Below are 57,671 nucleotides of genomic sequence, written 5' to 3'. Positions count from 1 at the left end.
AATGTATTCTTTGGTATGGAAAATCAATACACAAGTTGTCAAAATGAGCATAACAAACTATTAAAAATCATCAATTTTAGGTTTCAGCATCGGTACAAGAAAATTGGAATCATAGGTGGAGCACTCATTCTTGGTTTCTTAGTGATTTACAAATTTACAGGTGGAGATTCTTTACTCATAAAAGATGTTCTACGAACCATCATGCTGTTATTTTTACTAGTTGCCTCACTGAGCAAAGATGCTATTGAGGATGAATATATTACACATGTACGGTCGCAATCTTACGTCATTGCTTTTATTTGCGCAATAGGATATTCTATTGCTTTGCCATTAATTGCTGTATTATTTGACCTGTTAATCACTAGAATTACTGGAGATGGCCATGTAAGTTTCCACGAAGTGTCCGCCTTCGAAGTCATGTTTATGCTCGTTTGTTTTCAATTGCTATTCTTTCATACTATAAAAAGATTCGGGCGTGCGGAATAGGTTAAAAGTGGAAAGGGCAGAATTAAATATTACCCAAGATGACCTGGCAAAGAAGATCGGAGTTTCTCGACAGACCATAAATTCAATTGAGAAAAACAGATATGTTCCTTCTACGATTCTTGCGCTGAAACTTTCGAAGGTATTCGACAAAAATGTGAATGAACTCTTTATATTAGAAGATGAAGATTTCGGAACAAATACCCAAAAATGATTAGCGCCATAAGGAAAAGCGATATTCCTGGGCTCAACAGCCTTCCACCAGAGGACTGGAAATTCGATTATGAAGATTTCCTAAACTGCTTTATTGCTGATGACTTTTTCTATGGGTTTATCATGACCCAAGACGATAAAATCATTGGTACTGGTAATGTACTCATCAAAGGAGAAATTGCTTGGCTCGCTAATATTATAGTCCTAGAAGCTTACAGAGGTAGAGGTTTGGGGTTTCAAATCACTCAATTCTTAGTCGACTTCTCCATAGAAAAAGGTTGTAAAACTCAACTATTAATTGCCACTCAACTAGGGGAGCACGTATACCGCAAGATAGGTTTCAGAAAAATTACAGCGTATCAATGTTTCGACTCCACAGAAAGTAAAGCCCATCAGCTCCCAGATGCTATCCGGCTATTAGCACTTTCCGATTATGACATGGTCTGTGCGATGGATTTCCAAGCTAATGGTGAAGATAGGAGCCATTTAATCAAGAAATTCTATCCATCTGGATTTGGTTATTTCAATGCTGATCATGAATTGCTTGGCTGCTATCTGCCTGATTTCGGGCGTGGTCTCGTGTTATCAAAAGTGGAAACTGCAGGTATAGAATTATTAAAATTAAAACATGCCGAGAAAGATAGAAGAACGATGTTGCCCATAGAAAATAAAGTTGGAATTAAATTCCTCGCTCAAGCAGGACTGAGCAAAGGCAGTCGTGCTTCTAAGATGGTTCTAGGTGAAGAGCGTTCTTGGCATCCTGACTATATTTATTCCTACGGAAGTGGCTATTGTGGTTAATTTTTTCTAGGTCAATTTTAGAATGGAGGAAGGAAATGTGCTTCCTATTTTTATCAGCTATTTCATGAACTACTGGAGAAGTGAAACCCATTTCATCTTCTAACACCCTAAAGCAAAGATCAATATTAGGTTCATATGTGATCTATCAACGATACACCACTAACAAGAATACATTTCTAATCTGCAAATAAATATTTATCTGTAACTTGGTAGAAAATCTTTTAAAATGAAAATTTTCTACGCCCTCTTCATTGCAATGTTTCTCTATTCTTGCACCGAGCAACCTTCATCCTCAGACACCCAAGCTTGTGCTGAATATTTAGACAATTCTGGACAAGAAGATCAATTTTTAGGAGGTATTAAAATGATTCCCATTTCTACGCCCAAAGGTGAATTCAAGGTGTGGACAAAAAGGGTAGGGAACAATCCCACTAAAAAGGTATTGCTCTTGCACGGCGGACCAGGAATGACACATGAAATATATGAATGCTTTGACGGTTACTTCCCTCAAGAGAATATTGAATATTACTACTATGACCAACTGGGTTCTTATTATTCTGATCAACCAAAAGACTTAAGTTTATGGGATCTTCCACGGTTTGTAGAAGAAGTAGAGCAAGTGAGAATTGCACTGGGACTTGATGAAAGCAACTTTTATCTTTTTGGTCAATCGTGGGGAGGCATTTTAGCTTCAGAATATGCTTTAAAATATCAGAAGAACCTGAAGGGACTGATCATTTCTAATATGGTAATGTCCATTAAAGATTACAATGAATACTCCGCAAAAGTACTCGCTCCTAAGCTTCCTTCTAAAGTGCTTGACACCATACTGTCTTATGAAGAAAAAGAAGAATTTTCGAACGAAACATATCTCGGACTGATCACGGAGCATTATTACACCAGACACATCATCAGAATGCCTACGGACAGCTGGCCAGATCCTATTAATCGCGGTTTCAAGCACCTCAATCCGGACGTATATGTGACGATGCAAGGGCCATCAGAATTTGGAATTAAAGGAGATGCGACGCTTTTGAATTGGGATATAAAAGATCGTCTGAAAGAAATTACAGTTCCGACCTTAACGATAGGCGCAGAATATGACACGATGGATCCTAAGCATATGGAATGGGTTTCTACGGAAGTTCAGAATGGTCGATACTTGCATTGCCCTAACGGAAGTCATTTATGCCAGTTTGATGATCAGAAGAATTTCTTTACTGGACTAGTAAAGTTTGTGAATGACGTAGATGCTGGACAATTTTAAAGCTTAGGTTATATTAAATATTTTAACTCATCTACACCTTTTTGAGTCAGGTACGGTCGAATTAATTCACTAATGTGTTGCACCATTTCGCCTTTTGTGTTGAGATTATAATTGGTCAATACTTCTTGTTGTGCTAACCAAAATGTCACAATAATTCGGATGGTGTGCATCAGTCGTTCATACACCGCTGGAGGACGCTCTATAAAATAACCATCTTCGACAAATGCGGTGTAGAAACCCGACATTTGCTTTTTTCTTAATTCAAGCGTTGCCTTGAGTAATTTGGTGATTTTGGGATAGGCACGTGAAATTTCTAAGACATCGAGATTGAAAAATCTATACTTATATTGAAAATTTTCTATTTGAACAAGTAGTTTATAGAAGTTAGATAATGATGACGAGTTTTCCTCAGTGGCGCTGTACGATTCTGTCATTTCCAGTCGCATTTGCTCATAAATGGCAAAGATCAGCTCTTCTTTATTCTTGAAATGATAGTCAAGATTTCCATGACTAATCCCAATTTCAGTAGCGATCTGACGACTTGTTACACCCTGAATACCTTGTTCATTATATAGTTGAATGGCAGCAAGTATGATCTTATCTTTTGTTTTCATTTTATATTTATTTACTGGTCATTTCAGCTTGACTTTTTTATATATTCTCGGGTTAAATCCCAACCTCCTTTTAGTCTAATAAATCACTACTCATTCCTGGCTCTTGCGGCGTCGTATACTTTGCATCTTTTATTTGCACTGGAAACTTGAAATATTCCTGCAAATGCGGAATATGCTCCAGCAACAATGCTGGATGTCCAACGGTGATATGATTAAACAAAACTAGATGCTGATGAATTTGCCCCATATCTCCTACATGAGGAACAACCGGAATACCATACTTTCGAGAGAGCAAACTAATCAAAATGAATTCTGAAACGCCGCCAACTCGGACCGCATCTACCTGATTAAAAGACAGACAACCGGACTGAATAAAATTCTTGAACATGATTTTATTCGGAACATGTTCCCCTAATGCCAGCTTCACATCCACCTGCTTCGCTATGGTAACATGCGCTTGAACATCATCTGGGTGTGTAGGTTCTTCTATCCAATAAGGATTCAATTCTATCAATTTTTCGCAAATCGATATAGCTTGCGGTAAGTTCCATTGTTGATTCGCATCAAACATGATCGTTGCGCCATCTCCTGCAATTTTACGCACCAGTTCTGCTCTTCGAATGTCTCGCTCTGGATCTTTAGAACCCACTTTTAATTTCATCGCTGTGAATCCATTATCCATTGCTTTTAAGATGTTGTCCGAAATCTTCTGATCATCATAGTTAAACCAACCGATCGAAGTATCATATCCTGGATATCCGCTGTGAATAATACTTTGCCTTGCTTCTAGTCCTTCTTTTTGGTCATTTAGCAAGCTAACGGCTTCTCGCTTAGTTAAGACTTCTTCATAATAAGAGAAATCTAAAGTATTGACCAATGCTTCAGGTGACAAGTCGATTAAAAGCTTCCATAATGGAAGTCTTGTCGACTTCGCCCACAAGTCATAACATGCATTTACAATTGCTGCTAAAGCAAGTTGAACAATGCCTTTATGTGGACCTAGCCATCTGAAATTCGGATCATCTGCCATCTCTTTATAAACCGTCCCGAAATCAGACATCAGCTCATTAATTTCTTTTCCTTCGATATGCTTCACTAAATGGTTAATGGCACTGCAAACAATCTCATTTCCTTGACCTAAAGTAAAGGCTAGCCCACTTCCTTCTAAAGCCGAATCCGTTTCTAATATACAAACCGCATAAGCATAGATAGGTGTTGTATGAACGGCATCAGACCCTGCGCCATCCTTAAGTTCGAATCTTCTATCTTTCGCCCACGCTTTCTTTATTACGATACTCTTATTATTCATATTACTTTTTAATCAATGAGATCTGAACATTAAAGGAGCTTCCATCATTCTTAGGATTTACATTCCCTATGGAAGTCGCAGCATACATAACTGTAGGCACACCTCTGTGATCAATTAATAATTGCGGTCTCTCCAGTCGATCCACTTCTAATATTTGACCATCTGATAATGGCAATTCCCTTTTCATAAACAATGGGTTCTCTGCTAATTCCCACTGAATTCCATCTTTTGAGGTCAATAGTGCCAATGTTTTCTTATATCCTGTGAGTTGACCTGAGAAATCCTTTACAACTGCATAGAATTGCTTATATTTCTTAGCATACCAAACATATGGATCTTCAGTACTAGCGATAGTCCCATCTGGCATCCTCACATCAAAAATAAATTCATCTCTTGGCACAAAAGGGCCGAGAGGGCTTTTGCCAAGAGCCACACCGTGTGCACCTTTCCAATGAGGCTCATACAAATTACCTTTGAAAAACAAGAAGTATTCCTTTGTCTTAGGATTGTAATCCACAGAAGGATTGACCACAATAATATTATCTGGTTTTGCTACGGTACCAGCTGGAGAGCCATTCAGAATATTATTAGGCTTAACACGTGTTCTAGGTTCAAGTAGGGGAGCACTAGGCCTTTCGAAACGACCAACTAGCAAATCTTCAAAACTATTAAACTCAATAACACCCGTGCATAAGGACTGCTGAACTCTGCTTCTTTTATTCAAGTTTTCACCCGTAGACCCTACTGGCTCTTGACCATAATCTCTACCACCGATATAATACAGATAATAATTACCGTTGAATTCCTTTAAATGCGGATTATGAACCATCTGAGCATCCCAAGCCGCTTCATTTCCATCATGAAGTGCACCTTTTAAAACGATTTGTTTGAACTCAAAATCTTTATCGGGAAAGTCAGAAACCGCATAACCAATCTTAGATTCTAATACCCAATTTTTAACAAAAGAACCGTCTTCCATGCCACTTTCCCAAAGTGAAAATAGCATATGATACTTACCATCTTTTCCTTTTACAACGGAGCCTCCCCAAACGAAATAACCATCTATATCCAAGACCGAAGGACTCACTAACATCTTACTTTCTAGCTGATCTACGACTTGACCTTTCAAGGGAGATGGAACCACATATAAGATTGACTTACAGGAGCATAACAACCATATCATCATAAAGTAAGAGAAGTAATAAATCTTCATTCTCATATCTTTTTACTTTTAAAAATGATTCCTCCTTTTTCACTCGACTCATATATCTTCTCGACTAATTCCATCGTTTGTAATGCGTCTTCACTACTGTTCCTTAATGGAATAGACTTATCGAGCGTGTGATTTTGCAAATTTGTCATAGAACCTATGAATGCATCTGGAAACCACCCTCCGATTAATGGAATCTCTTTCCATTCCTTAGATTCAGCAGTGTAGAATTCCATTTTAGGAGGAAGCCCTTTAGGGTAATTCAACGAAAGTCCAATTAAAACCTTAATTGCACCTTTACTGCCTTCAATTTTCAAATAGGACTCTTGATGTTTTGTTCCATAATCATGACCATGATTCGTAAGAATCCGAGCTTGAGTGAATTCATCATAATCTAAAATGATCGAGCTTCTAGTGGCTGCAAGATCACTTGTGCGCGGATGACGAATACTACTTGCGTATACTTTTGTTGGATTGCCTAATAAACTCCGAACCAAATCGACATAATGGATGCTGTGATACAACACTTCTACACGTGGTTTCTCTTTAAGAAAGTCCCACAATTCCCACGGTGTATGTGTACACACTTTAATTTCCACATCGAAGACTTCACCTATTAAGCCTTGTGATATGATGTCCCTTGCTGCCAGCATATAAGGCGCATATTTTAACTGAAAATTGACCGCTGAAACAAACTTCTTTTTAATGCATAATTCTTGGATTCTTATCGCTTCATCTAACGATTCACCCATTGGCTTTTGCATGAGTACAATGGAGCCAATAGGTAATTGCTCTAAAATGGAATACAGATGATTCGCAGGAACGGCCACATCGTAAATAATACGTTGATTACCAACATGTTTTATTAACTCAGCTAATGTATTAAAGGTGGTTCTGATTCCCGGAAAGTCATGCTTTAGTTGATCAATTTTAGCCTTATCAATATCATAAACACCCAGAATTTCATAATGGGCTTTCTGGTATGCTGGCAAATGCGCATCACGAATAATCCCTCCAGCACCAATAATGGCAATGGGTAGGGGAGTAATCGGACTTTTTAATTGCTGTTCGAATTCCATCTATTTCTTCATATTTGGGTTACTATATCCTTGCTTTCTATACATTTTTAGGGTTGCACTTAATTTTTCAACGATTTCAGGGTGCTGATCATAAATATTATTTTGCTCTGCGATGTCTGTTTCCAAATTATAAAGTTGACCTTCTGGAAGCGTAAATCCTGATTTTTCATCTGGATTTCCGCTCCATCCACCAGAACCTTTTCCTTCGATATACTTCCAAGGACCTTCGCTAATTGCAAACATTCCTTGAATAGAATGATGAACCAAGTTTTGTCTAACTGGAGAGGTTTCCTTATTTAACCAAACATCACTAAAGTCTTGACTATCTTCGTATTGACTCGACTTATCTGATGATTCAGTGAGTGCCGTAAAAGTGGCCATTAAGTCATTGAGACCAAACAATTGACTAGACACTTGTCCACTGCTAATTTTACTTGGCCATGAAACAATACATGGTACTCGATGACCACCTTCCCATATATCAGCCTTCATACCTTTAAATGGTCGGCTTGGATCGTGGCCATATTTTTTCACAGAACCAGTTTTCCCTCCCATCTTCTCGCCATCTCTTTGCGGTGAACCATTATCCGATGTGAATACAACAATGGTATTGTCTAACTGTCCAGTTCGGTTAAGCGCATCTATAATTTGACCAACGGTCCAATCCACTTCAGTTACGAAATCTCCATAAAGTCCAGCCTTGCTTTTCCCAATAAAATCCTTAGTAGGAGCAATCGGCGTGTGAGGTGCCGTTAAAGCGAAATAAAGGAAAAAGGGATTTTCTTCTTGCGCTTGATCTTCTATATATTCAACCGACTTCTTAGTAATCGTAGGCATCACTTTCGTTAAATCCCAACCACTAGACATCGGTCCAGGACCTCCGTACATGCTTCCAGGTTTCAATGTATCTAAATCCGCTATAATTTTATTGTTTTCTATGAATACGTACGGCGCAAAGTTGGGGACATCGTCTCCGAAGTAGTAATCAAAACCAGCTTCCATGGGTCCTCCATCGATCGTTTTCGAGAAATCAATAAATTGATATAAATCGTTTCTACCTTTTAGTCCATAATTTCCAATCGGTATCGTATCATTGATATAGTTTCCGTCCTTGTCTTTCCATCTCCAGCCCAAATGCCACTTCCCAATATTCGCAGTGTTGTATCCTCTTTTTTTAAGCATTTTGGGCAGAGTCTCTCTATCTTCTTCAATGAGTGGTTTGTCCCAAGCCCATAAAACACTTTTCTTCAAATCCGTTCGCCAAGCAAATCTTCCCGTCAAAATTCCATATCTCGTAGGCGTGCATACGCTGCTAGGGGAGTGAGCATTCGTAAAACGGATCCCAGATTTTGCTAAGTCATCAAGATGAGAAGTTAAAATTTTCGATTCATCATTATACACACCTAAGTCTCCATAACCCAGATCATCTGCCAGTATCACGATGATATTAGGCTTTTCTGTACCAGTTACTTGCTTGGTTTCTGAGCAAGAAGTTAGCCATATCATGATCATCAGAAATGATATCGACGTGAAGTTTGGAAATTTGTAATTTTTCATTTTTTAGTTCTAATAAAATATAAAATAGATGATGAGCATGATCGCCACGAGCAGCAAACTCAGGTAGTTAACAAGCTTAGAGGATGGATTCATTTTCAAATAGAAATGCTCATGAATATGTTGTTCCGTTCTATCAAAAAACGAAATCACGAAATAGAGCAGGGTAGAGACCAAGAAGAAAATGTAGGTCTGTCTTAACCAATTCACACCAAAACCTTCCACGCTTGAGATATAATTCACCACACCATCTATGGTCATATATTTTTCAATGTAGAAAATGATCGCGGCAAAAAGACTTCCTCCCAACAAGGTATAAAAAGAAGCATTTGCAGTTCCTTTTCTAAATAAAATGCCCCATACAAATACAGCAACAATAGAAGGTGCGAAAATGGAAAACATTTGATTAATCAGTTCGAAAATGCCACCTAAGTCTCCGAGAAATGGCGACCAAGCTACAGCTAATACAAGCACAACAACACCTGTTATTTTGCCAATGTTTATTTTGGTTTTATCTGATAATCCAGGTTTCAACTTATCAAATACATCATAGACGATGAGGGTCGAGCAACTATTGAGCGCAGCTGCAACACTACTCATAACAGCAGCTAATAATGCTGCAACCATTAGACCTTTCAGTCCAATCGGTAGTAAGTTAACGATCAAAGTAGGAAGCACACTTTTGGTTTCAGTGCCAATTTGCTCATGAAATAAAGCATAGGCCAATATTCCAGGCACAACCATTAAAAACACAGGCAAGATCTTAAGAAAACCAGCGAATATAGCACCCAGTTTGGCTTGAGTTTCTGACTTTGCTCCAAGTACTCGCTGAACAATGGTCTGATCTGTACACCAGTACCAAATCCCAAGAATTAAGTGACCAAAAAGCATATCTAAAAAGGTAAAACCTTTCTGCGTACTATCGAAACTAACAGCTTTTAATCGATCAGGATCTACAGCTTCCTTTAGTTCTCCATAAGTATGAATCCCAACTTCAGGAAGTTGGTAAATTGCTAAAATGGTAATCGTAAGAGAACCAAGAATCAGAATAACCGTTTGGACTGTTTCCGTGACCACAACAGATGTGAGGCCTCCTATAATGGTATAGATCCCCGTTGCCAAGGCAATGATAATAATGGAAGTAAGAATATTAATTCCAAATATACTTTCAAATACAACAGCACCAGCGTAAAAACTAACGCCGATATGCATAAATAAGGCAGCTAGAATACTGAAGATGGCCAAGACAATTCTTGACCTAGAATCGTATCGTTTTTCCAGAAACTCAGGCAAAGTTGTTATTTTAGTTCTCAGGTAAAATGGAATAAAAACGAAAGCTAGGATCAATAACTCAAAGGCTGAAAACCATTCGAAATTCCCCCAAACAATCCCGTCTTTGAATCCCGATTCAGACAATCCAACCAGATGAACTGTGGAAATATTAGATGCGAATAAGGATGCACCGATAACGCCCCAAGTAAGCGATTTTCCAGCGAGGAAATATCCTTCACTGGTTTTTCTTTTTCTACGAGCAAACCACAGACCTATAATAACAATAGAAACGATATAAACGGCAATGACAATTAAATCTACTGTACTTATATTTCCCATTTATAAATTCATATCTTAGTTTGCTTTCAAGTTTAAATCCCTGTAGTATTTTCTTAAAACAAAATCCTGCATTAGGGCGCTTGCCCTAAATATAAGAAATTATATATTTACTTACAATAATTTTTTTTAAGCCTGAGACGCTGAACAATCCTCACAGACTAAGATCTATTTGTTGATTGGTATTATTGTTTATATAGTATTTATGTCAAATCATGCAGATCTCATATATTCTGAGAATCACTCCACAGACTGTTAATTATATATCGTGTTGTAAGATCTAGAAAATTGGCTACTTCTTTCCTATAATTAATATTATGTTAAATAGACTTTTTAGAGCCATACTCCATTATCACACTGGACCTCGTAATTCTGAGCGAGAAATATAACCTCCATACGTCCTGTAGAAAAAAATAAATCTTTTGTATAAAGCTACAGCTCCTTCTCAATGGACCTCGTACTTCAGGTCGTATATTGAATTAAATAAGGTTTTACGTTATCTTAGAAATAATAAATAATTATCTAATCAAACCTAAAACCTATGTCAAATTTAGATTGTAAAGAAATTTATGTTGGAATTGATGTTCATTTAAAATCTTTGGATATTCAAGTATTGACACAAAATAGAGTTCACATTAATACAGTTTCGACTTCACTAACTTAAAACGTTTCTGAGCAATCTCTAAAATGTATATCCCTTCTACCAAATCAGCTGTTTGAATCTTATGATTCAATTTTCCAGCTCTAACTACCCTTCCATCAATACTGACCAACTGATACCCCTGACCTTTCCATTCCTCCGGAACTTGAATAAATTGATCAAATGGATTCGGAAATATTCGAGCATCTTCTTGATAGAAGTCACCTATTCCTGATGTCATTTCGATTGTTCTAAGATATTGAGTATGAATAACATTTAGTGGTTGAGCCCCCTCCCACTTTAATGCCATTGCAGCATTTCCTGTGCCATACACATACTCTACAACAATGCTATAAAATTGACCTGCAACAAACTCAAAACTACCATTATTCACTGATTTTCTATCAATATAAACAGCACTCGTTCCACCTGTCATAAGTGTCGAAATATTATAAATCGTCGTTGCAGGTGCTACTATCTGTCCTTCCCACCGTACAGAAAATCCATCTGCAGGAATACCTTCCACTGGACTATCGTTATCCCAGTCCCATGAAATCATTGGTTCATTTCTGACTACAGAACTTCCTGTAAAATCATCATTACTATAGTAAGTTGCCGTTAAGCCCATTCCAGCCTGATGATCACTAAGAGAGATACCTTTTCCATGAAATTCCATGAAGTTGATATTTCCTAAACTATTCTTTCCTGGATTTCGAAAAACGAGGTAAACATCATGCGTTCCTCCAGGATCTTTCAAGTCCATCGTATAGAAATCATAATCTTGCCACCCTCCTGTGACTGGCAGATTCCTCTCGGCGATGATTGGCCCATCTGGTGCATCAATGTGTACTTCTATTTTAGAATCTATATTTAGTGCTGCCCATCTTACCGTCAGAAACTCGATATTCTCAAAATTCATAGGCGTATACATTAAGTACGAACCATCATTGATGTATGCCATATTCACATCACCACCTAAAAAGTCTCCCGTATTTTCTGTTCGCAGATCATTTAATTCTTGCGCATGTTGAGCTTGTTTCAATTTTGGCTGAAGAATATTAAATGTTTTAGTCGTCAACGGAAAATCGACTGCTCCTCCCCGATCTTCGTATTGAGCATTAAGAACATAGAAAACATCATCACTTCCATCTCCGTGAGGTGAAGTAATAAATTCACCATTGCATCCGTCTTGATCCCCCACTCCATGTGAATGATCATCATGTCCAATCGATGGCTCCACCTTGATACCAAGTGGCAGGTTTTGATCACACTCATTTCCATCTTCTACATCATTTGTTGAAATCGCATAAACGATCGTATCTCCGATTGCAAAAAATCCACCATTCGCTGGAAAGTCAATGTTTAGGCTTGGTGCCGTGTTTCCAACCACCACTTGAACTTGTGCAACAGCCTGAATACCAGACTCATCTGTTACTTCTAAAGTAGCGTTAAAAACCCCGTTTTCTGTATACGTAAAACTTGGATTCACTTCATTAGCGTCCTCTACGCCATCATCATTAAAATCCCACGAAAAGCTTAATTGATCTCCGATGTCTGGATCTTTAGAAAGTGATCCATCAAAAGCCACCGTTAATGGCGCTACTCCGCTTTCAACATCTGCAGAAATCAAGGCAATAGGTGCTGAATTTCCTGCTATTGACTGGTAAATGATCTTTATTATTCTAGCATCCGGATTATCATTTCCGAAGCCGTTCCCCCACTCTACGATGTACATATTTCCGTCAGGTCCAATTTCAATGTCAATCGGACTATTCAAATCTATATGTGGTATGAGTGGATTAATCTGCAATAAATTTCCTTCATCATCTAACCTTAATTCCTTTATCCAATTTCGCGACCAATCACCAACGATGAGTACATCATCGAAATACTTAGGCAAACCACTAGGATCTGCTCTTTCTGCGTTATAATGAAAATAACTTCCTCCCAGAATCGATCTCCCTCCAGAAGCATTGAATTCTGGTCGATTTGGATTATTTCCATAATGGTAGTAAATCCAAGCTGGAATAGCTGGTGGTATTGTTGATGCCCCAGTATTGTTAGGGGAATCATTAACGAGATTATTTGCATCAAACTTAGCCCCTGAAGCAGATGTGGCGAAGTTGTAATCGTTATATGCTTTGTTATCTGCAATCAAATAAGGCCATCCGAAATTTCCAGCAACCTTCGTTCTATTGATTTCATCATATCCTCTAGGACCTCTGCTAGCACTATCGCTAGAACCATCAGGTCCCACATCGCCCCATACCAATTCTCCATTTTTATGCACAGCGAGCCGAAACGGATTTCTCGTTCCCATTACATATATTTCAGGTAAACCTGCATCCTGTGCAGGAAAAAGATTGCCTTCAGGAATGGAATAACTTCCATCTTCTTCGGGATGAATCCTCAATACCTTTCCTCTTAAATCATTCGTATTAGCTGATGTTCCTTGTGCATCAAATGCAGAACGGCCCGCTCTTTCATCGATCGGCGCAAAACCATTCGACTCAAATGGATTCGTATTATCACCTGTTGCAATATATAAGTTTCCATTCCCATCAAATTCTAAATCACCACCTGAATGACAACATTCAGCTCTTTGAACAGGAATTTCTAGAATGATTTGCTCTGAATCTAGGTCTAATTCGTCATTGATAAATTTGAAGCGGGAAACAAATTGCTTATCTACACCCGTTGGCGAATAAAACAAATACAGCCAGTTATTTGTCTCAAAATCTGGATCTAAAGTAATCCCGATCAGTCCATCCTCTCTCCCACTGCTGACATTAAGACTAGCAATAGTCATTATCTGACCTGAACTTTGCTTCCACAACTTCACTTTACCTGCTCTTTCAATATACAAGACATCTAAAGAAGGAAGCACCGTTAATGCCATTGGACTTTTAGGATCATTATCTAAAATGTTAAGTTCAAATTTATCATTGATAGTTGCTGTAAAATCACCAGCAACCGAACCTGTTGCATATAAAATGCCTCCTAGGATATGTTGCCTAAATAGATCATTGCTGAAACTTTCATTCGTATGTCCACCACCTGTATACCATGCTCTCCCGCCTTCGTATTCATGGCACCATGCTGTCGGATGATCGTGGCCCATGTTACCGCCATCATAACTTGACTCATCAAGTGTAGCTAGTACATGTACTCTTCCTCTGGGATTTGTCCTGAAATTATACCATTCATCATTTCTTTGCCAATAGCCTGGTAGAAACGAAGTAGAAGGATGCACGTGATCGGCTACTTCTATGGTGGCTTCCTGAATCGCTGGATGACTATCGAAATAAGCTCCTACTAAATCACCATACCAAGGCCAAGAGTATTCAGTATCTGAAGCTGCATGAATACCTACATATCCTCCACCCTGCTCTATATATGCTTCGAAATCTTGTTGTTGTTCTGAATTCAGAATATCACCTGTGGTACTCAGAAAAACAATACATTCATACTGCAGCAAATTTTCGATTGTAAAATCGTCTGAATTTTCAGATAAGGTAACTGAAAAGTTATTGGCTTCACCCAATTCTTGCAATGCACTTTGCCCAGAGGGAATAGATCCATGCCGAAATCCTTGTGTCTTACTAAAAACGAGTACATCAAATTCCTGAGCGGATAATATCTGACAAGTAAAGCAAAGTAGTATAAATGAAAAGAGAAAGCGTTGCATGTCGTTATGATTTAGGATTCACTATTTATGTAATGATAAAACAATTATCAAAAACCACTACAAGACTTACCCATTAATTGCCTCAATTGTAATGATACACATTGACATGGAAAGTCTAGGTGCATTAAACTCATAAAAAAAGGAGAATGCTCGTTAGAACACTCTCCTTGGTATCATGTAAACTTGGGATAGATTAGAAACCCATCATTCCTCCGCCCATTGCAGATTGGAATTCTTCCATAGTCATTTCTTTGAATCCTTTTGTATCCAAATTGAATACTTCAGTATCGATATCATCATTTACTTCTAAAGCAGTAAAGACCATTGAAAACTGACCACCTTGACTTACTGTATACTCTAGTGGAAATCCTTCTAGTTTATTAGCGTCAATTCCTTGCATTACTTCAGCAGTAGAAGTAATATCCTTAGTGATATATGCTGACATTTCCACACCTTGCATTTTATCACTCTTAAGTGTTACTTTGTAACAATCATACCCAGCAATCGTTTTTTTATCGTCTCTGTCATAGATGAACTCTAAGTCACCCATTGCCTCTTCTGATTTTTCTTTATTTGCAGCTTTTTCGTCAGCTGACATTGGAATCATATACTTCTGCCCCATTGCATCAAACAACATTACGCCTGTATTGTCATCCGAATTGCTAAACATAGACATTTTCATCATTCCTCCCATCATATTCATTTTAGTCAAGGATTTTCCTTTCATAAAATAAACATCATTCGTAGTACCTTTCATCATACCAAGCTGAGCAGCCATCTGTGGATCATCAGATTTCACATCTGTTACTTCGTACTTAATAAGCCCTTCTTTAAGTTCTTTCTGAGCTTGTAAAGCAAAGGTAGATAGGAATGAGATCGCTAAAAATAATAAGCTAATTCTTTTCATGTAAATATTTTTAATTTTTTTGTTTGTTCATATCTATTAATGTTTTTGGGGTGAGAAAAGTTCTCGTTTTCGATAAACGTATGTTAAAATTAGCTTAATACTGCCAAATATCTATATACTTGGTGAAAATTTTTCCGAGATTTTCTGCATCACTGATAGCTCTATGTTGGATTCCTTCGAATTCCATACCTTCCATTCTGAGTGATTTCTTAAGACCGTATTCATTTGCTGAACCTTTATACTTATGAAATTGCTTTTTCACATCTATGTGTGGATCTAACCAATCTGTTTCTATCTTATGCAACTGACAATCATTGCTTAATAGCGTCTGGTCAAACTTTCCCCACGAACACAACAAATAGTCATTCTCGTACACATCAGCCCAGTCCATAAATTCCTCTATCACCTTATCAAAAAGGTCAGAACGCTCTACATTGGCTTGTGTAATGGAAGTTAACCTCGTACAGAAAGGAGAAAGGATAGGATTTATCTTAGGCCTGATAAACTTACAAAAGCTTCCTAGTTCTTCACCATATCCATTATACTTCACTGCTCCGATCTCTATTATTTCCGTGATGCCTTGCGGCGGTCTGCCGAGCCAGCAGGTTGCTTCTAAATCAAATACTATAAAATCCACTTATTATTATTCTAATATTAATTCTTCTTGTTCTTCTTTACGTCTTTCTATGCCTATGTTATAATGTGTCATTCTGTTATGGTAAAAATAAAGCAGCTTAAAATCTTGGCTTTGAATAAAACCATTTTCTAAGACAAGTGTCTTTTTATCATGATAAATACCCAAGTTTGCTACACCTTCTTTCACTATTTCTTGGATAGTCATCTCTGAATATTTATCCAAGGTAGAAGCCTTCTTCTTCTTTAGCTCTTCCCATACTGAACTTACCATGGATTCAAATTCAGCAATCGGAATATTTAATGCTTTCGTATTAAGATTAACTAAATCCCAAATATCTAACTCTTTATGTTCTTTTTCAAGTATTTTAAAAGCAGTAAATGCTACCACATGACTTGCTAAGACAATATTTGTCTTTCGGAAACTCTCTAAAATCTTGTCCGCTAGCTTTTTCGTATAAACAGATTCTCGCTGTGTATTCGTAATCATGCTACCGTTGATCATGAAATAATCCTTAAGATCTAATTTTTTATCCAATTGATCATAACTATTACCCTCTGTATCTACTTTATGTCCGAAAACATCCATCGGTTCCGCAAAGGATAAATACAATTCCGAAGATGCGGAAAACAGTTTCCAGAAGAAATTGATGAACTTTCTATAGCTACGTGCTTGATCTTTAGTTTTGATGTATTTCTCTCTACCCGTTAATGCCAGATGATTCTCGATTAAAAATTTCCCTTCTAGCACAAAATTGTAACTCATGGTCAATGGAACGATAAAGATTTTTTCATCCTTACCATCTTGGTACATTGATCTCTGAGCCTCTATGATCGTTCCTAGAAGTCCCATTTTCAAGCTACTTTCTAACTCGCCGCTTCTTGACCTCGTTCCTCCTGGAAAGAAAAGTGAATTCACACCTCTTTCTATACTGAGCTTAGACATATTCTTCAACGTCTCAAGATAAATAGGATTCTTCTTTCTTCTATCTACTTTATAAGCACCAAGTCGGTCCATAAAATAAGCAACCAATTCTAAATCATATAGGTTCAAACCTGCGCCATATGAAAATGCTGGAAGTCCAGCTACTCCATCCATCGCATATCCGAGTAAAATGGAATCGATATTAGATAAGTGTGTAGGAACAATCACTACGGTTCCTTTCTGCATTAAAGACCTAACTTTATCGATCGCACCCTGTACTTTAATTTTCTCGTACAGCTTCTTTCTCGATCCCCAAAGCAGATGCCGCTTATCCGCAGCAGCAGTAAACAATCGCTTGAATAGAGAAGTCAGAAACCTCCTTGCGAATTTGAATGTTTTAATTTTAAAGTCTCCTAAGATTTCTTCACAATATCTATGTGTGATCTTCTGAAGTAGTTCCCTGTTTTTTATTTCTGGATTATCCGTTAATTTACTATTCTGAAACTCCTTACCTATTGCATGCCAGTACTTAATCTCATTAGAAGGATCTATTTTCCATGGATTATCTTTGCAACGCTTTTTCTCTAAATAGATCGTTTTAGCAATGATCTTATCCAAATCGTCACCGTATTTTTCGGTAAACTTATTCATGACCTCTTCCTCCAGAAGGGCAATGAACTCCTGCCTGTCCTGCGCTAACTTATATATCGGCCAATCTTCGAGATTGGGAAGGATATGTGGATGTACGCTGTGAAATTTACTCATAAATATTATTGCATATAAGCCTTATTCAGCTTGGAAATTAATTCAAGAATTTCTTCTCTTCCTTTCCTTTTCGTTGATGAAGTTATAAAAGTTTGAGGTAATTCCGTCCATTCTTCCAATAGCTTTTCTTTAATATCCCTCAGATTATCTGTTAATTTCCCCAGTTTAACACCATCTATTTTGGTAAAAACCAACACAAATGGTACGCCTGAGGCACCGAGTTTACTAATAAACTCCCGATCGATTTCCTGCAATGGAATCCTTGCATCAATTAATACAAATGCACACTGCAATTGTTTTCTCGACAATAAATAATGATCGATCATCTTGCTAAACTTCGCTCTATTCTTCTTAGAAACTTTAGCATATCCATAACCTGGAAGATCGACAAGATGCCAAGATTCATTCACCTCGAAAAAATTTATTAATTGTGTTTTTCCTGGCGTAGATGAAACTTTTGCAATTTCCTTTCGATCTGTTATTAAGTTAATCAATGAAGACTTCCCTACATTCGATCGTCCGATAAAGGCGTACTCAGGAAATGTAGAATCCGGACAGGCCGTTTCAGAGGGAAAGCTACCGACAAATTCTAGTGTTTTAATATTCATTTTGTTGCTTCTTATCTTAGCCAAGACATATTAAAGATATATTTAATACAATTGGCATATATGTTGCAAAGTTAAGAAAGGGTTAAAGCATTAAAAGTTAATAAGGAAATAAAAATGTTTTCGTTCGATTTAAGTAACTAAAATAAACTAATTATGAAAAGGACAATTCTGGTTTTATGTGTAGGAATCTTCACTATGAATATGGTTTCAGCACAGTTCGAATACGGATTACGGTTAGGTATGAGTACCCAAGATGTTAACACCGAAGCTTTATCTTTACAAAACAATTCCTTCAGTGATCTTAAAATAAGCCTAGGTGAGGCTTCATATGGTTATCATGTCGGATTATACACACAGTTCAAATTAGCAGGAATCACTATTTCTCCAGAGATCACCCTTAATTCTAATACATATGAATATAGGTTAAATGAGTTTAATGAAAGTGGTGGTGTAGAAAAAATAATTCAAGATCAGTATCAATATGTGGACATACCCATTCTATTCGGAATTAAATTAGGACCACTTAGAGCTTATGCTGGACCAGAAGCTCATTATTTCATTAATAGCTTCTCGAAACTAGCGGATGAAAATGGGTTCGAAGAGCAAGTAACCAAGCTCCAATATGGCGCTATTGCAGGGGCTGGTCTTAATGTAGGCAAACTTCGGTTAGACGTCAGATATGAATTAAACTTTAGTAATTTCGAAGATCATATTCTATATAATAATGAAGGATTAGATTTTAATAGTGATGATTCTAGACTGATTTTCAGCTTAGGATATAAGCTTAATTAATATAGAATCTCCCAAAAAATGTAAGCCCCCACATTTAATAAAAAAAATAATTATTTGGATAGGGGACAAATAGTATCATGAGTGTCTTAAGTATAGAAATAAAAATAGTAACATAATTAAAAAATTTAGTGAGAGTTATAACCTGGTAAGAACTCGTGATTCATTCGCGAGTTCTTTTTTTTGCTCATTTTAATTAGTTGTGTTTTTCCTTGCAATTAAATAGGTTTTCTAAAAACCATTCCGCTCTCTTCCCGTTAAGTATTTCTTTAATTACATTGCAGTCAAATTTTAAATCAAAGTTTATTTAGATGAAAGTTAATTTCTTCCCATTTTCAAGTGTTCCGCAATTATCTAAAAGAGATGTTCAGTTTCAAGAGAATCCTGAATTATTTAAGTCTTTTTTAAGCTTTCCAATTACACTTGAAGCCTTTGGTGGAAAAATGAAAGACCGCAGTAATTATGCAGTAGATAGAAGTTTATTGGTCAATGTTATCAAAGAACAATATGAAAATGCTGGTGTAGCAAATGTACCTACTCAGAATATCGAATCGCTAGCAAATAATGAAACCTTCACGGTAATAACAGCTCACCAACCTAGTTTACTAACTGGGCCATTGTATTTCATATATAAAATCCTGAGTGTGATTAATCTAGCTGAAAAGCTTAATGAAACATATCCAGAATCACATGTAGTTCCTGTTTTTATCATTGGGTCAGAAGACCATGATTTCGAAGAGATTAATCATCTTAACCTTTTCGGAAGAAAGATAGAATGGGAAAATGATGCTCGCGGCCCTGTCGGAAGAATGAAGACCGACACACTGGATCCTGTTCTAGAACAAGTTTATGATATTCTAGGTGATTCTGAAAATGCTGAACAATTGAAAGATTTAATCAAATCTTCTTTCAAAGATGTTGATTCTTACAATGAAGCAGTCTTTAGAATGGTGCATCAATTATTCCATAAGTACAACATTGTCTTATTGGTTACTGACGATAAAGCACTGAAATCAGCATTCGTACCACATATTAAGAAAGAAATATTCGAGCGTCCCTCTCAGGAGCTTATTGTGAAGACACAAGATGCACTTGGCGACCTTGATCTGAAATCTCAGGCACATGCTAGAGAAATTAATTTTTTCTACTTACAAGAAGGACGAAGAGATAGAATAGAATTAGACGGTGAGCATTATAAAGTATTAGAAACAGATCTTAGTTTCACAAAAGACGAGTTAGAAACCGAGATAGAAAATCATCCAGACCGTTTTTCACCTAATGTAGTGATGAGACCGATATACCAAGAAACCATTCTGCCTAACTTAGCTTATCTAGGAGGTGGCGGTGAAATTGCATATTGGACAGAAAGAAAGTCTCAATTTGAGGCATTCAATGTGAGCTTCCCGATCTTAGTGAGAAGAAATTCACTTCTGTTTTTAACAAAATCTGAAACGAAGCAGATGGAGAAATATGAAATCTCTTCTGAAAACTTATTTCAGACGGATGAAGAGTGGGTTCAGCACTATGTCAAATTAAACGCAGGTGCAGAGCTGGAATTCTCTAAAGAATTTGATTTGTTTAATCAAGCGTTCGACCTCTTAGGAGAAAAGGCAGAAGGAATAGATAAAAATTTAGCCCAAGCCATTAAAGCTGGACAAGTAAAGCAGTTCAAGTCTTTCGAACAACTCAGTTCTCGATTGCTTCGAACAGAGAAAGACCGTCATGAAACGGATATTAAGAAGATCCGAAAATTACACGATAAGATTTTCCCAAGTGGTAGTCTTCAAGAGCGAAAAGACAATTTCATTCCTTTTTACTTGAAATATGGCGCAGAATACCTAGATACACTAAAGGCTAATTTGGATCCTTTTAATCCTGAATTTGTCGTGATTTCTGAGTAGTCATAGCTGATATGAAAGCTGCTTGCTTTACATGGATAAAACAAGCTAACATGCAAAGGTCTAGAGTTGCGTCTGCTGTATAATGAAGTGAAAACAATATAAGTGAATTATAGCTTTGGCATCTTTTCTTCTGTCTACCATACAAACAATAGATAACTGGCTAGATCTTAATAAATAGAGATGCTGGCTTCAAACTAGAAAAACAAACTTATTCTATTAAAATGGAACGAACTTATCCCTCCACTACTTCCTCTTCTACATAGGTTTTATCTAAGAGAAATAATAATTCTCCAAGTCGGTCTTTTAATTCTGATCGATCAACTATGAAGTCTAAGAAACCATGTTCTAGTAAGAACTCTGAAGTTTGAAATCCTTCTGGCAATTCTTGTTTGATCGTTTCCTTAATCACTCGAGGACCCGCAAAACCAATTAAAGCTTTAGGCTCAGAAAAATTAATATCTCCTAGCATAGCAAATGAAGCGGTAACTCCACCCGTCGTAGGATCTGTCATTAAACTAAAATATGGAACACCCGCCTTAGACAGTCTGCTTAATTTTGCAGAAGTCTTAGCCATCTGCATCAATGAAAACGCAGATTCCATCATTCTCGCTCCACCTGACTTAGATATTATTAATAGTGGTACTCTATTTTCTATACAATAATCAATAGCTCTCGATATACGCTCCCCTACTACAACACCCATTGATCCTCCGATGAAAGTAAAATCCATCGCCGCTATAACTAATGATTTTTTATTCACTTTTCCTGAAGCAACCGTTATTGCATCGGTTAAGTCTGTTTTCTTCAAGGCTGCTGTTAATCGATCTGTATATTTCTTAACGTCTTCGAATTCAAGCACATCTTTAGAAACGATATCTGAAAACATTTCATTAAAAGTACCATCGAATATCAAGTCAAAATAATCATGTGACCCGATTCTTACGTGGTAATTACAATGAGGACACTTGAAAAAATTCTCAGCTAACTCCTTCCTTGTGGTGGTTTCATTGCACTCCTTACACTTATACCATAGCCCATCAGGTACTTCCTTCTTAAATTTAGTAGCTGTCTGAATTCCTGTCTTTAATCTTTTAAACCAACCCATATATATTTATGTTTCTCGAGCAAAAATATGTTAATTAATTGAATATTATGATCCATATTACAATTTATTGTGATGTAGTCAAATGTAGGAAGCTTTTCTTTCTATATTTGTATTTACAATATAAAATTATAAAAAGGGATGAAATTAGCATTGATAGGTTACGGCAAAATGGGAAAAACAATTCATGAAATCGCTAAAGAAAATGGAGATGAGATTAGCTTTATCATTGATAAAGAGAATGCTGAAGATCTTAAGAAGATCACTGCTGGCAATACAGATGTAGCCATTGAGTTTTCAAATCCTGAAAGTGCATTTAGCAATCTATCGTATTGTATAAATAATAGAATTCCTGTTGTTTCAGGAACAACTGGCTGGTTAAATAAATATGACGAGGTTAAACAATTATGTGAAGAAAAGGTTAGTGCTTTCATGTATGCTTCTAATTTTAGTATCGGCGTGAATGTTTTCTTCGAAGTGAATAAATTCTTAGCTGAGAAAATGAAGAAATACAATGATTACAAATTGTATATGGAAGAAATTCATCATACTGAAAAACTTGATGCGCCTAGTGGAACTGCAATCACGTTAGCTGAAGGAATTATCGAAAAAAATGATAGATTTCAAGTTGTTGAATCGATGGATATCGTTTCCAAGCGTATCGGAAAAACACCAGGAACACACATTATTAAATATGAATCAGAAGTAGATAGCATAGAAATTAAGCATGAAGCAAATTCACGTCTCGGATTTGCAAAAGGTGCATATGAAGCTGCTAAATGGTTAAAAGATAAAAAAGGAGTTTATTCTATTCAGGATATGCTCTTCGGAGAATAAATGATAAAACAACACTCAGTAGACAAAGTTATCGAAACCGCTAGAATAGAAGAGGTCGTAGATGAGTTTGTACACTTAAAAAAGGCTGGAGTCAATTTTAAAGGTAATTGTCCATTTCACAATGAGAAAACACCATCTTTCGTGGTTTCTCCAGCTAAAAATATATATAAGTGCTTCGGTTGTGGTAAAGGTGGAAATCCCGTCCAATTCATGATGGAGCATGAGAAACTAAGTTTTATCGAAGCCATTCGTTGGTTAGCTGCTAAGTACAATATAGAACTAGAAGAAACAGAGCGGACAGATGAGGAAATGGCTCGTATCGATGCCAGGGAAAGTTTATTTATTGTAAATGAATTCTCTAAGTCACACTTCAGCGAAAACCTATTCGAGTCTAATGAAGGAAAAAGTGTGGGAATGTCCTACTTCAAGGAAAGAGGTTTTTATGAATCCACGATTAAGAAATTCGGATTAGGATATGCAGTGCGAGATAGAAGTGATTTATATGAAGCGCTTAAGTCGAAGCAGTATAATATAGAAGTAGCCACAAAATTAGGTGTGGTCAAGGAAAACAGAGATTTCTTTAATGCGCGAGTCATGTTTTCCATTCATAATCTGAGTGGAAAGGTCATTGGATTCGGTGGACGGACCTTAAGCAAGGAGAAAAAGATTCCTAAATACATCAATTCCCCGGAATCTGAAATTTACAATAAACGAAAGACGCTCTACGGCCTGTATCATGCAAAAAATGATATTAGGAAAAAGGATGAGTGCATCCTCGTCGAAGGATATACGGATGTGATCACACTTCATCAGTCAGGATTAGAAAATGTCGTTGCGGCTTCCGGAACATCATTGACCGAAGACCAAATCAGACTGATCAAGCGCTATTCACCTAACATTAAAGTCCTTTTTGATGGAGATAATGCTGGAGTCAAAGCCGCACTTCGAGGGATGGACATGATACTGGCGCAAGACATGAATGTGAAACTGGTTTTACTTCCTGAAGGAGAGGATCCAGATTCTTATTTGAAAAAAGTCGGTGTCGATCAATTTAGAACTTACGCAGAAACAGAAGCTAAGGATTTTATTCAGTTTAAGACTGAAATGTTGATGGCGGAAACGGCGAACGATCCAATTCAGAAGTCTATAGCAGTGAAAAGTATCATCGAATCCATATCGAAGATTCCAGATACACTAAAACGTTCTTTATATATCAAACAATATAGTTCTATATTAGAACTCGATGAGTCGATACTTCACAGAGAATCGAATGAACTCATTAAGGGGGAAATGAAGAAAGAACGGTATAAATCCAAATCTTACCGTGATGAACAGTATGATGAGCCGCCATTTCCTGGAGAACGCAGAGAGCACGCACCACAGAAATCTATAAAAGAACGAAATTACGAATCTGATGAGCATCAAGAAAAGGAGTTGATCAGAATCCTGATCAATTTTGCTAATAAACCGGTCAACGCTGATTCAGAAGCCACCATTCTTGAATTTATATTCGAAAATGTTTCTGATATTCTAGAACGTATCGAGAATCCAGTTTATAAAGCATTGTTAGAAGAATGTAGAAGTGAGTCTGAAAAGGGAACTGTAATTGATGTCAACTATTTCATCAATCACATGAATCCTGAGATTCAGCAACTTGCCATAGACTGCATTAGTTCTCCGTACATCTATGCGAACTGGAGTGAAAAGGGCCTTGAGTTACAGACACAAAAGCCACCAGATGATAATCAAGAGCTGGATGCAGAACAAGTAATCATGCGTCTTCGAGAACGCAAGCTTAGAAAATCGGTTAAAGAGATTAAAGCTGAAATCCTGAAAATGGATACAGAAGACACGAATTACATCTTATATCTGAAAGCTTTTAATAAAATAGAGAGAGAACATAAGGAATTATTGCGTGAGTTAGGGACGGTGATATCTTAAGTTGGCAATTTATTCTTAGGCTTATAATTTTCAAATTTTACAGTTTCATGAAAAAGAAAAACTTGCTAGGTTTCGGTACCGCGGCAATCGGGAGACCACAATACATCAATATTAAGCAAAACGCCTCTTCGGATTTTTCGCTTCCTGCATTCAAGGATCATGCTTTTCAAATGTTAGATCAAGCTTACGATCTAAACATTCTATATTTCGATACTGCTCCTGGCTATGGAATTGCTGAAGACCTGCTCATCGAATGGTTAGAAACAAAAGACGATGCAAGGATCGAAATAGCGACGAAATGGGGATATACTTATGTTGCTAATTTTGACCCTAATGCTAAGATTCATGAGGTAAAGGAGCATTCTTTATCGAAGCTTAATGAACAATGGGAGAAATCACAGGCTCTACTACCCTACTTAACGACTTACCAGATCCATTCTGCAACATTAGAAACTGGCGTCCTTGAGAATGAAGCTATCCTGTATCAACTCTTAGAACTCAAGGAAGAATTCGGGCTTATTATGGGTGTTTCTGTAAGTGGAGCGAATCAAAATGAAATCTTAAAAAAAGCATTTTATGCCGAAATAGGAAGTGTGCAATTATTTGATACTTTTCAAGTAACTTATAATGTCTTTGACCAGAGTTTATCCCAAATGTCTGAACTATTAGCAAGTGATGATAAGCGAATAATCATTAAAGAAGCACTTGCGAATGGACGCATCTTCCCGAATGATCGCTATCCTAACTACACTAAAACTTATGAATTACTGCGAAAACTTGCAGCGAAATATCAAGTTGGAATCGATGCCATAGCACTAAGATTCTGCATGGATAGCATGGACGTATTCAAGGTTTTAAGCGGCGCTTCGGAAGCAACTCACCTTACGCAAAATAACCTAGCTAACACTATTACGCTTTTAGAATCGGAGATTGAACAGTTAAGAAGTTTCGCTATTCCCCCTGATGTGTATTGGTCTGAAAGGAAACAACTGGAGTGGCAATAAAATTGACCTAAAAAAAAGTATCTGAAAAATACTTTCGAGAAAACAGGAGTGCTCTCTCCTACTCTAATGTAAAAAAACCAAACAGCGCAAATTAATGCGCTGTCTGATGATAGTCTAAATCGACCTTTTACAAATTATCTTCAACCTGAACTCAGGTTTCTATATCTTATAACTTAATCCTAGGCTAAAAGTAATGCCTGGGTTAATACTTGTAAATACCTGTGAATCAGCACTAAATGATTCATAAAGACTTTCTCTTTTATCATTTAAAATATTAGACACTTTAAGATCTAGCACTGTTTTCTGCGACGGTCCAAATTTCTTATTGATGCTCAAGTTCAAACTATGAAAAGGTTGGAAATAGATATCAGGAAATAGCCCGGCTCCCACGATTTCCATCGTTCTACCTTTCACATTGTAGAAAAGTCCAAAATCAAGACCATTATCTGGATTTCCATAACTCAATCCTGCATTGATTACATATGGTGCTTGTCCAGCCATTTGTCTATATCGTTTTATGGTTTCTCCCGTCTTTTCATAGGTTTTTCGAGCGTCATATTCTGTATCTGTCATATCTATTCTCGAATCCACTAAAGTAACATTCGTACTGAAGTTGAAATGATTTAATGCACTTGAAACAAATCCAAGATCTCTTCTCATTTCTAACTCAAACCCAAATAAACTTCCATCTCCTACATTTCGAGGCTGAAATTCTGTACTCGTTTGCTGTTCAGGAATTCGCACTAATTCTATAGGATTATCAAAGTTCTTATAAAAGGCACTTGCTGAATAAATCTGTCCATTCTCAAGAAATAATTCCCATCTGAAATCCAGATTGTCTATTCTTGTTTCAGATAACTGACCATCCCAATCTGCATAGGTAAATAAACTACCATTGAAAATTCTATTGGTAATCGGATCTAGAATTTGCGCAAATGATAACTCTTTAAACGAAGGTCGAGCGATCGTCCTTGAATAAGAAAATCTTAAATTCTGCTGATCTGATAATGAATAAACTAAGTTTGCCGCTGGAAAGAAATCCAATGCATCCAAAACTTTCTCATTCTCAAGATTTCTACCATTCACAACATCTCCACTTGCATATCTTTGATCTCTACCAGTGTGACGCTGAACATAATTCTCCATTCTCACACCGATGTTCACTTTTAGATTTTCAATAGGTGTCGCTTCATTACTAATGTAAAATGCAGTATTATTTACATTAGAAGAATAGGAATTCGGATTAGGCGTATTATTTCCTGATTGGTAATAAATGCTATTAGGACTATTAGGGTAAATGTTTTCTGGATTCAATACTGTTGCTGGATCTGGATTAGTCCAATCCTGACCACCGAAAAACTGAATATCAAAGAAAAGGATTTCATAATTCCTGTTTTTGTAAACGTGGCTTCCTCCAAATTTCAATCGAGCATCTTCTCCCCTAAATGTATATTTCTTAGAGATATCAAGCTTACCTATCGCATTTACTTCATCTAAGTTCCTCCATATTCTAGCTGGATTACCTCCTGCACCTGCAATAAATGAAGTATCAACTGCAGTATACGTAAATGCCGTTTTTCTTATATCTGGATCTTGTAAAGTAGAAAGTGTAGGAGCTAATCTCCAGTCAATTTCTAGTCCTGTATTACCCAGTACATGTGTACCTTGTAACATAGCATTTGTCAATCCTCTTTGATTATACTCCAGGTTGTCAGATTCTGCAAAATATCCAGATTGTCCAACTGCCTCACCGTCATTTCGGATATCGAACCTTCCAGCTCGGGTTTCTCCATTCTGAAGATGCAAGGCCGTTAACTTGATTTTATTACCTGCTTGCTTATAAGCCAAACCACCGAACATGCCCACTAAAACATTCTGTTCGCCTATTTCACCATCTTGAATGGTAGCATATCTCAAATCAAATAGATCTGGATCGATGTACCTTTGGTATTCGCCATAGATTACATCATTATAGTACTTGTATTCACTCTTGTAGGATAGTGAAAAGATGTATCCTAATTTAGGACTGTTGAAGCCTCCATTTTTATTACCAAGGGTAATTTGATCTCCATAGGATATTCCTGCGCTGTAATTAACAGGGCTCAATGTTCTTGATACACCTAATTGTGAATCAAAACTATTCACAAAAGTGGAAACTTCCTCTTTCGAAGCGCCACTAATTGGAGTTGGAATTTGCTCAGAAATTGCACCTTCAGGCAGACTTCTTGTTCCATCATCAAATCCTAAGAAATCCGTCTTTCCTCCGTTATAAGTAAGGAAGTCGTTATTCAAGTGCATTGCAGGATTATATCCCAAACTCGCTGATACGCTGAATATTTTTTCTTCTGGGAACTCCTTCGTTTCCAGATTTAAAAGTCCTCCTGTAAAATCTGCAGGAAGATCTGCTGTAAAGTTTTTACTAATTAGAATATTACTAATCAGATTTGTAGGGAAAATATCCATTTGAAGGGTATTTCGATCCGGATCTAATCCTGGAATATCTGCACCATTCAAAGTAGTCTTAGCGTACCTGTCTCCAAGGCCTCGCACATATACATATTTTCCACCCTCTACAGTTACACCAGTAACTCTTTTTGCTGCTTCTACTGCAGTTCCATCACCGGTTAATTCGAATTTTTCAGAGGAAATGCCATCTAACATGGAGATGGATTTCTTCCTTAGTGTCAATAAAGCGGTTTCAGAATGTCTCATCGCCGTTGCGGTCACAACAACTTCTTCTAATTTCTGACTATTTTCTAATAGTCTTATGGTACCAAGTTGAGTTACTTCGCCTTCCTTAACTACAACTTCCTGAATAGTAATGGTCGTAAAACCAATGTATGTAACTTGAAATTCGTAGGTTCCTACTTCTAAAGTAAGTTCAAATGAACCATCGATATCTGTAGAAGTTCCTATCGATGAATCAGTAATTAAAATGTTTGCGCCGATCACTTCGTAGGCATTTGCATCCTCAATTACTAATCCTCTAACGATTCCTGTTTGCCCTGAAAGTACTATTGTACCAAGCAAACAACAGAACGTAATAAATTGTCTCATTAATTTGTAAAATTTAATTTGTAAAAGGTAAAATCTTACAAAAAGATTTCCACGCCGAATAGGCATGGAAATCCTTCCTTATGATTTGTTTTATAATTTTTATAATTCTGCTAAGACTCCACTTTTAGAAGTCCAAGTCCAAGAAAGAACAGAAATATCAGCTTTAGTAGCAGATCCGATTGTTACACCAGCTGGTACTTCACCATTTACATGGTTTGCTAAATTTTCAGCAGCAACATTTATTTCAATTCCTTCAAAAGTTACACCCTCAGCAGTAACTCGGTTGATCATTTGTCCTTCAACAACATTTTTGAAATACAAATTCTTAAGAGATACGATAGAGTTCTCATCCACATTAATTAAATCTTCTGAAACCCTGTCATCGCTTGAAGCTAAGATTGATCCATTTTGAATAGTATGACCAGCTTTAGCAGAACCTTCAGGTCCATCTAATTCGAAACAGTGACCTGTAGGTGTAACGACTACGAAGTTATCTAGTGTTCCATTCCATGATTGATCCGTATCGATTCCGTCATCGCCTACATTCCATACTGCAACATTTGTAACATTTACAGTACCACCAAACCACTCGATTCCATCATCTTGATTAGCAACTATTTCAATGTTATCTACTACAGTTCCTGATCCAACTCCACCTAGCGTTAAGCCATTGATTTCGTTTCCAGATCCGATGTTTGATCCACCATGTCTGATTGAAACATATTTAATAACTCCAGAATTATCTTCTGGATCATTTCCTCCGTAAAGACCGTTTGGATCAGATGTAGGAACACCTTCTATTTGTACTTCTGAAACATCACCATTGTCATTAGATGCAGAAATAGGAGCATTTCCTAAAACGATTACACCTCCCCAAAGACCATTAATGTCTGGATCTAAATTTGGACTTGCTACGTTTCCATTAGCAATGTCTTCACCAGTCAATTCATCCGCTATGGATGTGAATACGATAGGCAAGTCAGCACTTCCTTCTGCCATCAGTTTTCCACCTCTTGCAATTAAAAGAGCAGTTGCATTGGCTCCAGTTCCAGCTTGTCCTTTAATTACAGTCCCTGGTTCAATAGTCAATGTAGCACCACTTTCTACTGATATTCTTCCTCCTAAAATGTATGTTCTATCCGCTGTCCAAGTCACATCTTCTGTAACGTTAGTAGTCAATAAGATTTCAGTAACTTCTGCTCCAACATTAATTACAGCAGTTGCTTCATCATCTTGGTTTTCTGAGTCCGTTACTACTAAAGTAATAGAAGCAGCACCACTTGTGTTTCCAGCATCAAAATTAATAGTAACAGTATTTCCACTAACATCTCCAGTTGGGTTAGCTATAGTTACCCCATTTCCTGTAGCTTGATAAGTAGCTGTTAAATCTGCATCTACACTTGTATTAAAAGTGACAGATAATCCAGTTGCTCCACTCTGAACATTCATCACTGAAGATGGTGCTGAAACAGACGGTGCATCATAAGTTGAATTAGCTTCTTCTTTCGTACAAGAGAATAATACAGTTACACATAGTGCAAGTAAAGAAAGTATTCGAATTTTCATTTTTAATTGTTTTTATTTTTCACAAATGTAAGTGCACCACGTTATCGACATATTTCACTTATGTTAAGTAATGGTTAAGAAAATTCAATTTCTATGTCCAATATTAACCCTATGTTATTACATCATTAACTTATCTACCACTTCTTGAATATGAGCCCTGTAAAAGTGATATTTGAAGTAGAAACACACAATGACATATGATACAATCACTAGAAAAACCAGATATATTGGATTTTGACAATTTGAAATGTAAAATCCTTCTTGTCGATGATGAGCAAGATATTCTAGACATGCTTGGTTACAATTTAACTAAAGAAGGTTTTGAAGTATTTTATGCCCATAATGGCCAAGAAGCTATAGAGAAGGCTCAGGAAATTCGTCCTGAATTAATCGTACTAGACATAATGATGCCTCATATGGATGGTGTAGAAGCTTGCAAAAGGATTAAAGCTATTCCTGAATTACGTAGCGTGATGGTAGCATTTCTTACCGCAAGGTCTGAGGAATATTCAGAAATAGCATGTCTGGAGGCAGGAGCAGATGATTTCATTAAGAAACCTGTGAGACCTCGATTATTTATTACTCATATGAAGGCTCTTTTCAGAAGATACTTAATGGTTAATGAAATGGGGGAATCTTCTTTAGTGATCAGAGGGAATCTAAAATTGAATTTGGATACTTATCAAGCGTTCAGAGATCAGGAAGAAATCAGTTTAACTAAAAAGGAATTCGACCTATTAAATCTACTAATGTCAAGACCTGAAAAAGTATTACTTAGACAAGAGATCTATAGAATCATCTGGGGAAATGATATCATGGTAGGAGAAAGAACGATAGATGTACACATCTCTAAACTACGTGAGAAAATAGGACATGAACAGATCGTAACGGTTAAGAAAGTAGGTTACCGTTTTGTAGAGTAAGTCATGCTCAGCGACACTTAGGATTACCACAATGAGACACTTCATATAGCGACTAGCGCAGATGAGAAGTGTAGTATTTATTAAGTAAAGAGTTTCTTCTCGGCATATTAGTGTCGAGAATGTATTAAAACTACTGTTTTCGATACTTTAGTAGCGTGTTTTTTTTACGAGGATAAAGCCTCGAAAACATCTTAAAGAATCCGTCGGAATACCTAATTTTGACTACGAAAGTAGTAACAAAGCATTTGCTAGTAATCATGTTTCGACTTCTTCTCGGCATAAATGCAAAAGCCCATTGACCACCGCCAACTTACCACAAAAAAAGCCCGATCGAATGTAAATTTGATCGGGCTTTTTAAGTTTTACTTATTCTTTTCGATACAATTAAGATCTTCGAAAGCTTGAATAACTCTCTTAACTAGAGATTGTTCAGCATGTCTCAACCATTTTCTTGGATCGTAGTATTTTTTATTCGGCACATCGTCTCCATCAGGATTTCCAATTTGCGCTTGCAGATAGTCTTTGTGCTTTTTGTAATAATCATGAATTCCATCCCAAGTAGCCCACTGTAAATCAGTATCAATATTCATTTTCACAGCTCCGTATTCGATTGCTGCTCTAATGTCTTCTCTACTTGAACCTGAACCACCGTGAAATACAAAATTGATCGGATTATCACCTGTTGAGTGCTTCTTCTGAATAAACTCTTGGGTGTTTTTTAAGATTATTGGTCTTAGTTCAACATTACCAGGTTTATAAACTCCATGAACATTCCCAAAAGCAGCAGCTACCGTAAATTTGTCATTTACTTTCATTAACTCCTCATAAGCATAATTCACTTCTTCTGGTTGCGTATATAATTTAGAACTATCTACATCACTATTATCCACACCATCTTCTTCTCCACCAGTTACACCTAATTCTATTTCTAGTGTCATCCCTAAAGGATCCATTCGTTCTAAATATTGCTTACTGATTGCGATATTTTCTTCTAATGGTTCTTCAGAAAGATCGATCATATGAGAACTAAAAAGCGAATGCCCATTCTTTTCGTAATGTTTTTCATTAGCATCCATCAGACCATCTACCCAAGGTAAAAGTTTCTTAGCACAGTGATCTGTATGCAGAATTACTGTTACACCATAATGTTTTGCTACTTGCTCTACGTGCATAGCACCTGATACAGCTCCTATAATTGCTGCATTCTGTCCGTCGTTAGAAAGAGATTTCCCTGCGTAAAAAGATCCACCTCCATTAGAAAACTGTACAATTACAGGCGAATTAACAGCTGCTGCTGCTTCTAATACAGAGTTAACCGAATTAGTACCAACAACATTTGCTGCAGGCAAGGCGAAATTGTTTTCATTCGCATAGTTCAGTAATTCAGTAACTTCATCTCCGTGAAGTACTCCTGGTCTAAATTTTGTTTTGTTAGCCATTATTTAATTTTTAGATTATACCTTTTTCAGCGAGAAGTCTTTCTGCTTCTAGTGCTGCCATACATCCTGTTCCAGCAGCCGTTACAGCTTGCCGATAGATTCTGTCTTGAGCATCACCACTAGCAAAAACACCTTCCACGTTTGTTTTAGTACTATCTGGTTGAGTAATTAGATATCCTAAATCATCCATGTGTAGAATACCTTTGAAAATAGAAGTATTTGGCTTGTGTCCTATTGCTACGAAAAATCCAGTAGCGTCTATAATTTCAGTTTCTCTCGTTATATTGTTGATCACTCTCGCACCAGTCACTTCTTCTTCTCCGAGAATTTCTTCTGTACTTGTGTTCCAGTGAATGATAATATTTTCTTGTTTGATTACGCGTTCTTGCATTATCTTAGATGCACGCATTTCGTCTCTTCTTACCAATAAGTGAACTGTAGGGCAAAGTTTCGCTAAGTAAATTGCTTCCTCAGCAGCCGTATCTCCACCACCGACTACGATAACTTCCTGACCTTTAAAGAAGAATCCATCACATACTGCACATGCAGAAACTCCTTTATTCATCAATTTTTGTTCTGATGGAATTCCAAGCCATTTCGCACTTGCTCCAGTAGAAATAATGATCGTATGAGATAATAATTCTTGACCTGATTCGGTTTTAATTTTCTTGATATCACCTGTGAAATCAACATCTACGATCATTTCATATCGGATATCAGTACCAAATCTTTCAGCTTGCTTTCTAAAATCATCCATCATTTGTGGGCCCATTATTCCATCTGGGTATCCAGGATAATTTTCTACATCTGTAGTGATCATTAATTGTCCTCCAGGTTCAGATCCAGTAAATAAAACGGGATTAAGACCCGCTCGAGCTGCATATATTGCTGCAGTGTATCCTGCAGGTCCAGAACCTATAATTATGGTTTCAAAAATTTTGCTATCTGGTGACATTGTTTTTTAGTTAATGACCGCAAATTTAATAAATCTTTATCTCTACCCTACTTTTGATTGCAATTTCTGAACTTTTCATCCGTTTAAATTGACCGTCCTTCGAATAAATTATAAAGTATAGATGGAATCTTTTAAATTGTACGCATGTTAAATGATATAATAAAGAGAATAAAACATGTACGAATTTTATTTGTTTAGCCTTATTTCTTCTTTGATCCTACTTGTCCTCTGGCAAACATTAGGGAAGTCAAAAGTGTTGCGAAGATTTTTCGGAACGCTATTCCTTTTTGCGTTTATAACTTATGCATTTTCCCTTTTCCAGCTGCACCTTAGAGATTTCTACAGTCTCAAGATTGTTTTCAGAGATTTAATGCTACTATCTTTTGCATCCTTTACTAGTATTTTAGCTAGGAAAACTAAGTTAGGAATATTATCATGGATTCTACTAAGTGGTTTTCTAGCGTTTCTATTGCAAAAGAACAAAGATATACTTATCCCGAAAGACTTTAATCTAGATGAGCAAGCCGAATTGATTATAAAATTAAATTCTCCTGTTGAGAATATTAATAACACCTCTTTTCTAGCATTCTTAGAAAAGGAAAATATAAAGATTACTAGATCATTTTCGCTTGTGGATGATTCAGCGAGTGAATTAGACAATTACTACTCTATTGACTTGGAAAAATCTGATATTTTTCATTTAACAGAAATCAAAAAGTCATTGAGATCATTTGATTTTATTAGCGTTATAGAGGAAAACGAAGAAATTAATCTAGCGCCTTTAGAGGTTTTAGCACCTGCTGAAGAAATTCAGAATGGTTTCAGTGATCCACTTTCTGCTCAGCAATGGGCCTTAACCGCTTTAAAAGTTAATGAATTAAATGAATTGATTAAGAATCAAGGCAGTAATAAAAAAGCAAAGCTATTTATATTAGATACTGGCATTGATGCTGAGCACGAAGATTTAAAAGGAAACTACTTATCGTTAAAGAAAAAGTATGATACTGATGTGCAATCACATGGTACACATTGTGCTGGTATAGCAGGAGCTATAAGTAATAATGAAACAGGTGTTGCCTCTTTAAATGTCAATAATAATTTATTTACGATAACTGCAATTAAGGTGCTGAATGATTATGGGATGGGCACTCAGAAAACAATCATAGACGGAATAATAGAAGCAGCAGAAAATGAGGCTGATGTGATCTCGCTCTCTTTAGGAGGACGTAGTACTGATAAAAGGCAAAAACTATACGAAGAGGCTGTCGCTTATGCAAATAAAGCTGGAGCAATTGTCGTTGTTGCTGCTGGGAACTCGAGCATGAATGCTAAAGGATATTCCCCAGCAAATACTCCAGGTGTTATCGCAGTAGCTGCTATAGACCAGAATTTGAATATTGCTCCCTTTTCTAATACAGTTGAAGATTTAGGAATGGGAATTGCGGCTCCAGGTGTACAGATTCTTTCTACGACACCTAATAATGAATATAAAGCTTTCAATGGTACTTCGATGGCAACTCCATATGTGGCAGGGTTAGTTGCTATCATGAAAAGTTATCATCCTGAATTATCGACTGCGGAGGTTTATGAATTACTTAATTTGAATGGTCAATTTGTTGCACAGAATGATAAAAGCGGGAATCTTATAGATCCTGTAAAAACGATTAAAAATTTATTAGGGAATTGATTTCTTCGATGATTTTATCTATGGATGCATTACCATCTACGATATGGTGAGCCTCTTCGTAGAATTGACTTCTAGCTGATAACTTAGTGCTTATTAATTTTTCTAAGTCAATTTTGTTTTGGGCTTGACTAATTAAAGGTCTTTTTGCTTTTTCATTAATTAATCTTTCTACTAGTACTTCAGGCTTTATTTGAAGGTAAATGCTTTTGCCATTCTGGTTGACAAAGTCCATATTATCATTGAAACAAGGTGTTCCACCTCCTAACGAAATAACAGCATGCTCTAAATTTTGTGTATGCTTTAGAATTTTGGTTTCAATCAGTCTAAAATGGTCTTCACCCAAATTAGTAAATAAATCAGCGATGGTGCACTGACAATATTCTTCGATCATATCATCTAAATCATTGAAACTAAAGTTCAGCTGTTTGGCTAACTCGCGTCCAAGAGTGGACTTGCCTGAGCCCATAAAACCTAACAAATATATTTTCTTGGGAAGTTCATTCATGAATCGCAAGATATAAGAATTTTTAATAATTTTGCGCAAGATGAAAAAAGTGATATATCTGCTATTATTGGTGCTAGTGATTGGCTGTAAACCAGACATTGAAGTAATCAAAGAACCCAATGTCTATGAAAAATTAGGTATAAAGGATTACGAGCAAATTATAAGACATCCAGTCAGTCTGGATAGTATAATGGATTCTTCACAATGGTCTCAGATTAAATTTGAAGAAAATGAATTCGATTTTGATACAGTCTATCAAGGTGAAGTCATCAAGAAAAGCTATAAATTCACGAATAGCGGAAGTAAACCTTTGTATATTTTGGATACTAGAGTATCTTGTGGATGCACAATTACAGAGTATGATGAAAGTGCAATAAATCCTGATGAAACTGGAGCAATCGAAGTAGAATTTGATACAAAAGGAAAGTCAGGAAATCAAAATAAATCTATAATCGTTTTATCAAATAGTCGTCCGAATGAGGATAGACTTTTCATGAAAGGGTTTGTCAAAATTAAAAATTAATTAAATGGTATTTTTACAAGCAGGCGGCGGAAGCCAAGGGATTTTCCAACTCGTTATTTTTGGAGCAATCTTTCTAGTATTTTATTTGTTTTTTATTCGTCCTCAAGCACAAAAACAAAAAGCTCAAGGAAATTTTGTGAATGACCTTCAGAAAGGAGACGAAATCGTTACAGGTTCTGGAATTATAGGTAAGATTAACAAGATCGATGATAAAGTAATTCATCTCCAAATAGATCAAAAGACATTTCTTAAAATTATGAAGTCTTCAGTTTCGAAAGAATTAACGGATGCTTTAAATGCAAAAGTCGAAGAAAAGAAATAAACATGTATTATAGTTTTAAAAGCCGCATCTGATACAGATGCGGCTTTTTTTATACTTTCCACTACTCCACCCTTTCGCTTTCGCTACCGTTTTCGCTACTTAAGTAGCGTTTTTCTGTTCTGGATCCTAACCTCTTAATCCTAAAGCCTAAAATAAGATCTAGATGTTTTCGCTTTTTACCATCGCTAACGTTTTCGCTACTTAAGTAGCGTTTTAATTAAGCCATGACTGTAACCTTACAACCTTTCTAAAAATAAAAAGCCGCGCCTTACTAACCTCTTTTTTTGTCATCTTTCTACGCTTTACTCTCCTTATTTCTGTATTCACTAGATTTTTCGGCTCACTCATTTTTCTTTTTCAATTGATTTTTCAGTTGAAAAAAAGTATTGTTGCTACAGTTATTTTAGTTGAAAGTGGTTTTTGAAGGGTCAACCAAAAAGTTATCACTATTCAAAATCTTTAGGATGAAAAAAGAGATCGCACTTTGTTAGCAATCATTGCTTTAGTTAGAGATGCTAAAGCTAGATTCGCCTACGCTTCTTGAGCGACATTTCATATATAATTACCCAACAATCATACATGCTACTTATTTATTCGTTATATTAATGATGTAATTGTCTACAACTCTTATTTGGATTAACACACTAACACCCGGGAGAAAAGGCGTACCCAGCCTACTAGCAGTAAATTCTTTTTCACATTATTAGGGATTTTCCCAAGCACAATGAAAAAGACTCCTTCAATCCAAGCTCGCTTGTGTTTAATTTTTTTAAATTTTTACACATGAAAGTTTTAACTATTACTTTATCATTTCTACTTATTGCAATATTTTCTAACGCCCAAATAATCGTTGACAACAATGGTCGTGTAGGATTAGGTGATAAATATGAGACTACTACATCAGTACCGTCATCTTACGATTTTGAAATTGACGGTGAGGTAAACATTCTTCTAGATGGAAACGAAGGCTTTCGATTTGGAGAAGGTGGAGTAGAATTTTTAACACCCAGAACTGACTTCGGTGGAAATTTAGGATCAATTTGGACGAGAATGAATTAAATCTATTCAAATAAGGTGTATGCATTCCAGTACATTACGTCATCAGATGCAACTCTAAAAGAAAATTTGAGACCAATTAATGATGCTCTTGCAAAAATAATGCAAATCAATCCGATGATTTATGATTTTAAACCAGAAGTTTTTCAAGGTGCTAGTGAGGACAAAATGCAAGAGTTACAAAGTGGATCAACTAACCAATATGGAGTGATTGCACAAGAACTTGAGAAAATTTATCCAGACCTTGTGAAGGTGGACAAAGATAACGGGTTATATGGTGTTAATTATCAAGGATTAATTCCAGTTCTAATCAAGGCTTTACAAGAACAACAAGTTGCCATCAGCGAGCTTTCAGCTAAAATATCGAAGCTAAAGAATGGCGAATAATTTTATTTGATATCAATCAATTTTTTAACCATCAAATAAAATTAAAATGAAATATCTATTACAATTAATAATAACTATTCTTCCAATCGTCTGCTATTCGCAAGTGAACCCAGATCAATCAACCAAGATTCAATTTGAAAAGCTGATTGTTTTCGAAAAAGATTTACCTGACATTGATTACTACGAAGCCGCTAGAACTAAAATTCTGGCTACTAATGGAACATCAAAAGTAACAGTTTTAAACCGTGCAGATTGGTCTAATATATATACAGTATTACAAAAAGCAGACGATCGGCAAGATCGTTTATTAAGCTATTATCAGTTATTCCAAGAAGCTAGGAAATCTATGGATACGAAAAACATATATCCGATCATGATATTAGATTATAATTTTAAATATCATATAGATGATAGTGATTCTCAGTCTCCAGAATATGGCAGGACATTTTCTTCAAATATCTTGTCACGAACTATCGTTGGTGATGAGATTGATTTTATAATTCCCGACCAATTTCTTTTAACCAATACCGATCAGAAGTATAAGATAGAAATCGACTTTGATAATGGTGACGGCTTCATCCCAATAGATCTGAACACTATACATAGTGTTAATTACGTTGGAGAACGGAAGGAGTTTTTAGAAATGGTAGTGCGTGCAAGCAGAAACAATGAAGATTATATCTATAGTCATTTTACCTTAAGAAGAAAATCTTCACATATAGTACCAACAGTGAAACGTGTAAAGAATTTCGATGTAATGAGGAGTGAGCCTAATAGTAATCATGAATTTACTTGGTACGATTCAGAATCAGGCAATTCTCTTACTGCCACAATACTTTATGGTAATAATCAGAATGGCGCTAATAAACTTAGAAGACCGATCATCGTTACTGATGGGTTTGATCCAGATGATAATAGAAATTATGCAATGAATAATTCTAGTAGCGATCAAGATAAAGTAGATGAAAGAGGCTTATACGAGTTAGTTAATGGAGACCCTTCGCATTGGGAATCGGAATCATCTCCTAATTTTGCAGATGACTTACTCAATGATGGGTATGATATAGTATTTGTTAATTTTGAATCTGGTGCAGATGATATTATTGAAAATGGTAAGGCTTTCAAGAATTTTCTTAATATTGTTATCAATGGCTCTACTTACAGAGATAGAAAAACTGAAATGAGCATTATAGTAGGCCCAAGCATGGGTGGGCTAATAACAAGATATGCTCTTGCAAAACTTGAAGAAGATGATATTCCACACTTTACAAAATCTTGGGTAGCTTTTGATTCTCCTATGAAAGGAGCTTATATCCCTATATCTGTTCAGTACGCAGTTGAATTTATGTATGATTGGACATTTGGTTTAAAGGAAGCAATTGCAGAAGCGAAAGTTAAATTAGAATCGACTGCTGCCCAACAAATTTTATTAAGTCATTTTGATAGTTACGCTAGCACTATTCATAACACTTTCTATAACACGATGCTGTATCTAGGTTATCCAAATCTAGTGAAACGTTATGCCATAACAAACGGCGGAAAGAATAGAATGTTTCCGAGTACCCCTGTAGGTAATTACGAAAATATTCTATTTCGACTTAAATTTCAGGCATTACCATTAATGTATGGTAACAGTATGCACAATACAAATTCTTCTACTTCTTATAGATTATTCCGTGGTCAAGGGTCTTGGGGAGCTACAGATAAATATGTAAATAATAATATTGCTTATGATGGAGCAGTAGGAGGCTACAATACAGCACTTTATGCTGTTAATGGAGATAATGCATCGAATGCCCTGGAAAAGGATCCTGATAATTCTGCGAATTTTAGATATATGAAAGCAACTTTCATCCCTACTCCATCTGCTCTGGGATTCGAAGTTACACCAGGTAACGTATTCGATAGCTGGGAAGATTTTAGTGTAAGTAGTAGTCCGTTCGATGAGTTTTTCGGAATGGAGGACAATGAGGAGCATGTTAATATTAGTCAGGCAACTGCCACAAGAGTTATAGATATTTTTAGAGATGATTTCGATGAGGGTATCCTACCTTTTAATAGAAATGGAAACAGTGATATCGTTTTCGATAAACCGGTAGCATTTACCCATAAGAGCACGGCAACCTTTGGAGGAAATGGAAATACGGTCGAATTCAAGGATGGTGTGGAATCGAATATCAGAGCTACAGATCTAATAAAATTCGAATCTGGTGTTACTATAAAACAAGGGGCAGAAATTTCAGCAATGACTGAACCTGTTAATTATGCTACTGTTTTCCGGTCTTCTAATGCTAGACCTGGACTCGACCCTTTGGCAACTTCTAAGACTAGAGGAAAAGTCTATAATCATGGAGAAAATGAAGTAGCTGACCAATTAGAATTTAAATTAAGCCCTAACCCTGCTGTTGACTTCGTTAAATTAGAAAACACAGCAAAAGAGGAGATTACTTTTGGTATCTATAGGGTCACCGGCGAAATGGTTGAGAAAATCATAATTTCGGCTAAAACCACACAAAGAATTAATATATCACATTTATCTCCAGGCAATTACTTTATAAAGAATTTCAGTGATTCGAGTATTGGTAAATTTATAAAAATTAAATAATGAAGAACTTAATAATAATATCCGCAATGATGCTCTTGCTAGCATCATGTGGAAAGATAAAACAAACCACAACTATGAGTGGTAGAGTAATAGATTTCGGAACAGGTGAACCCATTGAGAATGTGAGAATATATGTTCGAGATGGATTTACAGGAAGTGGTCCTATACTAGATAATGATGATATCGGTGATAACGAGGCTTTGACCTATACTGATAAAAATGGAGAGTTCGATGTCTCGATCAAGGCTGAGAATAATCCAGTTTTGTATCCTTCTAAGTCTTCAGAATATTGGAATTACAATGATGGAGAGCTAGTGCAGTCAGGAGAAATTTATACCAGAGGTGAGGACAATGAAAACATAGAAATTATCCTAAAAGGAAAAGCTTATCTCAATTTTCGAGCCGAAAGTCTAGGTGAGCAAGCTGATAGCATCAAGTGGTTAGCCTACCTAGAATATCCGAGTCTATTTTTTCGCCAACAAAGTCACGGAAAATCGTTCAATAGAGAAATGACTTTTGCTTACGGGAATAGCTACTATACCTATGACTTTAGCTATAAAAGAAATGGGGCATGGACTAGTATTTTAGATAGTATTTATATTCCACTTGGAGAGACAAGAGGAGATACCATTTATTATTAGAAATGAACATTTGAAATGAAAAAGATAATGATAATAACCGTACTGATGTTTTTAATAGCATCATGTGGAAAGATAAAACAAACCACAACTATGAGTGGTAGAGTAATAGACTATGGAACAGGTGAACCTATCGAGAATGTACAAATTTATGTACGAGATGGATTCACTGGCTCTGGTCCTATACTAGATAATATGATATCGGTGATAATGAAGCATTGACCTATACTGAATCAATGCGGTAACAACTTCAGCTGAAGTCTATAAAAAAGGATCTGAAAATCAAGATGAAATCATAAGATTAAAAGCGATGGCTTTGATGCAATGCTTGATAAAATTTAAAGATGAAGTAAAGGATTCTTTAAAAATCACTGAATATGTGGAAGATACTAATGTCCCATCTTTAATCCATTGGAATCAATATGGTAATCAATTCGATTTTCGAAATGTGCTGGTAATCGGAAACTTTTATTTTAAGTATAAACTTGAATATAAACGAGATGGAGTTTGGAACACAATATTAGACAGTGTCTATATAGCAAAAGGTGAAACATTTCGTGACACAATCTACTATTAAGTAATAGAAAAGGAAGTTTAGATTTAATTCTTCCTTTTCTTTTTGAAAAATGATAATGAAAGATTCAACTGTTTTAAAGATCATATTTCTAATTGCCACACTAGCATCTTTTAGTCCATGCATCAAAAATAGAGAGCGGACGGCCTTTATCAGTGGCCATGTTGTTGACTTCGGTTCTGGCGAAGCTATCCCAGATGCTGAGATTCATGTAAAAGATGGCTTTAATGGCTCAGGTCCCTTTACAGAGTCGGACTTCATGACTGATGCAGAAGCAATCGTTTACACAGACGAAAAGGGATTCTTCGAAGTTGAATTGACAGGGAGGTTTAACACCTATCTTTACCCGAGTTAATCGGATGAATATTGGCCTTACGATCTAGGAGAAACGGCTATTACTAATGGTGCAAATGGTTATCAGAAAGGTCACAAATACTCAAGTGAAATTATAAAATTAAAATCGAAAGCATATATTAATACTGTTGTTCAAAGTCGTTTTGAAAGTAAAGACTCTTTTAATATCTATTCATACCCAGATAATTTAAGCTTGCTTGGAAGTAGAAAATTATTTATTTTTGGAAATCATGAGAGGTTCTCTGGTAGTTGGTCAATAGGTAACTGGTATCATAAATATCGAATATAATATAAGAGAGATGGTAAATGGCAAGAAGTGATAGATAGTGTTTACATCCAACCTGGTCAATACTTTGAAGAAACAATATGGTTTTAAAAAAATAGTACATCGTAGGCTTCTTTCTATTAAACTTTTTGTTCTCCAATTCACAGAGCAATTCGATTAATGTAAGTGCTGGTTTTGCATCCCCACTAGAATTACCAGAGCTACTAAGTCAAGCAATCACCTATGACTATAATGAAGGAATACTCTTAAAGTCGTCAATTAGCAAGTCATTGTTTGCTAGTACATCTATTGCACTCTCAGCAGAATATTTTAATGGTAAGATTAAAAATCAATCTAGTCTTTTAATCGATGGGGGAATTTCAAGAACAATGCTAGCTGTAGCGCTAGAATTTGAAATTACAAATTTCAAGAGGTCTGGATTACGTTTTAATCTTGGACCTGGCTACGAAATAGAAAGACAGTCAAAAATAGTAATTTTGGATTCAAGAGTTAGTCCATCATATGAAATCGAAATAGAATCACAAACAACAAATCAATTCATTGGTGTAAGCAATATAAAATACTATTTAAGTATCTGTAACAATATAAACTACACAATCTCTGCTGGGTACTCCTACCATCATAATTTTGGAAGAAGAAGAGCGGTAATGTTCCATCTCACAACAGGAATCTCTTACACTTTCTTATCAACTTTGTAAGAAAATCAACCGGCAAAGACCTTGATACTTTTAAAATATCTCATACATTTCAAAATGTTAAATTCTTTTTTTCAATTCAACCTTTCTAAAAATAAAAAGCCGCGCCTTACTAACCTCTTTTTTTGTCATCTTTCTACGCTTTACTCTCCTTATTTCTGTATTCACTAGATTTTTCGGCTCACTCATTTTTCTTTTTCAATTGATTTTTCAGTTGAAAAAAAAGTATTGTTGCTACAGTTATTTTAGTTGAAAGTGGTTTTTGAAGGGTCAACCAAAAAGTTATCACTATTCAAAATCTTTTGGATGAAAAAAGAGATCGCACTTTGTTAGCAATCATTGCTTTAGTTAGAGATGCAACACCCAGGTTCTCCTACACCTCTTGAGCGACATATCAAATATATAATTACGCCACAGTCACAACTTCTACCTATTTAATCGTTATATTAGTAAAGTAATGGTCTATAACTTTTATTTGGATTTACACATTAACGCCCGGGAGAAAAGGCATACCCAGCCTACTAGCGATTAATTCTTCCTTCAAATTAGCACACGAAGGAAGACTCCCTAATCCACGCGCTCGTGCATTAACTTTTAAATTTATTTCATATCTGAACGGTCTTTATAGTTTTTAAATCTGATTTATGATCATGAAAAAATTAATTTAATAAATTACTAAAAATGAAAAATATTAGAATTTTTAGCTTGCTATTCAGCCTGTTATTGTTTGCTGTATGCTGCACAAAAGAGGGCAAAGAAAAAGAAGTAGAAGAAGTAAAAGAGGTAAAAGAGGTAAAAGAAGAAGTAAAGGATTCTTTTGATATAGTTGGTTTATGGGTGGAGAAATTTCCAGAATTATTTGATGGTGTTCCAGACACAATCGTTTTTACTGAAGATCTAAAGATTGGGAAACATTTCTTTTATACAGATTATAATTATAGGCAGACAACTGATTCACTTATATTATTTAATGATGAAAGGACGCGCTGGTTTACTTATGAATTTAGTGATTCATCTGAAGTCATAATCTACAATTTTCTTGATCGGTCAACGTCTGATGCTGACAAAGATATCAGCTTTCTAAAAAAATAAATATACTATGATAAACAAACTAATTGCGTCAATTCTAATCTTGTGTATTTCGTCTTCACTAATTAGTCAAGTGGCTACCGACGCTGAAAGATTTTATTACTATAATGGAGAGAAAATTCCTCTTAATATTAACAAAAATAAGTTGCTTATATATTATCAGAGTGATTCTGAACTGGATCAGTCAATTTTTGATAATAATAAAATAGAGCAAGATATTCGAGTGCCAATCTCTCAGTCAGAAAAAGGTATCTATGCTAAAATTATTGAATTACCTTCTAATAGTGACTATTCATCTGAAATACAGAAATTAGAAATTTTATCTAGTGTTATTTCAGTAGAAGTTGTACTAGGAGATTCTATGGCAATTCCTGTTTCTAATAATTTCTATGTCAAACTTAGGAATGAACAGGATTCTACTAGCTTGCAACTCTTAGCTAAGAATACAAGAACTAAAATCCTGCGAAAAGTATCCTTCAGTAAGGAGTGGTACGTTTTAGAAGCTGACAAGAATTCAATTTCCGATTGCATAGGAGTTTCTAATATTTTTACTGAATCAAATTTATTTGAAAAAGTTGATCCTGGCTTTATTTTTAACATTTCACCTAATGGTTGCCCAAGTGATGCGCAGATTAACAATCAATGGGCAATCGACGGTAGTGGAATTGACATTAACGCCTGTTGTGTGTGGGATGTAACTACTACTGGTTCTTCTGGTGTAGTTATTGCAGTAATTGATGAAGGAATCGCTCAAAATCATGTGGAGTTTAGTTCTGGAACATTTACCAGTGCTTCATATCATACCCAAAACGGCGGATCATCACCAGCCCAACTTGTAGGCGTTCACGGAACGCAAATGGCTGGAGTCATTGCTGCTGATCATAACGCCTCGCAAATTGCAGGAGTAGCACCTGATCTTAAAATAATGAATATAAGCCATGACCTTTTCATTTCTAGTACAATTTCTGAAGAATTAGCTGCAGGCGTAAATTTTGCAGTTTCTAACAACGCCGATATAATCAATTGTTCTTGGAGTGATCAAGGAGGGCAGTATTATACTCAATATCAAAGTGCAATGTTAGAAGACGCAATAGATAATGCACTTGACAATATTTGCAGTAAACGTACACTAAACAGCATTTTAAGTACTTATGAGTAAAGAATTTGGCGATAAAGTAATGCAAGCCCGTAAAGAAAAAGGGTTGTCTCGTGAAGAGCTGGCTAAGATGATTGGCACTTCTGGTCCTATTATCGGACGTTATGAACGTGGCGATATGATGCCTTCTGTAGAGATCGCAACTAAAATTGCTGATGCTCTCGAAGTCAGTTTAGATTTTCTAGTCGGCAAGTCATCTTTAACTGTCAAAGATGAATCTATGCTGGAAAGACTTGAGGATATTGCTGCTTTACCGCAAACTAAGAGAGCCGAACTATTTAATGTAATGGATGCTTATATTCGAGACTTTAAAACGAGTCGAGCTTACGCTAAGTAAAACTTTGTAAAGAACTGGTTACACATGAAAATAATCTATTTCCACGTGTCCCTAATTCTCTCTTTTTCATTCGATTTATCTCTTCCATGTATTTCTGAGGGACATTTTACAAGAAGAACGAGAAGCAATAAGACCGCAATCTATATTCAGTTTTGCTAGAACGAAGGTCATACTCTCTTTAAGTGAGTGTTTCAGTATTGCATAATAAAACTATTCATGAGTGACACCCACTTTTTATGATATCCTAATCATGCGAGGTAGCAAAAGTCAATCAAAAAAATAGAGGTGACTTAAAACCTAAATCACCTCTATTTTCTAATTTGAGAATTTAATTATAATGTTTACATGAGGCGCGATATGTACACTCAAATAATAAAACTCATTAAATGGTTAGTTTATATGATGTATGACAATTACCAACTCTACTGTCTAGTATATTTCTAATAAAATTTATCATAATAAGAGAATCAAGCTAAAAATCAATCAGCGGTTATTTTGTTATTGGCATTGCTAAATGTTCTATTCACATAAAACCATGATAACGGGCTCTCGCACTTTAATATTTCTTATGGTTAAAGTATCGTTCTTAAAGTCGATAATTTCTAGACACTCCGTTTTATTCGGAAACTTTTCATGATTACTTAGTGAATAGACTAGATACCTTCCTTTTTTCATTTTTCCTACTTTATTATCCTTAAATTTCTCGTCTGGTGTATTTGATAGATAATATTTAGCATCAGAAATATTTTTATCATCTATGAATACTTTATAACTATCTTTAGTCCATTCGTTACCAACATTTGAGATACTTTCTTTATTCAGAAAACACCACTTTTTACCAATCAAATCATCTATATTTACTTTAGATTGGGATATAGCTGATGTTACATTTAACAGTATAAATACTGTTCCTAGAAAAATTATTAATTTATATTTCATTATTAGTGCTTTTATATTTTGTTATTTACAACCTTTTATTCTTAACTTTGTGGTAACTCCAACTTCGTACGCAGGACGTTCCATTAATTTGCCTTCTTGCGGATCCATATAAATTAAATCACCATTGGTTTTGTATCCTGTTACTACTACTGCATGCGTCGAATTTGGAATATCTGAAGGAACATCTGCCAAAACCACATCTCCAAAGTTTATTGCATGAGAAAAATTTAAAAATGCATTAAAATAAAAATAATTGACTGCTAAATAAGGTATCTCTTGATTGGACACACCAGTAAAATACATCTGATTTCCAGAACTTTGAAAATAGTCATAAACAATCGTACCCTCATTTAAATTTCCACCACAATATTCATTGTCTATATATTCCATAATTGAGCTTACACACATATTAGATATTTGTGTAAGCATCGTTTGCTTCATTCCTGGTTTTGCGAATTTATCACCCGGTGATGGTGAATAAGGTGTTCCTCCTCCTGCCTGCCCCTGATTTACACCTCCTCCATTGTCATCGTCTGGATCTGGAGCACATTCTATATAATAGCCAGTTAACTCAGTAGAATAATTACATGTCGGATCAAGGAATACAACACCATTACTTTCTCCAAACTGGATCCAATCTGTACAATTTTCATAAGTAGTAAATATTAAAGTGGTTGTACAATCACGAAGGTCTATTTCTAAATCATTGCTTCTTTTTTGATCTACTTTATATACTACTTTCCCTTTTTCCCAAGTCCAACCATTAATAAAGGATCCATCTAATGCATAAAAGAGTGCTTTACCATCAAACTTATTGTCTTTCTTCAGATAAGTATTCTTCCATATCTTAAATTTGTTATTTTCCAGATACTCTTTGTTACCAATAGTCACCATGATAAATGCAAATTTATCAGTACTATTTTTTTCTTCCATTATAACCAGTCGCATCAAAGAACTATTGTATTCTCGTTTTCCATTGTTTTTAAATTCCTCGTGAGAATCCTCCGTGGTAAAACCAATACTTCCTTTACCCATAAGCGGTATTTCGACGACTTTAGTTCCTTTTCTATTTGATTTAAATGCTTGATCCCAGTTTGGAGCAACAACCATCTTATTTATTGGAGACTCTCTATTTATTATCTCATTTTCCGAAACATCCGGTCCATCCATAAAAATAAACGGGTCGTATTCAGATTCATACCAAGATCTTGCATCTTCAATACTTAATGATTCAAATCCAAAATTTTCAATGGAAACTAAATCCTTATTACAAGAAATAACAATAAGTAGTGATAGCAATAGAAATAGTGATGAACGTAAATAAAAGTTTTTCATTTTTTAAATTTTGATTACATTTTTAACGGAACTAAATTACTGTGATTGTAAAATATTACAAAATAAATATGGTTAAATAGTTAATAAGACACATTTTATGAACGGATTACGCTTTATCTTATTGTCCTTAATTTTATTTGGGTTTGTATTTTGGATCAGCCCTTTTAATGTAATTCCTGAATTATTAAGGTATCACTATTCAAAAAACTACATCTATAAAAATGTTGAGTCACATGGATCGTTCAAAACCTACTTGATCGACAATAACCGTGAAAAAATAAAATTTACACCCTACGCATTTCAGGATTACCCGAGAGCTCTTTCTACTTTTGATTCTTTAAAAAATCACTTCTCTTCAGTTCAAGTAAGAGAGGATGACAAATGGGAATTCAAAAAGAAATCTTTTGATATTGATCGTCACATTAAAAATTCTTTATGTTCTTGGAATAATTCTCCATATGATAAAAAGATCTCGTTTAAAAATTTTCTTGAATTTGTTTTACCTTATAGAGCTGGTGATGAAGCCCTTGTCGAATACAGAGATAGTTTAAACATACTATTTGCTAGGTTTAAGTACAAAGTGCAAGATGATTCAGAAAATCTTGACAATTTAGTTGACTCAATTAATAGCCAGCTTGCCACATTAGTAGATTATGATATTCGTTCTTTAGCTACAATGAATGTGCCTGACCCATTAGAAACATTAGAAATTGGAAAAGGTAGCTGTAAATCCTTGACACAACTTGCAACCTTATCCTTGAGGACATTGGGAATAGCTACAACTATAGATGAATGCCCTTTCTGGGCACATAGAGCATCAGGACACCAATGGAATGTATATCTTTCGAATGACCAGCAATGGATCCCTTTTAACGGTTCTGAAAGAAATCCCGATTGCTTTGATCCTTTCAATGACAGCATCAAAGCACCAAAAATTTTTCGACATACTTATTCTTTCCAAGACAATTTTAGCCCTACAAATACAAACAAAGAAAACATTCCTCCCTATTTCAGGATGAAAAATCGAATAGATGTTACATCATCCTATGTAAGTACTTCTAATATTAGTCTATATATAAAAGATAAACCAGATGACACGGAGCATGTTTATTTAAGCGTCTTTAATAATCAAGACTGGAAAATTATCTCTTGGTCTAAACTTGATGGGAATCAAGCTCACTTTGATAATATGGGTAACAATAATATAATCTACCTTCCAGTTTTTTATATTAATGGAAGGAAGAAACCTGCAGGCAAACCGTTCCTAGTAGATGGTGATAAGATCACAACTTTTGAGTTAAAGGAAAATAAATTTATTGATACTGACATAAGTACGGTAAATTATTACTACGACCATCAATGGAATACTTCATGTGCTGTTTCCGGCGCTACATACAGGTTAAATTATTGGGATGATGAATGGCTTGTTAGTCAAGAAATAAATGCAGATATAAATGGTCATTTGAAATTTAAGAATGTTCCTGAGGATGGGTTGTACTTTATTAGTTCTGGTGAACTAAATAATCGACAACAAAGACTATTTTCACTAAAAGATGGAGCGCAGTCTTGGTACTAAAGGTGGACACAATGAATGTAACTCATGAAAAATTATACGCAATATTTTTATTTACAATAACCACATATATTTTCTTACCGTATAATTTTCAGCAATGGAATTCAGTGCTCTTTAATTTTGGGACTATATCTATTGGACTAATTGGATTTGGAACAACTGCTTCAATATCTTTTTTAATACGGCTAAGTCATAATAACCCAGTAAGGTTTACCTTGATTGATCTTACCCTTGGCATTTACTTTATCCTGCAAAAGGGGTACTACCTCGTGTTGAATGAATTTAGTTTTGAATATTTATTCTTCGCTGAAAATGTCCTGCTTTGCTTCATTTATTTAAGTTACAGGGGATTAAATCAGAAATATTTTTCATCGTTTTTGTATATAATCCCTATATGTGCTTTCATACAAATAGCATATGGCATAGTTCATCAGACCCATCTATTAGCTCCTGGATTCCAAGTTAGTAAAATTACGGGTAGCTTTATTAATCAAGGACCTTTTGCATGTTTCATAGCTATTGCTATTACATCAGTATTGGGGTCTCTCAATTATACAAATTCTCAAAGCTCAATTAATTCGAAAGTATTTAAAGTAATAATAGCTTCTACATTAATATTTTTCTGGATAATACTATTAAACACCTTTTCTCGAGCTGCTGTGTTAGCTGCCAGTCTACCGACTGCTTACTTCCTTTTTATTCTGTTTGGAATAAAAAAGAAATTTAAGCGCGTAAAAAGATTCTACCGGATCTTTATTCTCGGATTAATAATAATCTTAGGTACTTCAGCTCTACTTTCGATGTATTATTCAAAAAAACCTTCTGCTGATGGAAGATTGTTGATATGGGAAGTTACCATGAAAATGATTCAAGAAAAACCCATTCTTGGTCATGGTGTTAATCATTTCGAAAAGGAGTATATGAATCAGCAAGCTAGCTTCCTAAAAACTAACCAGAATAAGAATTATTACATGCTAGCTGGGGAAAATAATTATGCTTTCAATGAGTTACTTAGGGTATTACAAGAACAAGGTATAATTGGTCTTCTTCTTTTCTTATTGATTTTTCTATTGATTATTCTTTCCAAGAGTCAACACCAAGGTTCAAAGAGTATAAACGAAACTTTAATTTCTAAAGGGATTATTATCACTGTTTTTACCTTTGGATTATTCTCATACCCTTGGGAAGTAATCGAGATAAAATCCATAGCTATTGCATGTGTAGCAATAATTGCTTCATATTCAAAAACCCATATTGATTCAAGTTCAAAATTTCACACCTTTCTTAGTGCTATCCCTGTAATTGTTCTTTTCGCATTCTCCATTTTAAGAACTGTAGATAACTATCCATCATTTGTTAAATGGAACAATAACTTGGCATCCATAAAACCTCCTGTCACACAGAACGACATAAAAAAGTTAAATAATATTTATCCAGAACTGGAAAACAACTCATACTTTCTTGCATTCTATGGCCAAATATTATCAGAGGCAAAAATGTTTTCTGAAGCCTTGATTTATCTAAGCAGATCAAATTTAATAGACCCTGCATATTATAAGGAGGTTGCTTTAGGGAAAATATATCAGAATATGGGACAGAAAAGTAGTGCTGAAGAACATTGGATGAAGGCCTCAGAAATGATTCCCTCTAAATTTGAAGCACCATATTTGATATTGCAGATGTATTACTTAAATCATAATTATGAAATGGTAGAAAAACTTGCGTCAGAACTATTACAGAAAGAAATCAAAGTATATTCCGTGGAAGTATATGAGATGATCGAAGATATTAAAGATATGAGGCTTGATGCAAAGAATCAAAAAAACCAACAATACTTAGATTATCCTAAATGATATTATTTATACAGCTCTACCTAAAACTGTTATGGCATTCAATTTCGCAGGTACTTTTGTTTATTGCGTGATTTCGGCACTTGCGTGATTTCCGAATTCGTCTTTTCTTTTTAGTTTCCTAATCAACCTTTCTAAAAATAAAAAAAGGCACCTCATTCCTGAAGTGCCTTTTTTTTATAGATAAGTTTATCTTTTATCGAATTAAGGTAACATTTCCAACCTTGTTGAAAACTGCACCATTAGAACAAGTCGCACTTAAGCTGTAAGCATATACATCTGGTGCAAGAATCTTACCTTCATATGATCCATCCCATCCTTCGTCGATGTTCGTCGTTGAAAATACTAATTCTCCCCACCTGTCATAAATCTGTAGATTCATCTTCTTAACAAAATTACTTTCCACTTTTAATACATCGTTCACATTGTCTCCATTAGGTGTAAATGCCGTAGGAAGGAATACATCATTTTCATCGCAATCTGGTAACAGCACATTAATGGTGATACTCGCTTCCGCTGTACAACCATTTTCATCAGTAACCGTTACGGAGAAAGTAGTCGTTTCTAACAATGTATCCGTAGTGAATGAAGGAGTCGTTGCTCCTGTATTCCATTCATAAGTATAATCTGGATTCTCATCTACAACGCTGATATCAGTAGGATTACATTGGAACACCTCTATAGGGTCTGCTTCTAATTCTACAGAAACATCAGATACATTCAATGTAAAACTCGTATCGAGAATACAGCCATTGTCTTCATTTGTAATACTAATAATGAAGGTTGTTGTTTCATCTGCATTAGCAACAATTTCATTTCCTGTATTTGATCCTGAAATTGCATCTTCAGGAGTCCATACATAAGTTAGATTCCCTCCACTATTATCTGTTATGGTGATAGTCGCATCATCACCTGCACAGGCGATTTCTGGTCCATCAATTTCTATGTCTAATTTGTATTCAATAAGTTGAATCATTGCGGTATCAAAACATCCACCAGCATTGAAACCAATAACGGTTAACAACTCGTCTCCTTCTGGATTATATGTAATTTCAAATTCCTCACCGATCAAGTTTTCATCTTCATCATACCATTCTACCACTGTGCCATCTGTTTCTGATGTAACAACTAGGTTCAATTCTTCACCAGTACAGTATACAATTGTATCAGAATCAACATTTATTTCAACGTCAGGAGCTACAATTAGATTTCTAGAAAAACTTTGGTCACCACAACCTCCTAGATAGTTTAAAGTAACTTTGAACAATCCAAAATCATCGTAGGTATAACAGATCATATTATTCATAGAATCCACCATTCCCGCATCACTTCCAAAATCAAACTCATAATTTCCATCTGCCGGAGTAGATATATTTTCGAAACAAACTGTTGTTGTTCCACACATAGGTACTGATGTGAATGCAATTTCAGCAGGCTCTGCATCTGATAAATCAATGATCACAACTTCTCCTGCTCCTCGAGAACAATTACCATCACTTACTTCTAAAGAATAAACTGCCTCCTTCTGACCTTCAGCTAGTGTGAACTTAGGATTAGATCTGTCATCACCATCGAAAATAAGTCCATCTTCTGGGGTCCAAGTGTAGATTAAATCTGAATTTGGACTTGCCAATAGGAAAGTAGTATCTCCAGGACAAATACCAATAGTATCACTTAAGAATTCTATATCTTCATCGTTTATCGTCTGAACATCTAAGATTGTATCAAGACTAGCCATACAGCCATTCGAACCTGAAACTTCAAGTAGTAAACGAATGCTGTCTTCCCTAGGAAGCGTTACTGTGATAGGAGAAACATCGCCCATCGTCATAAAATCGCCAAAATTAAACGTCCACTTAAGATCTGTTATCGTTACTGCGGGATTATTCGATCCACTGTTACTCACTAAGGTTACAGTTATAGAATCATCACCACATTCTAAAATTTCAAAATCTGGTTCAAATGATGCAAACAATCCATTTTCCGTTGTATTGATCGTTTGTGATATTTCATCTGTACATCCAGTCTCAGAAGTTACTTTCAAGGTAACTGAAATAGAATCCAATATCGGTGCGATTATTCTAAAGGTCTCACCAGAGCCACTCGCTTCATAACCTTCTCCTGACAAGGTCCATTCATAAAGTTCAATTTCATAATCAGGATTCGGTTCTACAGATGTACTCACTAAAGTGATATCTAAAGAATCATCTAAACATTCATTGGTCAAAAAATTTACATCAAAAATGGCTTCTACTTCAGAATCAAAAACTCCTAACTCTTTCGTAAATTCAGAAAAACAACCATCAGCGCTTCTTGTTGAAATAAGCTTGATTGTATAAAATCCTTCTTCAGGATAGGTAAATGTAGGACTTTCCTCAGTTGACTTAAAAGCTGGATCTTCATTCGGAAAATCAAAGTACCACTCATAAGCATCCGTTTCAGTACTCGTATTGGTAAAAGTAACCTCCAGCCCATCGCACTGTGGATCATTCTCCAAAGTAAATTCAGCATTAGGTCCTTCTATACATTCACGAACATTATATTCGAAATCTCTTTTTATACTTGAAATCAATTCACCATCTCTGTACTCATCTACACATACACCAACTAAAAATTGACCTACTAAATTCGGTGTAGCCGTAATTATCCCAGTTTCGGAATCAATCGTTAATGGCACTCCCCCAAGAAAGTTATCTACACCAAAACCTGAAACAAAATTGACCTCTTCGAAAAGCGGCCCTCTAGGAGGTTGTGGTTGTGGATTCTCTGGACTTGCTCCATCTTGTGGTACACATAATCTATATACTAATGAATCTCCATCAGGATCAGTCGCTGACATGTCGGCGACGAGCTCTTCATTGGCACAAATATAAAGTGCGGGTGATTCATCGAAAGTCGGCGAATTATTACATTCTAAAGCAGCTTTGTTTGTAAGTGCTACAGAATAAGTTGTTCCAGTTTGAAGTGGATCTGTAATATTCGTTAACGTCTCATTTCTACAACAACGAGAATAGGCTAAAATATAACCTCCTGGTCTGAAAGGCAATGTGATCGTATCTATATAGGTAGAGGTATGAACACAAACACCTTGACCTAAGAAATCACAACCTGGTACATATTCTGTATTCAGCGTATCATCTTGATTAAATGGGATAGACAATTGTCCACCTTGACCTAACCACCATAAAAGCTCCCCACTTTTATCATATATTCCTACAGATGCAGGATCATCGAACTGAGCTTCTTTCGAACCAAATTCACAATCCCTTCTTAATGTAAGTGTTACTTCGAACGTCCAGTTAGCCAAACATCGATATGTAATTTCCCCACCTACTATATGTGTCGCTTTAACATTGGAAGGAACTAAAAATAATCCCAACACAAAAAGCGAACTTATTACTTTAATCAGCTTCATGCCTGCTTTTGTTTTATTTATATAATTCATGGGTTACTTTACAATTATTTGATTAACTCCTATAATTTCTACTCTTCGCTCTCTAGAAGCATCTAATCCATAAACAGATTTTTTCTGATTCGTTGAAGAATCACTTACTTGCTCAGGAACTAATGTCTCTCCATAAGAAATATCTGTAACCATAAGTTTGTTAGAATCCAAATATGGAATCAAAGCACCATCATTGTACTTTCTAAGTTCATTTCTTACAGAACTAACTCTTCTTTGACCTAAGTAAAGATTATAGGCAGATGAAGCTAAAGGTGATGTAAATCCTCTCACTGTAATTTCCAGTGATTCTCCACTATCTAGAACTTCTTGAATTAATCCCATGAAAATCTGAAGTGTATCATATCCTCCTTTCACTTCCGTTTCAAAGAAGTTTTCGATCTCTTCAGGACTATCTGCTGCTCGTTTTACAAAAAGATCTTTTCTCTTATAGTAACTTTCAAAAGTAGATGCATAATCTAACTTTGTTTTAGTTGCAACGCTCTTACTATTTGGCTTATCATTATCGAAATGAAGCGCGATAGGTTTGCTTAACAATCCAAATGATAAGTAAATATCTTGCCGGATTCTACCATCCACTACTTCCGCTTCTAAAGTATTCAATGTAACAACCTCTGTATTATAATTAGGTCTGTTAGCTGTGATTTTATAAGAGTGGCCTTCTTTCACAGTAAATGTAAAATCGTTACCATCTGCATTGAAATCTGTGATTTCATCCGACGTACCATCTGTAAGATCTTCTATCGTAACGGTCGCACCTGCTAAATCTCTTCTAGTTGCTTTATCAAATGTAAATACATCTAATTCTAATGTCTTAGCTAATAAGCAAATCTTCTTGGTAAAAGTTTTAGACTTATAAACCTTCTTGGTACTTAAGGTTACCGTATCAGAAACGAAATGTTCTTTCTTAGCTATGATTAGGTATTCTTTATTTCTTTCTAATTCAAATCGATGAGCATCATCAGTAGCATTCATAATCGAATCAATAACTTCACCCGTTTTAGCATTAACTAAAACTACTGTAGCTCCTAATAACTTTTTCTGATTACCTCCTATTTCTTCACATGTCAAGGCATTTAAGTCCAAATTAACGGGTTCGTATTTAGCTTTGAAAATATCAAAACAACAAGCTTCGATAGCATCTTCTATATACATCGAACTTTCTCTATTCGAAGAGAAGTGTGCCGTTAGCATGTCGTTATTAATCGTATAGTAGATATCGTCGTAACTCGAGTTAACTTGGTTTTCTAAGTGTTCTATCTCTCCGTATTCCCCATTTATCTTTTCTGCTCTATAAATATCATATCCTCCTAATCCTTGATAACCTTGTGAACTAAAATATAAGGTGTTACTTGGATTGTGGAAAAATGGTGTTGCATCATTTTCAATGGTATTAATAGAATCAAGATTCATCGGCTGAGTCATGTTCATATTATCATCGATAATCGTATACCAAATATCGTATTTACCTTTTCCTCCTGGTCGATTCGAAACAAAATAAAGAATTTCTTTATTGGTTTCTGGATCTATTCCTACTGCTGGTTGGGTCGTTGTATACGTTGCATCATTAATATAATCAGGTAATTTTACAGGTGCTCCATATTTTCCTTTCGACTCTACATTTCTATAATACAGATCACATTTGATCTCGTTACCTTCTGTATAATCACAAAGTGTATAAAAGATTTTATTCGACTTACTACTAAATGTAGTATGTGAAGTTATTCTCGAATCATCATTTAAGGCTGGATCAGGTTCTCCTGCGCCTTCATTTTCACTAACTAATATCTTAGCAAGGTATTTTGGATTTTTTGCATCCTTTGGTTTCTCTTCTTGAAATCTAAGAGATGAATAGAATAACTCACCATCCTTTTCAAGTGCGCCTACTTCAGAGAACTGAGTATTTACAGCGCCTAGATGCTTTACCTCTACACTCAAATCTGGATTTTCTAATTGATCTATCGAAAACTCCGATGATGACAATTCTTTCTTGGCCTTAGCGGTAAAATATTCGTCCTCTCCTTCATGTTCTGAGAGATAAATATTAAAATTGTTAATAGCCTTTTGATAAAGACCTTGTCTTTGCTGCATCTCACCTAAAAAATAGGTAGCTGTTGGATATTCGTTATTTTCATCACGCTCCACTACTTTAGAATACCATTTCTCCGCAAAATTATATGCGTCGTACATTCTTGCCATTTCAGCTGATTCAAAAGCTAGGTCAAGTCTGGTAGTGTCAAAAGCATACGCTTCCTGCAAATACTGATAGGCAGCATAGTAATTCTTTTGCACGACTGCTTCTTCAGCAGCTTTGATATAGGCGCTGTACGTCTGACCAAAAGTTGATCCGGCACAGGTACCTATAAATATGATTATGTATAATATTTTTTTCATTTCAAAGTTGGGACTTATTAATAAATGGGACATGGTTTTTGGTTAAATGATTTAACCTTAGTTATAATGTACCTTACATGAACCT

The 57,671-nt window shown here is 35.7% G+C and carries 47 protein-coding genes (1 of these 47 only partly in view); 25 read left to right on the top strand and 22 right to left on the bottom strand.

The features are described 5' to 3' along the window. Positions 1-15: 15 nt before the first annotated feature. The 4 genes from L2586_RS12905 to L2586_RS12890 all read left to right on the top strand — a co-directional run bounded on the left by L2586_RS12905 (position 16) and on the right by L2586_RS12890 (position 2,764). The gene (locus tag L2586_RS12905; RefSeq protein ID WP_235293322.1) at positions 16-486 is read left to right on the top strand and encodes a hypothetical protein; all 471 of its coding nucleotides are present in this window, start codon (positions 16-18) and stop codon (positions 484-486) included. Then, positions 476-697, top strand: a complete 222-nt coding sequence (locus L2586_RS12900; RefSeq protein ID WP_235293321.1) for a helix-turn-helix transcriptional regulator — start codon at positions 476-478, stop codon at positions 695-697. The genes L2586_RS12905 and L2586_RS12900 overlap by 11 nt, the downstream gene beginning before the upstream one ends. Beyond that, a complete protein-coding gene (locus L2586_RS12895) occupies positions 694-1,497 on the top strand; it encodes a GNAT family N-acetyltransferase (protein WP_235293320.1) in 804 nt (267 codons plus the stop codon). The genes L2586_RS12900 and L2586_RS12895 overlap by 4 nt, the downstream gene beginning before the upstream one ends. Positions 1,498-1,723: 226 nt before the next feature. Then, positions 1,724-2,764 (top strand): proline iminopeptidase-family hydrolase, encoded by a 1,041-nt coding sequence (locus tag L2586_RS12890; protein ID WP_235293319.1) that lies wholly within the window; start codon positions 1,724-1,726, stop codon positions 2,762-2,764. An 8-nt stretch (positions 2,765-2,772) separates the two neighbouring features. Here L2586_RS12890 and L2586_RS12885 read toward each other — a convergent pair whose 3' ends face one another. The 11 genes from L2586_RS12885 to yihA all read right to left on the bottom strand — a co-directional run bounded on the left by L2586_RS12885 (position 2,773) and on the right by yihA (position 18,304). After that, positions 2,773-3,378, bottom strand: a complete 606-nt coding sequence (locus L2586_RS12885) for a TetR/AcrR family transcriptional regulator (protein WP_235293318.1) — start codon at positions 3,376-3,378, stop codon at positions 2,773-2,775. Positions 3,379-3,448: 70 nt separating this feature from the next. Then, the gene (locus tag L2586_RS12880) at positions 3,449-4,687 is read right to left on the bottom strand and encodes an enolase C-terminal domain-like protein (protein WP_235293317.1); all 1,239 of its coding nucleotides are present in this window, start codon (positions 4,685-4,687) and stop codon (positions 3,449-3,451) included. 1 nt (position 4,688) lies between these two features. Then, positions 4,689-5,900, bottom strand: a complete 1,212-nt coding sequence (locus tag L2586_RS12875) for a glycoside hydrolase family protein (RefSeq protein WP_235293316.1) — start codon at positions 5,898-5,900, stop codon at positions 4,689-4,691. 2 nt (positions 5,901-5,902) lie between these two features. Continuing rightward, positions 5,903-6,976, bottom strand: a complete 1,074-nt coding sequence (locus tag L2586_RS12870) for a Gfo/Idh/MocA family protein (protein ID WP_235293315.1) — start codon at positions 6,974-6,976, stop codon at positions 5,903-5,905. Further along, a complete protein-coding gene (locus L2586_RS12865; protein WP_235293314.1) occupies positions 6,977-8,533 on the bottom strand; it encodes a sulfatase family protein in 1,557 nt (518 codons plus the stop codon). A 9-nt stretch (positions 8,534-8,542) separates the two neighbouring features. Beyond that, positions 8,543-10,141 carry a sodium:solute symporter family transporter gene (locus tag L2586_RS12860; protein WP_235293313.1) on the bottom strand — a complete coding sequence of 533 codons (1,599 nt, stop codon included), beginning with the start codon at positions 10,139-10,141 and terminating at the stop codon, positions 8,543-8,545. A gap of 632 nt (positions 10,142-10,773) precedes the next feature. After that, positions 10,774-14,466 (bottom strand): ThuA domain-containing protein, encoded by a 3,693-nt coding sequence (locus tag L2586_RS12855; RefSeq protein ID WP_235293312.1) that lies wholly within the window; start codon positions 14,464-14,466, stop codon positions 10,774-10,776. 193 nt (positions 14,467-14,659) lie between these two features. After that, on the bottom strand, positions 14,660-15,373 hold the full coding sequence (locus tag L2586_RS12850; protein ID WP_235293311.1) for a DUF4412 domain-containing protein: 714 nt from the start codon (positions 15,371-15,373) through the stop codon (positions 14,660-14,662). A gap of 94 nt (positions 15,374-15,467) precedes the next feature. Beyond that, on the bottom strand, positions 15,468-16,010 hold the full coding sequence (locus L2586_RS12845) for a 3'-5' exonuclease (RefSeq protein WP_235293310.1): 543 nt from the start codon (positions 16,008-16,010) through the stop codon (positions 15,468-15,470). Between the two features lie 6 nt (positions 16,011-16,016). After that, positions 16,017-17,696 carry a 1-acyl-sn-glycerol-3-phosphate acyltransferase gene (locus L2586_RS12840; RefSeq protein ID WP_235293309.1) on the bottom strand — a complete coding sequence of 560 codons (1,680 nt, stop codon included), beginning with the start codon at positions 17,694-17,696 and terminating at the stop codon, positions 16,017-16,019. Between the two features lie 5 nt (positions 17,697-17,701). Further along, on the bottom strand, positions 17,702-18,304 hold the full coding sequence (yihA, locus tag L2586_RS12835) for a ribosome biogenesis GTP-binding protein YihA/YsxC (RefSeq protein WP_235293308.1): 603 nt from the start codon (positions 18,302-18,304) through the stop codon (positions 17,702-17,704). 153 nt (positions 18,305-18,457) lie between these two features. Between yihA and L2586_RS12830 the strand changes: the two genes are divergently transcribed. Together L2586_RS12830 and bshC are read left to right on the top strand one after the other, a co-directional pair. Further along, positions 18,458-19,096 (top strand): porin family protein, encoded by a 639-nt coding sequence (locus L2586_RS12830; protein WP_235293307.1) that lies wholly within the window; start codon positions 18,458-18,460, stop codon positions 19,094-19,096. A gap of 308 nt (positions 19,097-19,404) precedes the next feature. Beyond that, positions 19,405-20,994: a bacillithiol biosynthesis cysteine-adding enzyme BshC gene (gene bshC / locus L2586_RS12825; protein WP_235293306.1), complete on the top strand. Its 1,590-nt coding sequence runs from the start codon at positions 19,405-19,407 to the stop codon at positions 20,992-20,994. 232 nt (positions 20,995-21,226) lie between these two features. On the opposite strand, the gene accD is transcribed toward bshC, so the two are convergent. Beyond that, complete coding sequence (gene accD, locus L2586_RS12820; RefSeq protein WP_235293305.1) at positions 21,227-22,099, bottom strand: acetyl-CoA carboxylase, carboxyltransferase subunit beta; 873 nt, start codon at positions 22,097-22,099, stop codon at positions 21,227-21,229. A 138-nt stretch (positions 22,100-22,237) separates the two neighbouring features. On the opposite strand from accD, the gene dapB reads away from it, so the two are divergent. The 3 genes from dapB to L2586_RS12805 are packed head-to-tail and all read left to right on the top strand — an operon-like array spanning position 22,238 to position 25,878. Next, a complete protein-coding gene (dapB, locus tag L2586_RS12815; RefSeq protein ID WP_235293304.1) occupies positions 22,238-22,933 on the top strand; it encodes a 4-hydroxy-tetrahydrodipicolinate reductase in 696 nt (231 codons plus the stop codon). After that, entirely contained in the window at positions 22,934-24,874 is a 1,941-nt protein-coding gene (dnaG, locus tag L2586_RS12810) for a DNA primase (protein ID WP_235293303.1), read from the top strand. A gap of 47 nt (positions 24,875-24,921) precedes the next feature. Then, positions 24,922-25,878 carry an aldo/keto reductase gene (locus L2586_RS12805; protein WP_235293302.1) on the top strand — a complete coding sequence of 319 codons (957 nt, stop codon included), beginning with the start codon at positions 24,922-24,924 and terminating at the stop codon, positions 25,876-25,878. A gap of 159 nt (positions 25,879-26,037) precedes the next feature. Here the strand turns inward: L2586_RS12805 and L2586_RS12800 are convergent, their stop codons facing one another. After that, positions 26,038-28,935 carry a TonB-dependent receptor gene (locus L2586_RS12800; RefSeq protein WP_235293301.1) on the bottom strand — a complete coding sequence of 966 codons (2,898 nt, stop codon included), beginning with the start codon at positions 28,933-28,935 and terminating at the stop codon, positions 26,038-26,040. A 99-nt stretch (positions 28,936-29,034) separates the two neighbouring features. Beyond that, positions 29,035-30,501: a hypothetical protein gene (locus tag L2586_RS12795; protein ID WP_235293300.1), complete on the bottom strand. Its 1,467-nt coding sequence runs from the start codon at positions 30,499-30,501 to the stop codon at positions 29,035-29,037. 197 nt (positions 30,502-30,698) lie between these two features. On the opposite strand from L2586_RS12795, the gene L2586_RS12790 reads away from it, so the two are divergent. Next, positions 30,699-31,424 carry a response regulator transcription factor gene (locus L2586_RS12790; protein WP_235293299.1) on the top strand — a complete coding sequence of 242 codons (726 nt, stop codon included), beginning with the start codon at positions 30,699-30,701 and terminating at the stop codon, positions 31,422-31,424. A 362-nt stretch (positions 31,425-31,786) separates the two neighbouring features. Here L2586_RS12790 and fbaA read toward each other — a convergent pair whose 3' ends face one another. Next, a complete protein-coding gene (gene fbaA / locus L2586_RS12785; protein ID WP_235293298.1) occupies positions 31,787-32,863 on the bottom strand; it encodes a class II fructose-bisphosphate aldolase in 1,077 nt (358 codons plus the stop codon). Between the two features lie 10 nt (positions 32,864-32,873). After that, on the bottom strand, positions 32,874-33,818 hold the full coding sequence (gene trxB, locus L2586_RS12780; protein WP_235293297.1) for a thioredoxin-disulfide reductase: 945 nt from the start codon (positions 33,816-33,818) through the stop codon (positions 32,874-32,876). Positions 33,819-33,993: 175 nt separating this feature from the next. Between trxB and L2586_RS12775 the strand changes: the two genes are divergently transcribed. Beyond that, a complete protein-coding gene (locus tag L2586_RS12775; protein WP_235293296.1) occupies positions 33,994-35,505 on the top strand; it encodes a S8 family peptidase in 1,512 nt (503 codons plus the stop codon). Here the strand turns inward: L2586_RS12775 and L2586_RS12770 are convergent. Further along, on the bottom strand, positions 35,483-36,010 hold the full coding sequence (locus tag L2586_RS12770) for a shikimate kinase (RefSeq protein ID WP_235293295.1): 528 nt from the start codon (positions 36,008-36,010) through the stop codon (positions 35,483-35,485). The genes L2586_RS12775 and L2586_RS12770 overlap by 23 nt on opposite strands. A 40-nt stretch (positions 36,011-36,050) precedes the next feature. Here L2586_RS12770 and L2586_RS12765 point away from each other — a divergent pair, with 40 nt between their 5' ends. The 12 genes from L2586_RS12765 to L2586_RS12710 all read left to right on the top strand — a co-directional run bounded on the left by L2586_RS12765 (position 36,051) and on the right by L2586_RS12710 (position 46,032). Beyond that, entirely contained in the window at positions 36,051-36,533 is a 483-nt protein-coding gene (locus L2586_RS12765; protein ID WP_235293294.1) for a DUF1573 domain-containing protein, read from the top strand. 4 nt (positions 36,534-36,537) lie between these two features. Next, positions 36,538-36,855, top strand: a complete 318-nt coding sequence (gene yajC, locus L2586_RS12760; protein ID WP_235293293.1) for a preprotein translocase subunit YajC — start codon at positions 36,538-36,540, stop codon at positions 36,853-36,855. A 783-nt stretch (positions 36,856-37,638) separates the two neighbouring features. Further along, positions 37,639-37,914, top strand: a complete 276-nt coding sequence (locus L2586_RS12755) for a hypothetical protein (RefSeq protein ID WP_235293292.1) — start codon at positions 37,639-37,641, stop codon at positions 37,912-37,914. A 15-nt stretch (positions 37,915-37,929) separates the two neighbouring features. Next, on the top strand, positions 37,930-38,298 hold the full coding sequence (locus L2586_RS12750; RefSeq protein ID WP_284283422.1) for a tail fiber domain-containing protein: 369 nt from the start codon (positions 37,930-37,932) through the stop codon (positions 38,296-38,298). Positions 38,299-38,344: 46 nt separating this feature from the next. Then, positions 38,345-40,903 (top strand): T9SS type A sorting domain-containing protein, encoded by a 2,559-nt coding sequence (locus L2586_RS12745; RefSeq protein ID WP_235293290.1) that lies wholly within the window; start codon positions 38,345-38,347, stop codon positions 40,901-40,903. Then, a complete protein-coding gene (locus L2586_RS12740; protein ID WP_235293289.1) occupies positions 40,903-41,544 on the top strand; it encodes a carboxypeptidase-like regulatory domain-containing protein in 642 nt (213 codons plus the stop codon). The genes L2586_RS12745 and L2586_RS12740 overlap by 1 nt, the downstream gene beginning before the upstream one ends. A 15-nt stretch (positions 41,545-41,559) precedes the next feature. After that, positions 41,560-41,763 carry a hypothetical protein gene (locus L2586_RS12735; RefSeq protein WP_235293288.1) on the top strand — a complete coding sequence of 68 codons (204 nt, stop codon included), beginning with the start codon at positions 41,560-41,562 and terminating at the stop codon, positions 41,761-41,763. Positions 41,764-42,173: 410 nt separating this feature from the next. After that, positions 42,174-42,470 carry a carboxypeptidase-like regulatory domain-containing protein gene (locus tag L2586_RS12730; protein ID WP_235293287.1) on the top strand — a complete coding sequence of 99 codons (297 nt, stop codon included), beginning with the start codon at positions 42,174-42,176 and terminating at the stop codon, positions 42,468-42,470. A gap of 413 nt (positions 42,471-42,883) precedes the next feature. After that, on the top strand, positions 42,884-43,453 hold the full coding sequence (locus tag L2586_RS12725) for a hypothetical protein (RefSeq protein ID WP_235293286.1): 570 nt from the start codon (positions 42,884-42,886) through the stop codon (positions 43,451-43,453). A 678-nt stretch (positions 43,454-44,131) separates the two neighbouring features. Further along, entirely contained in the window at positions 44,132-44,542 is a 411-nt protein-coding gene (locus tag L2586_RS12720) for a hypothetical protein (protein ID WP_235293285.1), read from the top strand. Positions 44,543-44,549: 7 nt separating this feature from the next. Continuing rightward, positions 44,550-45,698, top strand: a complete 1,149-nt coding sequence (locus L2586_RS12715) for a S8 family peptidase (protein ID WP_235293284.1) — start codon at positions 44,550-44,552, stop codon at positions 45,696-45,698. After that, on the top strand, positions 45,691-46,032 hold the full coding sequence (locus L2586_RS12710) for a helix-turn-helix domain-containing protein (protein ID WP_235293283.1): 342 nt from the start codon (positions 45,691-45,693) through the stop codon (positions 46,030-46,032). The genes L2586_RS12715 and L2586_RS12710 overlap by 8 nt, the downstream gene beginning before the upstream one ends. Before the next feature lie 519 nt (positions 46,033-46,551). On the opposite strand, the gene L2586_RS12705 is transcribed toward L2586_RS12710, so the two are convergent. Both L2586_RS12705 and L2586_RS12700 read right to left on the bottom strand, forming a co-directional pair. Beyond that, complete coding sequence (locus tag L2586_RS12705) at positions 46,552-46,971, bottom strand: hypothetical protein (RefSeq protein ID WP_235293282.1); 420 nt, start codon at positions 46,969-46,971, stop codon at positions 46,552-46,554. A gap of 21 nt (positions 46,972-46,992) precedes the next feature. Continuing rightward, entirely contained in the window at positions 46,993-48,306 is a 1,314-nt protein-coding gene (locus L2586_RS12700) for a hypothetical protein (protein ID WP_235293281.1), read from the bottom strand. Positions 48,307-48,403: 97 nt separating this feature from the next. On the opposite strand from L2586_RS12700, the gene L2586_RS12695 reads away from it, so the two are divergent. Both L2586_RS12695 and L2586_RS12690 read left to right on the top strand, forming a co-directional pair. Further along, positions 48,404-49,882, top strand: a complete 1,479-nt coding sequence (locus L2586_RS12695; RefSeq protein ID WP_235293280.1) for a transglutaminase-like domain-containing protein — start codon at positions 48,404-48,406, stop codon at positions 49,880-49,882. A gap of 11 nt (positions 49,883-49,893) precedes the next feature. Next, positions 49,894-51,732, top strand: coding sequence for an O-antigen ligase family protein (locus tag L2586_RS12690; RefSeq protein WP_235293279.1), 1,839 nt, complete (start codon positions 49,894-49,896; stop codon positions 51,730-51,732). A 193-nt stretch (positions 51,733-51,925) separates the two neighbouring features. Here the strand turns inward: L2586_RS12690 and L2586_RS12685 are convergent, their stop codons facing one another. The 3 genes in view from L2586_RS12685 to L2586_RS12675 are tightly spaced (at most 33 nt apart) and all read right to left on the bottom strand, a layout consistent with a single transcriptional unit that may run on beyond the window. Then, positions 51,926-55,144 (bottom strand): T9SS type B sorting domain-containing protein, encoded by a 3,219-nt coding sequence (locus L2586_RS12685; protein WP_235293278.1) that lies wholly within the window; start codon positions 55,142-55,144, stop codon positions 51,926-51,928. A 33-nt stretch (positions 55,145-55,177) separates the two neighbouring features. Further along, the gene (locus tag L2586_RS12680; RefSeq protein ID WP_235293277.1) at positions 55,178-57,586 is read right to left on the bottom strand and encodes a hypothetical protein; all 2,409 of its coding nucleotides are present in this window, start codon (positions 57,584-57,586) and stop codon (positions 55,178-55,180) included. A gap of 17 nt (positions 57,587-57,603) precedes the next feature. Further along, a protein-coding gene (locus L2586_RS12675; protein ID WP_235293276.1) for a PorP/SprF family type IX secretion system membrane protein crosses the window boundary here: on the bottom strand, positions 57,604-57,671 show its 3' portion. Its footprint extends 952 nt past the window's final position; the window shows 68 of its 1,020 coding nt (coding positions 953-1,020); the start codon falls outside the window, past its right edge — the gene reads right to left on this strand; its stop codon occupies positions 57,604-57,606.

This window comes from Portibacter lacus (assembly GCF_021533215.1).
GTDB classification, from domain to species: Bacteria; Bacteroidota; Bacteroidia; order Chitinophagales; family Saprospiraceae; genus Portibacter; species Portibacter lacus.
Note: the sequence above shows the minus strand (reverse complement) of the source record. Positions and strands in the feature narration are given on the sequence as shown.

Coding starts and splice junctions, on each gene's coding strand:
- L2586_RS12905 (WP_235293322.1), top strand. CDS start 16: ATGGAAAATCAATACACAAGTTGTCAAAATGAGCATAACAAACTATTA.
- L2586_RS12895 (WP_235293320.1), top strand. CDS start 694: ATGATTAGCGCCATAAGGAAAAGCGATATTCCTGGGCTCAACAGCCTT.
- L2586_RS12890 (WP_235293319.1), top strand. CDS start 1,724: ATGAAAATTTTCTACGCCCTCTTCATTGCAATGTTTCTCTATTCTTGC.
- L2586_RS12885 (WP_235293318.1), bottom strand. CDS start 3,378: ATGAAAACAAAAGATAAGATCATACTTGCTGCCATTCAACTATATAAT.
- L2586_RS12880 (WP_235293317.1), bottom strand. CDS start 4,687: ATGAATAATAAGAGTATCGTAATAAAGAAAGCGTGGGCGAAAGATAGA.
- L2586_RS12875 (WP_235293316.1), bottom strand. CDS start 5,900: ATGAAGATTTATTACTTCTCTTACTTTATGATGATATGGTTGTTATGC.
- L2586_RS12870 (WP_235293315.1), bottom strand. CDS start 6,976: ATGGAATTCGAACAGCAATTAAAAAGTCCGATTACTCCCCTACCCATT.
- L2586_RS12865 (WP_235293314.1), bottom strand. CDS start 8,533: ATGAAAAATTACAAATTTCCAAACTTCACGTCGATATCATTTCTGATG.
- L2586_RS12860 (WP_235293313.1), bottom strand. CDS start 10,141: ATGGGAAATATAAGTACAGTAGATTTAATTGTCATTGCCGTTTATATC.
- L2586_RS12855 (WP_235293312.1), bottom strand. CDS start 14,466: ATGCAACGCTTTCTCTTTTCATTTATACTACTTTGCTTTACTTGTCAG.
- L2586_RS12850 (WP_235293311.1), bottom strand. CDS start 15,373: ATGAAAAGAATTAGCTTATTATTTTTAGCGATCTCATTCCTATCTACC.
- L2586_RS12840 (WP_235293309.1), bottom strand. CDS start 17,696: ATGAGTAAATTTCACAGCGTACATCCACATATCCTTCCCAATCTCGAA.
- yihA (WP_235293308.1), bottom strand. CDS start 18,304: ATGAATATTAAAACACTAGAATTTGTCGGTAGCTTTCCCTCTGAAACG.
- L2586_RS12830 (WP_235293307.1), top strand. CDS start 18,458: ATGAAAAGGACAATTCTGGTTTTATGTGTAGGAATCTTCACTATGAAT.
- bshC (WP_235293306.1), top strand. CDS start 19,405: ATGAAAGTTAATTTCTTCCCATTTTCAAGTGTTCCGCAATTATCTAAA.
- accD (WP_235293305.1), bottom strand. CDS start 22,099: ATGGGTTGGTTTAAAAGATTAAAGACAGGAATTCAGACAGCTACTAAA.
- dapB (WP_235293304.1), top strand. CDS start 22,238: ATGAAATTAGCATTGATAGGTTACGGCAAAATGGGAAAAACAATTCAT.
- dnaG (WP_235293303.1), top strand. CDS start 22,934: ATGATAAAACAACACTCAGTAGACAAAGTTATCGAAACCGCTAGAATA.
- L2586_RS12805 (WP_235293302.1), top strand. CDS start 24,922: ATGAAAAAGAAAAACTTGCTAGGTTTCGGTACCGCGGCAATCGGGAGA.
- L2586_RS12800 (WP_235293301.1), bottom strand. CDS start 28,935: ATGAGACAATTTATTACGTTCTGTTGTTTGCTTGGTACAATAGTACTT.
- L2586_RS12795 (WP_235293300.1), bottom strand. CDS start 30,501: ATGAAAATTCGAATACTTTCTTTACTTGCACTATGTGTAACTGTATTA.
- L2586_RS12790 (WP_235293299.1), top strand. CDS start 30,699: ATGATACAATCACTAGAAAAACCAGATATATTGGATTTTGACAATTTG.
- fbaA (WP_235293298.1), bottom strand. CDS start 32,863: ATGGCTAACAAAACAAAATTTAGACCAGGAGTACTTCACGGAGATGAA.
- trxB (WP_235293297.1), bottom strand. CDS start 33,818: ATGTCACCAGATAGCAAAATTTTTGAAACCATAATTATAGGTTCTGGA.
- L2586_RS12775 (WP_235293296.1), top strand. CDS start 33,994: ATGTACGAATTTTATTTGTTTAGCCTTATTTCTTCTTTGATCCTACTT.
- L2586_RS12770 (WP_235293295.1), bottom strand. CDS start 36,010: ATGAATGAACTTCCCAAGAAAATATATTTGTTAGGTTTTATGGGCTCA.
- L2586_RS12765 (WP_235293294.1), top strand. CDS start 36,051: ATGAAAAAAGTGATATATCTGCTATTATTGGTGCTAGTGATTGGCTGT.
- yajC (WP_235293293.1), top strand. CDS start 36,538: ATGGTATTTTTACAAGCAGGCGGCGGAAGCCAAGGGATTTTCCAACTC.
- L2586_RS12755 (WP_235293292.1), top strand. CDS start 37,639: ATGAAAGTTTTAACTATTACTTTATCATTTCTACTTATTGCAATATTT.
- L2586_RS12745 (WP_235293290.1), top strand. CDS start 38,345: ATGAAATATCTATTACAATTAATAATAACTATTCTTCCAATCGTCTGC.
- L2586_RS12740 (WP_235293289.1), top strand. CDS start 40,903: ATGAAGAACTTAATAATAATATCCGCAATGATGCTCTTGCTAGCATCA.
- L2586_RS12735 (WP_235293288.1), top strand. CDS start 41,560: ATGAAAAAGATAATGATAATAACCGTACTGATGTTTTTAATAGCATCA.
- L2586_RS12730 (WP_235293287.1), top strand. CDS start 42,174: ATGAAAGATTCAACTGTTTTAAAGATCATATTTCTAATTGCCACACTA.
- L2586_RS12720 (WP_235293285.1), top strand. CDS start 44,132: ATGAAAAATATTAGAATTTTTAGCTTGCTATTCAGCCTGTTATTGTTT.
- L2586_RS12715 (WP_235293284.1), top strand. CDS start 44,550: ATGATAAACAAACTAATTGCGTCAATTCTAATCTTGTGTATTTCGTCT.
- L2586_RS12710 (WP_235293283.1), top strand. CDS start 45,691: ATGAGTAAAGAATTTGGCGATAAAGTAATGCAAGCCCGTAAAGAAAAA.
- L2586_RS12705 (WP_235293282.1), bottom strand. CDS start 46,971: ATGAAATATAAATTAATAATTTTTCTAGGAACAGTATTTATACTGTTA.
- L2586_RS12700 (WP_235293281.1), bottom strand. CDS start 48,306: ATGAAAAACTTTTATTTACGTTCATCACTATTTCTATTGCTATCACTA.
- L2586_RS12695 (WP_235293280.1), top strand. CDS start 48,404: ATGAACGGATTACGCTTTATCTTATTGTCCTTAATTTTATTTGGGTTT.
- L2586_RS12690 (WP_235293279.1), top strand. CDS start 49,894: ATGAATGTAACTCATGAAAAATTATACGCAATATTTTTATTTACAATA.
- L2586_RS12685 (WP_235293278.1), bottom strand. CDS start 55,144: ATGAAGCTGATTAAAGTAATAAGTTCGCTTTTTGTGTTGGGATTATTT.
- L2586_RS12680 (WP_235293277.1), bottom strand. CDS start 57,586: ATGAAAAAAATATTATACATAATCATATTTATAGGTACCTGTGCCGGA.